Annotated in this window: 46 protein-coding genes and 3 pseudogenes (1 of these 49 running past the window's edge); 26 read left to right on the forward strand and 23 right to left on the reverse strand. The window is 74.0% G+C overall.

Going from position 1 to position 57671, the window contains the following annotated elements; genetic code table 11:
* Window positions 1-103 precede the first annotated feature (103 nt).
* A pseudogene (locus ACFV9M_RS20315) lies at window positions 104-274 on the forward strand (ArsR/SmtB family transcription factor); the annotation flags it as partial.
* Window positions 275-395: 121 nt separating this feature from the next.
* Here ACFV9M_RS20315 and ACFV9M_RS20320 read toward each other — a convergent pair.
* Both ACFV9M_RS20320 and ACFV9M_RS20325 read right to left on the reverse strand, forming a co-directional pair.
* Entirely contained in the window at window positions 396-953 is a 558-nt protein-coding gene (locus tag ACFV9M_RS20320; protein ID WP_385068264.1) for a DoxX family protein, read from the reverse strand.
* Between the two features lie 178 nt (window positions 954-1131).
* Window positions 1132-1884, reverse strand: coding sequence for a helix-turn-helix transcriptional regulator (locus tag ACFV9M_RS20325; RefSeq protein WP_385068263.1), 753 nt, complete (start codon window positions 1882-1884; stop codon window positions 1132-1134).
* Between the two features lie 498 nt (window positions 1885-2382).
* On the opposite strand from ACFV9M_RS20325, the gene ACFV9M_RS20330 reads away from it, so the two are divergent.
* From ACFV9M_RS20330 to ACFV9M_RS20345, 4 genes and pseudogenes are all read left to right on the forward strand, one after another.
* A complete protein-coding gene (locus ACFV9M_RS20330) occupies window positions 2383-3831 on the forward strand; it encodes a pectinesterase family protein (RefSeq protein ID WP_385068261.1) in 1449 nt (482 codons plus the stop codon).
* Between the two features lie 38 nt (window positions 3832-3869).
* Window positions 3870-5339 (forward strand): RICIN domain-containing protein, encoded by a 1470-nt coding sequence (locus tag ACFV9M_RS20335; protein WP_385068259.1) that lies wholly within the window; start codon window positions 3870-3872, stop codon window positions 5337-5339.
* 349 nt (window positions 5340-5688) lie between these two features.
* A pseudogene (locus ACFV9M_RS20340) lies at window positions 5689-5871 on the forward strand (RICIN domain-containing protein); the annotation flags it as partial.
* Between the two features lie 58 nt (window positions 5872-5929).
* On the forward strand, window positions 5930-6619 hold the full coding sequence (locus ACFV9M_RS20345; RefSeq protein ID WP_385068257.1) for an SDR family oxidoreductase: 690 nt from the start codon (window positions 5930-5932) through the stop codon (window positions 6617-6619).
* On the opposite strand, the gene ACFV9M_RS20350 is transcribed toward ACFV9M_RS20345, so the two are convergent.
* From ACFV9M_RS20350 to ACFV9M_RS20380, 7 genes are all read right to left on the reverse strand, one after another.
* Entirely contained in the window at window positions 6555-8429 is a 1875-nt protein-coding gene (locus ACFV9M_RS20350; RefSeq protein WP_385068256.1) for an ATP-binding cassette domain-containing protein, read from the reverse strand. The two genes, ACFV9M_RS20345 and ACFV9M_RS20350, sit on opposite strands and share 65 nt — an antisense overlap.
* Window positions 8430-8569: 140 nt before the next feature.
* Entirely contained in the window at window positions 8570-10204 is a 1635-nt protein-coding gene (locus ACFV9M_RS20355) for an ABC transporter ATP-binding protein (RefSeq protein WP_385068254.1), read from the reverse strand.
* A 289-nt stretch (window positions 10205-10493) separates the two neighbouring features.
* Window positions 10494-10619: a SapB/AmfS family lanthipeptide gene (locus ACFV9M_RS20360; protein ID WP_385068252.1), complete on the reverse strand. Its 126-nt coding sequence runs from the start codon at window positions 10617-10619 to the stop codon at window positions 10494-10496.
* A gap of 104 nt (window positions 10620-10723) precedes the next feature.
* Window positions 10724-13285, reverse strand: a complete 2562-nt coding sequence (gene lanKC, locus ACFV9M_RS20365; RefSeq protein WP_385068250.1) for a class III lanthionine synthetase LanKC — start codon at window positions 13283-13285, stop codon at window positions 10724-10726.
* Between the two features lie 406 nt (window positions 13286-13691).
* A complete protein-coding gene (locus ACFV9M_RS20370; protein ID WP_385068249.1) occupies window positions 13692-14780 on the reverse strand; it encodes a GNAT family N-acetyltransferase in 1089 nt (362 codons plus the stop codon).
* 450 nt (window positions 14781-15230) lie between these two features.
* Window positions 15231-16541 carry an O-acetylhomoserine aminocarboxypropyltransferase/cysteine synthase family protein gene (locus ACFV9M_RS20375; protein ID WP_385068248.1) on the reverse strand — a complete coding sequence of 437 codons (1311 nt, stop codon included), beginning with the start codon at window positions 16539-16541 and terminating at the stop codon, window positions 15231-15233.
* Window positions 16538-17566, reverse strand: a complete 1029-nt coding sequence (locus ACFV9M_RS20380; RefSeq protein ID WP_385068247.1) for an isopenicillin N synthase family dioxygenase — start codon at window positions 17564-17566, stop codon at window positions 16538-16540. Before ACFV9M_RS20380 ends, ACFV9M_RS20375 begins: the two co-directional genes overlap by 4 nt.
* Window positions 17567-18252: 686 nt before the next feature.
* Between ACFV9M_RS20380 and ACFV9M_RS20385 the strand changes: the two genes are divergently transcribed.
* Complete coding sequence (locus tag ACFV9M_RS20385) at window positions 18253-19614, forward strand: bifunctional o-acetylhomoserine/o-acetylserine sulfhydrylase (RefSeq protein ID WP_385068245.1); 1362 nt, start codon at window positions 18253-18255, stop codon at window positions 19612-19614.
* A complete protein-coding gene (locus tag ACFV9M_RS20390) occupies window positions 19611-20753 on the forward strand; it encodes a homoserine O-acetyltransferase (RefSeq protein ID WP_385068295.1) in 1143 nt (380 codons plus the stop codon). The genes ACFV9M_RS20385 and ACFV9M_RS20390 overlap by 4 nt, the downstream gene beginning before the upstream one ends.
* 45 nt (window positions 20754-20798) lie before the next feature.
* Here the strand turns inward: ACFV9M_RS20390 and ACFV9M_RS20395 are convergent, their stop codons facing one another.
* Window positions 20799-21725, reverse strand: a complete 927-nt coding sequence (locus ACFV9M_RS20395) for a sulfurtransferase (RefSeq protein ID WP_385068243.1) — start codon at window positions 21723-21725, stop codon at window positions 20799-20801.
* A gap of 203 nt (window positions 21726-21928) precedes the next feature.
* Between ACFV9M_RS20395 and ACFV9M_RS20400 the strand changes: the two genes are divergently transcribed.
* From ACFV9M_RS20400 to tgmB, 14 genes are all read left to right on the forward strand, one after another.
* A complete protein-coding gene (locus ACFV9M_RS20400; protein ID WP_385068242.1) occupies window positions 21929-22633 on the forward strand; it encodes a GntR family transcriptional regulator in 705 nt (234 codons plus the stop codon).
* A gap of 420 nt (window positions 22634-23053) precedes the next feature.
* A complete protein-coding gene (locus ACFV9M_RS20405; protein ID WP_385068240.1) occupies window positions 23054-24430 on the forward strand; it encodes an LLM class flavin-dependent oxidoreductase in 1377 nt (458 codons plus the stop codon).
* 93 nt (window positions 24431-24523) lie between these two features.
* Window positions 24524-25453 carry an ABC transporter substrate-binding protein gene (locus ACFV9M_RS20410; RefSeq protein WP_385068238.1) on the forward strand — a complete coding sequence of 310 codons (930 nt, stop codon included), beginning with the start codon at window positions 24524-24526 and terminating at the stop codon, window positions 25451-25453.
* Window positions 25454-25577: 124 nt separating this feature from the next.
* The gene (locus tag ACFV9M_RS20415; protein ID WP_385068237.1) at window positions 25578-26621 is read left to right on the forward strand and encodes an ABC transporter substrate-binding protein; all 1044 of its coding nucleotides are present in this window, start codon (window positions 25578-25580) and stop codon (window positions 26619-26621) included.
* Window positions 26621-27559, forward strand: coding sequence for an ABC transporter permease (locus ACFV9M_RS20420; RefSeq protein WP_385068235.1), 939 nt, complete (start codon window positions 26621-26623; stop codon window positions 27557-27559). The genes ACFV9M_RS20415 and ACFV9M_RS20420 overlap by 1 nt, the downstream gene beginning before the upstream one ends.
* Entirely contained in the window at window positions 27556-28401 is an 846-nt protein-coding gene (locus ACFV9M_RS20425) for an ABC transporter ATP-binding protein (protein WP_385068234.1), read from the forward strand. The genes ACFV9M_RS20420 and ACFV9M_RS20425 overlap by 4 nt, the downstream gene beginning before the upstream one ends.
* Window positions 28398-29498, forward strand: a complete 1101-nt coding sequence (locus tag ACFV9M_RS20430) for a phosphotransferase enzyme family protein (protein ID WP_385068232.1) — start codon at window positions 28398-28400, stop codon at window positions 29496-29498. Before ACFV9M_RS20425 ends, ACFV9M_RS20430 begins: the two co-directional genes overlap by 4 nt.
* An 837-nt stretch (window positions 29499-30335) precedes the next feature.
* Window positions 30336-31685: a hypothetical protein gene (locus tag ACFV9M_RS20435; protein ID WP_385068230.1), complete on the forward strand. Its 1350-nt coding sequence runs from the start codon at window positions 30336-30338 to the stop codon at window positions 31683-31685.
* A gap of 339 nt (window positions 31686-32024) precedes the next feature.
* On the forward strand, window positions 32025-32585 hold the full coding sequence (locus tag ACFV9M_RS20440) for a (2Fe-2S)-binding protein (protein ID WP_385068229.1): 561 nt from the start codon (window positions 32025-32027) through the stop codon (window positions 32583-32585).
* Window positions 32582-33577, forward strand: coding sequence for an FAD binding domain-containing protein (locus tag ACFV9M_RS20445; RefSeq protein WP_385068228.1), 996 nt, complete (start codon window positions 32582-32584; stop codon window positions 33575-33577). Before ACFV9M_RS20440 ends, ACFV9M_RS20445 begins: the two co-directional genes overlap by 4 nt.
* On the forward strand, window positions 33574-35676 hold the full coding sequence (locus ACFV9M_RS20450; RefSeq protein ID WP_385068226.1) for a xanthine dehydrogenase family protein molybdopterin-binding subunit: 2103 nt from the start codon (window positions 33574-33576) through the stop codon (window positions 35674-35676). Before ACFV9M_RS20445 ends, ACFV9M_RS20450 begins: the two co-directional genes overlap by 4 nt.
* A 277-nt stretch (window positions 35677-35953) precedes the next feature.
* On the forward strand, window positions 35954-36235 hold the full coding sequence (locus tag ACFV9M_RS20455; protein WP_385068224.1) for a DUF1232 domain-containing protein: 282 nt from the start codon (window positions 35954-35956) through the stop codon (window positions 36233-36235).
* Window positions 36236-36468: 233 nt separating this feature from the next.
* Complete coding sequence (gene tgmA / locus ACFV9M_RS20460; RefSeq protein WP_385068223.1) at window positions 36469-36660, forward strand: putative ATP-grasp-modified RiPP; 192 nt, start codon at window positions 36469-36471, stop codon at window positions 36658-36660.
* 15 nt (window positions 36661-36675) lie between these two features.
* On the forward strand, window positions 36676-37704 hold the full coding sequence (gene tgmB / locus ACFV9M_RS20465; protein ID WP_385068222.1) for an ATP-grasp ribosomal peptide maturase: 1029 nt from the start codon (window positions 36676-36678) through the stop codon (window positions 37702-37704).
* A 68-nt stretch (window positions 37705-37772) separates the two neighbouring features.
* On the opposite strand, the gene ACFV9M_RS20470 is transcribed toward tgmB, so the two are convergent.
* The 11 genes and pseudogenes from ACFV9M_RS20470 to ACFV9M_RS20520 all read right to left on the reverse strand — a co-directional run bounded on the left by ACFV9M_RS20470 (window position 37773) and on the right by ACFV9M_RS20520 (window position 51940).
* Complete coding sequence (locus tag ACFV9M_RS20470; RefSeq protein WP_385068220.1) at window positions 37773-38078, reverse strand: DUF5133 domain-containing protein; 306 nt, start codon at window positions 38076-38078, stop codon at window positions 37773-37775.
* A 121-nt stretch (window positions 38079-38199) separates the two neighbouring features.
* Window positions 38200-39969 (reverse strand): ABC transporter ATP-binding protein, encoded by a 1770-nt coding sequence (locus ACFV9M_RS20475; protein ID WP_385068218.1) that lies wholly within the window; start codon window positions 39967-39969, stop codon window positions 38200-38202.
* A gap of 133 nt (window positions 39970-40102) precedes the next feature.
* Window positions 40103-40258 (reverse strand): annotated as a pseudogene (locus ACFV9M_RS20480) (aldo/keto reductase); the annotation flags it as partial.
* A 193-nt stretch (window positions 40259-40451) separates the two neighbouring features.
* Window positions 40452-41729 (reverse strand): ABC transporter substrate-binding protein, encoded by a 1278-nt coding sequence (locus ACFV9M_RS20485; protein ID WP_385068217.1) that lies wholly within the window; start codon window positions 41727-41729, stop codon window positions 40452-40454.
* A complete protein-coding gene (locus ACFV9M_RS20490) occupies window positions 41726-42853 on the reverse strand; it encodes a branched-chain amino acid ABC transporter permease (protein ID WP_385068215.1) in 1128 nt (375 codons plus the stop codon). The genes ACFV9M_RS20485 and ACFV9M_RS20490 overlap by 4 nt, the downstream gene beginning before the upstream one ends.
* On the reverse strand, window positions 42846-43742 hold the full coding sequence (locus tag ACFV9M_RS20495; protein ID WP_385068214.1) for a branched-chain amino acid ABC transporter permease: 897 nt from the start codon (window positions 43740-43742) through the stop codon (window positions 42846-42848). Before ACFV9M_RS20495 ends, ACFV9M_RS20490 begins: the two co-directional genes overlap by 8 nt.
* A complete protein-coding gene (locus ACFV9M_RS20500) occupies window positions 43739-44701 on the reverse strand; it encodes an ABC transporter ATP-binding protein (protein ID WP_385068212.1) in 963 nt (320 codons plus the stop codon). The genes ACFV9M_RS20495 and ACFV9M_RS20500 overlap by 4 nt, the downstream gene beginning before the upstream one ends.
* On the reverse strand, window positions 44698-45480 hold the full coding sequence (locus ACFV9M_RS20505) for an ABC transporter ATP-binding protein (RefSeq protein ID WP_385068210.1): 783 nt from the start codon (window positions 45478-45480) through the stop codon (window positions 44698-44700). Before ACFV9M_RS20505 ends, ACFV9M_RS20500 begins: the two co-directional genes overlap by 4 nt.
* A gap of 191 nt (window positions 45481-45671) precedes the next feature.
* Complete coding sequence (locus ACFV9M_RS20510) at window positions 45672-47054, reverse strand: PucR family transcriptional regulator (RefSeq protein ID WP_385068208.1); 1383 nt, start codon at window positions 47052-47054, stop codon at window positions 45672-45674.
* Between the two features lie 140 nt (window positions 47055-47194).
* Window positions 47195-50605 carry a LuxR C-terminal-related transcriptional regulator gene (locus ACFV9M_RS20515; protein ID WP_385068206.1) on the reverse strand — a complete coding sequence of 1137 codons (3411 nt, stop codon included), beginning with the start codon at window positions 50603-50605 and terminating at the stop codon, window positions 47195-47197.
* 402 nt (window positions 50606-51007) lie between these two features.
* Window positions 51008-51940 (reverse strand): alpha/beta hydrolase, encoded by a 933-nt coding sequence (locus ACFV9M_RS20520; RefSeq protein ID WP_385068205.1) that lies wholly within the window; start codon window positions 51938-51940, stop codon window positions 51008-51010.
* A 260-nt stretch (window positions 51941-52200) separates the two neighbouring features.
* Here ACFV9M_RS20520 and ACFV9M_RS20525 point away from each other — a divergent pair, with 260 nt between their 5' ends.
* The 3 genes from ACFV9M_RS20525 (at window position 52201) to ACFV9M_RS20535 (ending at window position 54850) form a co-directional block, all read left to right on the forward strand.
* Window positions 52201-53559, forward strand: coding sequence for a diaminopimelate decarboxylase (locus ACFV9M_RS20525; protein WP_385068203.1), 1359 nt, complete (start codon window positions 52201-52203; stop codon window positions 53557-53559).
* A 95-nt stretch (window positions 53560-53654) separates the two neighbouring features.
* On the forward strand, window positions 53655-53858 hold the full coding sequence (locus ACFV9M_RS20530) for a hypothetical protein (protein WP_385068201.1): 204 nt from the start codon (window positions 53655-53657) through the stop codon (window positions 53856-53858).
* A gap of 107 nt (window positions 53859-53965) precedes the next feature.
* Window positions 53966-54850 carry a Gfo/Idh/MocA family protein gene (locus ACFV9M_RS20535; protein WP_385068200.1) on the forward strand — a complete coding sequence of 295 codons (885 nt, stop codon included), beginning with the start codon at window positions 53966-53968 and terminating at the stop codon, window positions 54848-54850.
* A 22-nt stretch (window positions 54851-54872) separates the two neighbouring features.
* Here ACFV9M_RS20535 and ACFV9M_RS20540 read toward each other — a convergent pair whose 3' ends face one another.
* Window positions 54873-55151 carry a GlsB/YeaQ/YmgE family stress response membrane protein gene (locus ACFV9M_RS20540; protein ID WP_385068198.1) on the reverse strand — a complete coding sequence of 93 codons (279 nt, stop codon included), beginning with the start codon at window positions 55149-55151 and terminating at the stop codon, window positions 54873-54875.
* Between the two features lie 426 nt (window positions 55152-55577).
* Here ACFV9M_RS20540 and ACFV9M_RS20545 point away from each other — a divergent pair, with 426 nt between their 5' ends.
* Together ACFV9M_RS20545 and sthA are read left to right on the forward strand one after the other, a co-directional pair.
* On the forward strand, window positions 55578-55784 hold the full coding sequence (locus ACFV9M_RS20545) for a hypothetical protein (RefSeq protein WP_385068197.1): 207 nt from the start codon (window positions 55578-55580) through the stop codon (window positions 55782-55784).
* A 66-nt stretch (window positions 55785-55850) separates the two neighbouring features.
* Entirely contained in the window at window positions 55851-57254 is a 1404-nt protein-coding gene (gene sthA, locus ACFV9M_RS20550) for a Si-specific NAD(P)(+) transhydrogenase (protein ID WP_385068195.1), read from the forward strand.
* 121 nt (window positions 57255-57375) lie between these two features.
* On the opposite strand, the gene ACFV9M_RS20555 is transcribed toward sthA, so the two are convergent.
* Window positions 57376-57671, reverse strand: partial view of a DUF5709 domain-containing protein gene (locus ACFV9M_RS20555; RefSeq protein ID WP_385068193.1) — the 3' portion only. The gene runs 178 nt beyond the window's last position; 296 of the gene's 474 nt are visible here — the last part of the coding sequence; its start codon lies beyond the right edge, outside the window; it ends in the stop codon at window positions 57376-57378.

The following is a 57671-nucleotide window of genomic DNA, read 5'->3' on the forward strand; positions in this document are numbered from 1 at the left end:
GTCCCGGGGCAGGGGGTGCCCCGGGCTTGAGGTTCTGTGCGGGTGACCGGTGCGACGAGCGTCCGCCGGCCCGTCGTGCCGGGCCGGCGCGGTCAGCCGGCGACCGGTCGGCCGCGCCGCGAAGAGCCACCACTTCTCCGTCCTCCGCGACGCCGGTCTCGTCGAACAGCGTGATCAGGGCCCCAAACGGCTCAATCGACTGAGGCGCGAGGAATTCGACGACCGCTTCCCCGGTCTCCTCGACCTGGCCCTCCGCGCAGACGGCGACCACTGAACCGCGGCCCGCTCACTCGGTCCTTCGCCGAGCCTGAACGGGATTCCTCGACGCTCCCGAGGCCGTGCGAGTACCCCCGCACCGCAGACACCGCCTCGGGAGGGCGGGTGGGCAGGTCGTTTCAGAGACTGAGTGTGATCACGGCGGCTACCGCGCCGAGGCCCAGGGCGATGGCGGCCTCTTTCCAGCCGCCGGTGCCCCAGGGGAATAGGCGGTCGACAGCCAGTCGGCCCGGACCGATGGCTGCGACGGCCAGGGCGACGACGGCGATACAGACGTTGTACTCCACGCCGCCGTCCGCCGCCCACAGGCCGTGGGCGCCGGTGACCGTCACCATCGCATTGATCATGACGCCGATCAGGGCAGCGGCCGCGAGCGGCGTCAGCAGCCCGAGGGCCAGACCGAGGCCGCCGAGCAGCTCGGACAGGCCCCCGATCACGGCGAAGAGCTTTCCGGGGCGATAGCCCAGGGCCGCGAAGCCCTCCCCGGTCTCCGTCAGGCCTTGGCCCCCGAAGAGCCCGAAGACCTTCTGGGCGCCGTGGGCGGCCATCAGCAGGCCGAAGGTCAGCCTGATGAGCAGCAGGCCGCAGTCGGCGGCGGTCACCGTGGGGGCGGTGGTGGAGTGCGCCGCCGGTCGTGTGGAACCGGCAGGGCCGTTCAGGATGCGCTTGGTGGACATGGCGATTGCTCCGGTCGGAACGCCAGAACGGGCGTTTACCCCAGCTCGGACAGATGCCGAGCACCGGTGGTGTGAAACCCACGCAGCGGTGCGGAGCGCCTTCGCAGGCGATGCTCGCGCCGCGGGCAGGGTCATGCGCCCGGGCGGTGGCCCGCGGGGGCGGGCAGCCCGCGTCGCGTCAGCGGTCCTGGGGCATCTGGTCATCACGATCGGTGTCGGTCGGGCCCAGCCGCACACAGCAGTCCCCGGGCTCGGGTGCCAGGACGGCTCGGACTCCACCGACCTGAAGGCCGCCCAGGTAGCCGCTCAGAAAAGCCTGGTTCATCGCGCACACCAGGTCGGGGGCCTTCGCGGCCAGCGGATGGAACGGACAGTTGCGCAGTCGGAGCACCGTGGGCGCCTCCCGGACGGGCTCGTAGCCGTAACGGTCCAGCAGCCGCTCGCACCAGGTCAGCCCGCGCTCGGGGCCCAGCCGCCCCGGCCGGGTCTCCTGCCGCGCGGCCTCGCCCAGCCGCCGGCCCCGCTCTCCGGCGGACCGCACCGCCGCCTGCGCGGCGGATTCACCGGCGCTTTCGGTCAGGACGGCATCCAGCAGGAGGTCCGCCAGCAGTTCGTGACGCCGGTCGGGGATGGTGACCGTGATCTGCACACCGGCGGCTTCGTACACCTTCGGCCGCCTGCCGGCCTTGCGGATCCCGCCGGGCACCTCGTAGCGCGCCAGCAAGAGCCCGGCATCGACGAGTTTGTCGAGGTGGAAGGCCGCGAGTTTGCGTGAGATGCCGACGCTGGCGGCGGCTTCGTCGCGTGTGACGGGGCGGCGGGCGCGCCGGATGAAGGCGAACATGCGCCGCCGTGAGTCGTCGCTCAGGACGCTGACGGAGTCGATGGCGGTGCCGGCGGGGGCGGCCGACACGGTCGGATCGTGGGCCACGAGACCACCGTAACTCCTACCCGCATGGGCGCAACCCCTCTCCTCGACGTCATGAGCCGAGCACCTTGACGTCTTCCGGCGACAAGGCCAACACCTGTTGGCGGAAGCCCTCCCCTGCCCTGGTGCAGGTTTGTAAGAAGCATTGACGAATCCGAGGGGCCCCCATAACGTCATCGCCGTCACAAGGCCCACGCCCTGCCCCGCACGCGCGAACGACCTACGATCCGCCGCTCGAGAGACCTCGAACAGGACGCCGTACGGGCAGCGGAACGTGCACCCCCCGACCTCAGGCGGTACACCCTGGACCGCCCTGCTGGCCGGACATCCGAACCGCGATCGATATTTCGACAACAAGAGCCCTGAACGTCTCATCGGCCCGCCCCGTCAAGGCACCCTCGAAGCGGCTTGTCATGCACCGAACAGGATGGAGCCGCAGGGGGATGGCGTCCCGGCCGGCGGCCGAAGGGGAAGGCATGAACGTTGCAAGGAGGCAACCACATGCTCGAAGCGCTACATGACCGAACGAGAGCGGCGCTGTACCGCTTGGCACGCCTGGTCACCGCTCCGGCGGTGGCGGCGGCGGTGCTGACCGTCGGGGCCTCGGCGGGACCCGCGGCAGCGGCCACCCCGGCGGCCGGGGGGACGTACACGCTGGCGGTGACCAAGAGCGGCAAGTGCCTGGACGTAGTCGACGGGAGCACCGCCAACAAGGCACTCCTCCAGCAGTGGAACTGCCACGCCGACCAGACCAACCAGCAGTGGACCGTCATCGACCGCGGCTCCTCCACCTTCGAGCTCAAGTCCGTCGGCAGCGGCAAGTGCCTCGACGTCCCCGACCACAGCACCACCAGCGGCATCCAGCTCCAGCAGTACACCTGCGTCGGCAGCGCCAACCAGCTCTGGCGCTTCACCGCCTCCGGCACCGGCACCTACCAGGTCGTCAACGTCGGCAGCGGCCTGTGCATGAGCGACCTCAACGCCGCCACCACCAACGGCAACCCCGTCATCCAGGAGACCTGCACCCACAACACCAACAAACAGTGGGCGTTCACGCCGATCACCGGCAAGCCGACCGTCGCCGCCGACGGATCGGGCACTTACAGCACCGTCCAGGCGGCGATCGACGCCGTGCCCACGGGCAACACCCAGCCCGTGGAGATCACCATCGCTCCCGGCACCTACCGCGAGATCGTGCGCGTACCCAGCAACAAGCCCTACATCACCCTGCGGGGGCTGGGGTCGACCTCGGCGGCGACCGTCATCGTCAACAACCACAGTGCCGGTGAGTACGGCACCTCGGGCAGCGCCACCGCGTTCGTCGACGGACACGACTTCACGGCCGCCAACCTGACCATCTCGAACGACTTCGACGAGAGTTCGACCACGTCGGGCCACCAGGCCGTGGCGCTCAATCTGAACGCCGACCGCTCCGTACTCGACAACGTCCGGCTCCTGGGCGACCAGGACACGTTCCTGGTGAACAACTCGGCCCGGACCTACGCGGTGAACTCCTACGTGGAGGGCACGGTCGACTTCATCTTCGGCGGCGGAACCATCGTGTTCGACGACTGCGACATCTACGAGAAGCGGACGACCGGCGGCCCGATCACCGCGGCCAGCACCGACGCCGCCAAGCAGTACGGCTTCCTCTTCTACCGGTCGAACATCACCGGTGCCACCGGTAACACCACCCAGCTCGGGCGCCCGTGGTACCCGGACGCACAGGTGCTCTACCGCGAGTCGACGCTCAGCTCCACGATCGCGACCGCCCAGCCCTGGGTGAACATGTCGTCCAACTCCTGGCAGAACGCCCGGTTCAGTGAGTACCGGAACACCGGCGCCGGCGCGACCGTGAACAGCAACCGGCCCCAGCTCAGTGACTCGGCCGCCGCCGACTACACCCCGCAGAAGTACCTCGCGGGCACCGACGGCTGGAACCCGCTGTGACCCACCACCACACGACTTCACCCGAGAGGAGCACGCCGGTGCGACCGAGCCGCGCGCGCATACGCACAAAAGGACTGCTGCGCCGGCTTCTGCCCGCGCCGGTCGCACTGGCGCTGACCGTGCCGGCCCTGCTCGTCGGGGCCTCGGCGGGACCCGCGGCAGCGGCCACCCCGGCGGCCGGGGGGACGTACACGCTGGCGGTGACCAAGAGCGGCAAGTGCCTGGACGTCGTCGACGGGAGCACCGCCAACAAGGCACTCCTCCAGCAGTGGAACTGCCACGCCGACCAGACCAACCAGCAGTGGACCGTCATCGACCGCGGCTCCTCCACCTTCGAGCTCAAGTCCGTCGGCAGCGGCAAGTGCCTCGACGTCCCCGACCACAGCACCACCAGCGGCATCCAGCTCCAGCAGTACACCTGCGTCGGCAGCGCCAACCAGCTCTGGCGCTTCACCGCCTCCGGCACCGGCACCTACCAGGTCGTCAACGTCGGCAGCGGCCTGTGCGTGAGCGACCTCAACGCCGCCACCACCAACGGCAACCCCGTCATCCAGGAGACCTGCACCCACAACACCAACAAACAGTGGGCGTTCACGCCGGTCAGTGACCGCACCTGGCCGTCCACGGCAGACGGCTTCGCCGCCACCGCAGGCGGTACCACCGGCGGCGCCGCGGGCACCACGGTCACCGTCTCCACGTACGCGGACCTGGTGACGTACGCGTCCGCCACCGCTCCGTACGTCATCAAGGTGGCCGGGACCATCACCGTGCCCACCTACGGCTACGAGATCCCGGTGAAGTCCGACAAGACGATCGTGGGCGTCGGCACCACGGGCGAGATCGTCAACGGCGGCCTGAACCTGGGCACCGGAGTCCACAACGTGATCATCCGCAATCTGACCATCCGCGACACCCGGATGACCGACGACGACCCGGACGACAAGGTCTACGACTACGACGGCATCCAGATGGACACCGCCGACCACATCTGGATCGACCACAACCGGATCGAGCGGATGAACGACGGCCTCATCGACAGCCGCAAGGACACCAGCTACCTGACCGTGTCCTGGAACGAACTGGGCGAGGTCAACAAGGCCTTCGGCATCGGCTGGACCGACAACGTCACCGCCCGCATGACGATCCACCACAACTGGATCCACGACACCAACCAGCGCAACCCCAGCATCGACAACGTCGCGCTGGCGCACCTGTACAACAACTACCTGCAGAACATCACCTCGTACGGCAACCTCTCGCGCGGCGCCGCCAAGACCGTCATCGAGAACAGCTACTACGAGAACGTCAACAACCCCTACTCCTACGACACGACGGCCGCCTCACTGACCCAGACGGGCAGCGTGCTCGTCAACTGCACGGGCGATCAGAAGACCAACGGCACCACCTTCACGCCGAGCAGTTACTACTCCTACACGCTCGACCCGGCAGCGGACGTGCCCGCGCTGCTGCGGCAGTACAGCGGGCCTCAGCCGAACATCGGCACCTGAGCGACCACCGTGCGGTGCCGGCACACCCGGAAGCCCGGCACCGCACGGTCGCGTACGCCACTTGCCCACCCAAGCCCCCACCCGGCCCCCCACGGCGACCGCACGACCGAGGGCCGTGCCACCCCGCTCACACTCCTGGAGAAGGGTCACCCCCGTGCGTCGCACAGCAGCAGCGGCCCGCACCGGCCGCACACCGGCCGTCGGCCGGACACCGGCCACCGCCCTGTGCTGCCTGGGCCTGCTCGGCACCACGGTCACAACGGTCCCGGCCCTCGACGCCGCGGCCGCCCACGGCAGCACGACCGCCCCCTACCTCGACACCCGCTACTCCTTCGAGGAGCGCGCCGCGAACAAGGTGCTCGGCGTGCAGGACATGTCCACGGCGGACAACGCGACCGTCCTCCAGTGGTCCGACAACGGCACCGCCGGCCACAGATGGACCCTGCTCGACCAGGGAGACGGAACCTTCGAGATCCGCAACGCGCACAGCGGCAAGCTGCTCGGCATCGAGGACCACTCCAGGTCCCGGGGAATGGCCCCTCGCCCGCTCCCCAGGGCATGGGATGCTGATTTGGGGTATGTATCAGGCTATGGGAGTTCACCTCATCACAGGTGCCGGTTCGGGCATCGGCGCGGCGGTGGCGGCGCTGTTCGCGGCGCGGGGACAGGAGTTGTGGCTGCTGGCACGGGACGAGGCGCGGGCGGAGGAACTGCGCGCCCGGTTCCCGCGGAGCCGGACCCTGGTGGCCGACCTGTCCGCACCGGGTTCGCTGCGGGCCCGGCTGGAGGCGCAGGTGCTGCCCGAGCGGCTGGACTCGCTGCTGCATGTGGCCGGGGTGGTGGAGTCGGGCCGGGTGGAGGAGTTGAGCGCGGAGGTCTGGCAGGACACCCTCGCGGTGAACCTGATCGCCCCGGCGGAACTGACGGGACTGCTGCTGCCCGCGCTGCGCGAGGGCCGGGGACACGTCGTCTTCGTGAACTCGGGCGCGGGAGTGCACGCGCCGCCGCGCCTGAGCGCCTACGCGGCGTCCAAGTTCGGTCTGAAGGCGCTGGCCGAGTCCCTGAGGGCGGAGGAGTACGCGCACGGGATCCGGGTCACCACCGTGTATCCGGGGGAGACGGACACGCCCATGCAGGTCAGGCTGCACCGGCAGTTCGGTCTCCCCTACGCGCCGGAGGCCCATATGAGTCCGGCGTCCGTGGCGGCCGCCGTGGTCACGGCGCTGGATCTGCCGCGAGACGCGACGATGAGCGATCTGATGCTGCGCCCGGGCTGCTGAACCCGTCCCCGGTGCGGTCGGCCCCGGCCGCACCGGTTCCCCAGTGGCCCACCAGATCGGCGTAGAGCGGGACTTCGGCCAGGAGTGTGTCGTGGGTGCCGGCGCGCGCGCCGGCCCCGTCCAGGAGGAGGACCCGGTCCGCGCGGCGGGCCAGGGACATGCGGTGGGCGATGGTGACGACGGTGCCGGGCCGGCGCCGGAACGCCTCCTCGACCTGCCGCTCGGCCGCCGCGTCGAGGTGCCGGGTGGCCTCGTCGAGGACGACCAGCCGGGCGTCGGAGAGATAGGCGCGCGCCAGGGCGACGAGGGCGCGTTCCCCGGAGGAGAGCGCGGCCGGGTCGACCGGGCCGTCGGCTCCTCCGAGCCGCTCCACCAGGGTGTCCATCCCGAGTTCCGCCACGGCGTCGGCGAGGACGTGGTCGGGGGTGTCGGGCGCGTGGTAGCAGAGGTTCTCCCGCAGGGTGCCGTCGAACACGTAGGGGTTCTGCGGCACCAGGACCCGGGCGCGGGTCAGGTCGTGCCGGGCGACGTGGTCGAGGGGCGCGCCGCCGAGGACGGCCTGTCCGCGGTCGGGCGGCAGCATGCCGGCGAGCACTTCGGCCAGGGTGGACTTCCCGATGCCGGAGGGGCCGACGACCACCAGGTGGTCGCCGTCGGCGAGGGAGAGATCGATCCCGTCGAGGACCGGTTCGGCCTCCGGGCCGTAGGCGAAGACGATCCCCGACAGCGCGGCCGACCCGTCCGCGGGCCGCAGGGCGGGGCGGGGGGCGGGGGGCGGTTCCGGGCGACGGGCGGCCTCGGCGAGCCGCTCGGCCGCCACGGCCAGCCGCAGCCAGGAGGCGCCGAGTCCCTGGACCAGCAGGCGGATCGCGGGTTCCAGGGTGGCCAGGACGTAGGCGAGCACCCCCACGATCTCGCCGGGGGTCATGCCGCGGGCGTGCAGACCCGGCGCGGCGAGGACGACGAGCAGGAGGGGGCTGTGCGCGCCGAGCGCCACGATCAGCCGCCGCACCGCGGACACGGAGGCGAGGGCCCGTGAGGTGCGCAGCTGGTCCCGGACGGCGTCGAGGGCCTCGCGTTGCGCGTGCTCGTGGGCCCCGCAGGCGACGATGTCGCGCAGGGCGGTGACGGTCGCGACCGTACGGCCCGCCAGCGCCTCCTCGGCGTCGAAGGCCTCGCGCTGTCTGCGGACGGTCGCGGGGGCGAGGACGGCGAAGAGGCCGAGCGCCACCAGGAGAGGGGCGGCGACGAGGGGGGCGGCGGCGGGGGCGAGGACGGCGGTGCCCGCGACGACGGCGGCCACCGTCAGGACGAACTGCCACAGCAGCATCAGCTGCCCGGCGAGCGCGTCCCGGACGGCCTCCACCTGCCGGGTGAGCCGGGCGACGGCGACGGCCGCGCAGTCGTCCCGGGCGGTGCCCGGCGCGACCGCGCGGTGCAGGGTGCCCGTGACGACGTCGCGCAGCAGCCGGTCCCGCAGCGGTTCGACGATCTCGGCGAGCCAGGGGTAGGTCTGCCGGCCCGCCCAGGCGCCGCCGAGGGTGCTCAGGGCGAACAGGCCCAGTCCGAGCGCCGCCGTGCGGGGCCGGTCGAGCAGGAAGCCCTGGTCGACGGCGAGGGCGAGGGCCTTGCCGGAGACGAGGGCGGGCGTGGCGGAGAGCAGGGTCCACCAGGTCAGCCGGAGTGCGGCGGCACGGTTGTGGGCGAGGGCGTCGCGGCTCAGGCGCAGGGCGGTGCCGTGGGCCGCGGTGAGGGACCGGGCGGCCGGGCGCGGGTCCGGGCGGGGTGGGCCGGTGGTGCGGTCCGCCATGGGCGTGCGTCCTTTCGTCGTCGGTGCTGCGCGTCGGTCCTGCGCGTCGTCGGTGCGCTTCGGTCCTGCGCGTAGTCGGTGCGCGTCGGTCCTCCGCGTCGTCGGTGCGCGTCAGTCCTCGGCGTCCTCGGTGCCGTTCGTCAGTCCTCCGCGTCCTCCGCGTCCTCCGCGTCCTCGGTGCCGCGGAACATGCTGCGGTAGGCGGGTACGTCCCACAGTGCGTGGTGGGGGGCGAGGGCTCTGACGCGTCCTTCGTGCAGCCAGGCCACGAGGTCCGCGCGGGCGGCCGTGGCCGTCCGCCGTGTCACGACCAGGCGTGTGCGGTCTTTGTGGGAGTCGTCCAGGGCGCGCAGGACCGCGGCCTCGGTGGCGGAGTCCAGGCTGGAGGTGGCATCGTCGAGGACGAGGAGCCGGCTGTCGCGGGCCAGGGCGCGCGCGAGTCCCAGGCGTTGCCGCTGGCCTCCCGAGAGGGGCGCGTCGTCGAGGGGGGTGTGGTAGCCGGCCGGCAGGCGGCGTACGAAGGCGTCGGCCTGCGCGGCGCGCGCTGCCGCACGGACCCGGTCCTCGGGGAGCGGATCGGCGGCGGCGCGCAGGGCGTCGAGGACCGTGGGGCCGGTGAGGTGCGGGTCGCAGAAGGCGTAGGAGACGGCGGCGCGCAGGTCGGTGGGGCTGATCTCGTCCAGGGGCACGCCGTCGAGCAGCACGGTGCCCCGGTCGGGGTTCAGGAGTCCGCCCGCCACCGCCGCCAGGAGGGACGTGCCCGCGCCGGAGCGTCCCACGAGGGCGACGCAGCCGCGTGCGGGCAGGACGAGATCCAGTTCGTCGAGGACGGTGCCGCCGGGGGTGCGCACGGTGATCCCGCGCAGTTCGACGCGTCCGGGTCCCGGTGGCAGGCCGCGCAGGCCCGGCGGCTGCCGGGGCACGGCGAGCACCTCCTGGACGCGCCCCCGTCCGGCCCGGGCGCGGGCGAGGTCCAGGAGGCTCTGGGCGGTGCCGAAGCCGCCGAGGCCCAGCGTGGCGTAGCCGAGCGCGGCGACGAGGTCGCCGGGCCCGAGCGCGCCGGTGGAGAGTTCGTAGCCGGCGACGGCGATCACGGTGATCTGCGTCGCGGGCGCGAGCAGGCCGGTGGACCAGGCGACGCGGCGCTGACTGTCCCACAGGGCGCGTCCGTGCCGGGAGAGTTCCGGGACCGGCCGCAGGACCCGCTCGATCTCGCGCTCCACCGTTCCGGCGGCCGCGATGGTGCGGTGGCCGGCCAGCGCGTCCAGCAGCCGGGCGGCGACGGCGGCCTGCGCGCTCTGGTAGCCCTCGCCCCGGCTCACGGTGTGCCGCAGCTGGCGGCGCAGCAGCAGCCAGCCCGCGGGTGCCGTGACCAGGAAGGCGGCGGCCAGTTCCGGGGCGAGCAGCCCCAGCGCGAGCACCGAGCCGGCGGCCATGGCGAGTTGGGCGACGGCGTAGACGGCGGCCTGGACGCCCAGTCCGGCCTCGGCGGCGCTGGCGGTGAGGCGGGCCACCAGGTCGCCGGTCGCCGTCCGCCGGGCGGGATAGGGGCCGGCGGCCATGATGTGCCGCACCAGAGCGGCGCGCAGCCGTGCCGTCGCCTCGGCGGTGGCGCGCGGGCCCGCGTACTGCGCGAGTGTCTCGCCGGCCGTGAGCAGCCCGACGGTGGCGGCGAGCGGTACGAGGCCCTGGCCGGCGCCACCGGACAGGGCGTGGTCGACGGCCGCGGCGAGGACGGAGGGCAGAGCCAGGGCGGCGACCGAACTCGTCGCCACGGACAGGGCGAGGAGGGCGGGCCACCCCCACGGCGGGGCGCCGTCCCGTGGGCCGCTCCGCGGCGGTCGGCCCCCGCGTGCGGCCGTGCGGGAGGCCGTACGATCGGAAGTCCCGCTCCGCTGCGGCTGCTGTCGGTGGTCCTGTCCCATACGGGGGCTCCTGCGGGCGATGGACGGGCGGTCGGCGGGGCGGCACGAGAACGCCGGCCCGGGCTGTCCCTCAGCCCGGGCCGGCTCTGTTCACCAGGTCATCCGAACGCGGGGCGGACGGACGGCCCGGGCGGTGCGACTACAGGCACAGCAGCGTGCTGACGGTGCTGTTGGTGCAGTTGACCACGGAGAGGGAGCTGAGCACCGACAGGTACTCGAGGGTCTCCTCGGGGGTTTCCAGGGACTGCAGGCTGAGGATGGACATGGTGCTCTCCTGTCACTGTGCTGGGTGCTTTCCGGCGATCGCCGGAAACTCTGGGCCGCGACGGTGTGCGTCGCGGGGAGGGGTGCCGCTTCGTACCGCGGTGGTCAGGGCGTCCGCGGGACGGCGAGGGGCGCGGGAGCCGCGACCCGCCGGCCGGTCCAGAAGGGCAGCGCCGGGGTGTCGGCGAGAGCCGACCCGAGGGCGAGCAGGATGCCCGCGGATCCGGTGGCGAGGTCCATCGACAGGCGCAGGAGCTGCTCGCCGGGGAAGGCCGCGTGCCCCTGATGGGGGACGAGGTGCCAGACGAGGCGCCGGATGTGCCGTCGGATCACCGCTTGGTGGGCCGTGGTGCCGTCCTGGAGCAGATGGAGCAGCAGGATCAGTCCCGCCCGCCCGTTGAACAGGCCGGGCTGGACGATGAACTCGGGCTCCGCGGCGCCGCGCATCTGTTGCAGGCCGCGTTGTCGCTCCGGGTCGGGGCGGTGGCGCAGCGCGGTGTGCAGGACGGCGGCGATGCCCGCGCTGCCCGACTCCAGGTACGGCAGCACCCGGCTGCCGTCGTCGACCTGGAGGGTTCCGTCGTCGCCCAGGACGCAGCGGGCGAGGTCGAGGCCGAGGGCCTGGTCGGCCAGGTCGAGCAGGCCCGTGTCGCCGGTGCTGTCGTACAGGCTGAGGAAGAGCAGGGCCGCCCCGGAGGGGCCGTGCAGGAGGCCGGGACGCCGACCGGGTGCCGGGCCGCCGGAGTCGGTCTTCAGGGGTGCGGCGAGACGTTCGGCGATCCCGACGGCGGAGGCGTGCAGGGAGGCGTCGGAGGTGGTGCCGGCGAAGTGCAGCAGCGTCAGTCCGATGCCGGGCAGTCCTCCGGCGAGATCGCTGCCCTGGCCGTCGAGCGGGTCCTCCAGGAGCCGGTCGAGGAGGTTGTGCGCCTGCCGGGCGTGGCCGAGCCGGTCCAGGGCGAAGGCCACGCCGTGGGCACCGGTGTAGAGGCCGGGTCGGCAGGGTTCGCGTGCGACGGCCTCCAGGAGCCATTCGACGTGGTCGGGGTCGACGGGGGCGCCCACGGTGTGCAGGGCCCACAGCACGCCCGCCGCGCCGTAGGCGAGGCCGAGTCCGTCATGGGTGAACTGGCTGGGGTCCCCGGGGAAGAGGCGGTCGGCGCGCTCCGGGGTGGCGCTGGCGGTGATCGCCGCGGCCATGGAGTCGCGCAGCGCCGGCCAGTCCTCGCGGTCGCCGCTGAACAGCGCCGCCGGGCCGTCGGGTTCGCGGGATGCGGGGGGCGGTGCGGAGGTCCGGCCGTGGTCCGGCCGGGCGGGCAGTCCGAATCGTCTGGAGGCGGCCCGGGTCAGCTGGTCCCGTTTCCCCGGGTCCAGCGACGTCAGCTGGAGCAGCGGCATGAAGATCCACAGCCGGAGGGCGTCGAGCGCGTACTCGTCGATCGCGTAGCCCTCGAGGTCGGCGGGGGGCGCGAAGCCGGCGGCGCCGAGCCCGGGTCTGACGAAGGCGTCGGCCGGTGAGGCGAGTTCGAAGTCCACGAAGCAGACCCGTCCGTCCGGGCGGACGATCAGGTTGCGCGGGTGGAGGTCGCCGAAGACGACTCCGCGGGCGTGGATGGCGTGCAGCCCTTCCTCGATTCTCGCGAGGACGGCCAGCGCCTCCTCCCGGTAGCGCTCGATCGTCGCGGGGTCGGGGTCGGGGTGGACCAGAGGGTAGCGCCGCCCGAACCATCTGTTCAGGGGCTCACCGGGCACGTACTCCTGCACCAGGAAGTGGTGTTCCCAGGCGGTGAGGTAGCCGAGGGCGGCCGGTACGGCGGGTACGCCCTCCAGGCGCCGCAGGATGTCGTGCTCTCTGCCGAGCCGCGACACGGCGTCGTCCCCGCGCTGGTCGAGGCCGGCGTCCGGGCGGGCCTCCTTGAGGACCACCTGGTCGCCGCCGGCGGCGGGCCGCGCGACGTAGATGCCCCCGCCGTTGGAGAAGTGCAGGGCGCGTTCCACCGTGTACGGGAAGTCGGCCGTGCTCGTCGTGGCCCGGTCGGCGAGGGCCTGCGCCAGGACGGCCGGTACGGGAGCCCAGTCGGGCACCTCGAACACGGCGCGCCGCACGTCCGGGCGGAGCCGACCCGACGGTTCGCGCAGGGCCAGGACGAGTTCACCGGTCTCCGACCGGCAGAACTGCTCGGTGAAGCCGCCGTAGCGCAGGTACAACGGCCCGTTGCGCCAGCGCAGGTCGCTGAGGATGTACGGCCCCCGCAGGCCGGCGAGCGCTTCGTCGAGGTCGGTGAGACATCGCTCCAGCTCGGATTCGTCGACCGGGTACAGGGTCATGAACTTGCCGCTGGACCCACGGGAGGCGTACTTGGCGTTCTGCGTCCGCACCAGGGCCGGGCTGCGCAGGAACTTGTAGGCCACGCGCTGCCGGACGCAGTACGCGCCGACGACGGACAGGATGTGCTCCGCGTTGTCCGGGCAGGCGGAGACGTGGATCTTCCAGCCCTGGTCGGGCAGTTCGACGTCGGTGGGCCGGCGGCCCACCCACACCTCCCTCGCGGAGCCCGACCAGCCGGGGGGCAGGGGCTCGCCGACTGCCGCGAACTCCTGAAGGGTCGCCCATCGGACCGGCGAGTCGTAGAACATCTTGTCGGCGTACGAATACGCTTCGTAGCGCATGTCCATAACGCTCCCCCATCACAGCGACAAGGTTTTCCCGGACGGATGCAGTGGGCGCGGTTTTCCCGTTCCACTTCCTTGCGGAGTGATAGGTTGACCACCTTTTGCCCTGCGGTGTGAAGGTAAGGTACCTCCGGCTCCGGTTGGCAGAGCGCATCAAGCGCGCACATCGGGGCGCGCGAAGCCCGGACGCCTTTTCGCTCTGCCTTTTCCTTGCACCGCGCATATGCGTTCGATCCCCCGGGCCTGGGCGGGTCCCCGTCGAGGACGCCGTTCCCATGGCTCGGGGGATCGACCGGAAAGGCAGAACTCCGTCCACTCGGCACCGGGGGCGGTGAAGTGCGGGCCGACGTTCGCCGACCCGATTACCTCGCACTCATCGCCCGGTCCCGGAGCGCGGACGTCCTCAGCGCTCCCGCACCGTTCCCACGGCCCGGAGGGTGCGTACGGCCGCGCGCTTCAGCGCGGGCTGATCACGCATCAACCGGTGCAGGAACCTCTTCGGTTCGCGGCGCAGCCAGTGCAGTGCCGCGCCCGGACCGGGTGTGCGCAGGGCTCCTTCGTGGACCATGAGGTCGCCTGTTTTGAAGGAGTTCTTGTACGGGGCGTCGCCCCTGCCGAAATCGACCAGGTGGATACCGGACGCGGCGGCGGCCTCGATCAGGCGCAGGTAGAGGATGCGGCCGGGCGAGAACGTGGCGGCGGTGCGGTCGTAGGAAGGGAACCAGCAGGAGAGGACCGTGCGGGAGCGGAGGCCGAAGTGGGCGGCTACGGGTTTGTCGGCCGCGTAGAGCACCGACAGGATGCCGGAGCAGTCGGGTGAGGTGGCGCCGGCGAGCAGGTGCACCAGTTCGGTGATCCACGCCTGGGCGAACGGATCCCGGCGTCCCGTCCTGCGGTAGTGGGCGGACTTCCACGCGATGAGGGTCCGCAGGGCCGCGGGATCGCGCTCGTCGTGGACGAAGCGCAGCGGACCGAGGCGTCGGCTCATGCGGCGTTCCTGGGCCCGCGTCGCCTTCAGGAAGCCTCGCGAGTGGGTGCGCAGGTGGTTCTCGTACTGCTCGAAGCCGTGGGTGAGGTCGACGACGGGTGAGGCGAACTGGCCTGTCGCGTAGGGCAGGAAGATTCCCTGGCCGCTTTCGAGGTGGTTGAAGTCCCATGCGTTCAGGGAGCAGGCGCGCATGAGGTGCTGCGGGTCCAGCCGTACGCCGTCGGGGTGCAGGATGGCGCCCTGGCAGTCCGAGACGCCCAGGCCGACCGCACGGCCGTGGCCCCATCGCCCTCGTTGGTAGGGGAAGTAGCCGACGGGTTCGAGCTTCCGGCGCAGGATCGCCACCCGGGTGTCGGGCCGTACGCGGCCGACGGCGCGGGTGAACTGCGCGGTCATGAAGGGGTTGGCGGAGACCGCGGTCGTGGTCCGCAGCTCGTTCCACAGGTCGAGGTCCCCGGGGGTCAGGTCGTCGGGGTGCACGACGTCGATACGCGGTGTGTTCATGGGAGCTCCTGGTTTCGCGGGGACGTCGGTCGACGACACGCGTGCGGTACCTGGGGGTGGCGCGGCCTGCGGAGGGGGCCGGGGAGTGTCGTGCGGATCACCCCGGACCAGGCGCCGTCGCCGACACGGCGGAGCCCGCGGCCGGCAGCACTCCTGTGCCGGCCGTGCCGCCCGCGGGCGGATGGCCGGACTCGAGGAGAGGCGGTGGGTGCGCGGTCATACCCGTCCATGGTCGACGAGTCGCGCGGCACGCACCTCGAAACAGAGAAACTGCGGTATATGAACGTTCGGTCGGGTGGTCACATCTGCGGGTGAAGGGGCCGCGACGGCGCGCTCACCGTCTCCCGGGTGCGGGTGGCAGCACACCCGCGACGCGCCCGCGACGCCGCTGCCGCGAACGGCCGGAAGGGCGCCCCCCGCCCCGCCCCCGACGGCATGGACGTCCGCCGCTCACACGGCGGCCGCTCTCAGGCCGGTCTCCAGATCGGCGATGAGGTCGTCGACTCCTTCGAGGCCCACGGACAGCCGCACCAGACCCGGGGTCACCCCGGCGGCCGCCTGCCGGCCGGCGTCGAGCTGGGCGTGGGTGGTGGACGCGGGATGGATGACCAGGCTGCGTGCGTCGCCGATGTTCGCGAGATGACTGAACAGCCGTACCCCCTCGACGAAGCGGCGGCCGGCTTCCAGTCCGTCCACGAGTTCGAAGGCGAGGACCGCTCCGGCGCCGCGCGGCAGGTACCGCTTGGCCTGGCTGCCCCAGGGGCTGGACGGCAGGCCCGCGTAGTGGACCCGTCCGACCTGCGGCTGTGCCTCCAGCCAGGCGGCCAGGGTCCGGGCGTTGGAGACGTGCCGCTCGATGCGCAGGCTGAGCGTCTCCAGCCCCTGAAGGAGGAGGAAGCTGTTGAAGGGGGAGACGGCCGGCCCCAGATCCCGGACCAGCCGGGTGCGCAGACGCAGCGCGTAGGCCAGACCGAGGTCGGAGAACCGGTCCCAGAAGGACAGCCCGCCGTACGTCGGATCGGGGTGGGTCAGGCCCGGCCACCGGTCGGGGTCCGCGCCGAAGTCGAAACGGCCGCTGTCGACGACGACCCCGCCGATGCCGGTGCCGTGCCCGGACAGGAACTTGGTGGTGGAGTGCACGACGATGTCGGCGCCGTGCTCGAAGGGGCGCAGCAGGTAGGGCGTCGGCACGGTGTTGTCGACGACGAGCGGCACGCCGACCTCGTGGGCGATCCGGGCGACCGCCTCGATGTCGAGGACGTTGCCCCGCGGGTTGCCGATGCTCTCGCCGAACATCGCCTTGGTGTCCGGGCGTACGGCCGAGTACCAGGCGGCCAGATCGTCCGGGTCGTCGACGAAGGTGACCGCGATGCCGAAGTCGGCGAAGGTGTGCTCCAGGAGCGTGCGGGTGCCTCCGTAGAGGGCGGGCGAGGCGACGACATGGTCTCCGGCGCGCGCCAGGTTCAGCAGGGCGAGGGCCGTCGCGGCCTGTCCGCTGGCCACGGCGACGGCGGCGGAACCGCCCTCCAGGGCCGCGATGCGCTCCTCGGCCACGGCGGTGGTCGGATTGGACAGCCGGGTGTACGCGTGCGTGGTGAGGTCGGCGAGTTCGAAGGCCGCGGCGGCGTGCGCGGTGTCGCGGTAGACGTAACCGGCCGTCTGGTGGATCGGCACGGCACGCGCGCCGGTGGCAGGATCGGGTACGGCGCCCGCGTGGACCTGACGCGTCTCGAACTCCCAGCCCTTCGGATCGCCGGTCATCGGCTGCCTCCGCGCTTCGCCAGGACGTCGGGCCACCAGCGTTCGGCGACCCGTGGGTGCGAGCGGAGCCAGCCGGCCACGGCGTTCTCCCCGAAGGCGGCCAGGAGGGGGTTGTCCGGGTCGTCGGTGACCCCGCGGCTGCGGGCGGCGAGCTCCGGCGGCAGCCGGAGGGGCTCGACGACCGCGTCGAGACGCGGACCGAGGAAGAAGGGGACGGAGTAGCGGTCGACGCCCGGCCGCGGGCTCACCACCCTGTGCCGAGTGGCCTTCAGATACCCCTGCGTGGCGATCTCCAGCATCTCGCCGATGTTGAACACGAAGGCGTCCGGTACGGGCACGGCGTCGATCCAGCCGCCGTCCTCGCGCTGGACCTGGAGCCCGCCGACCTCGTCCTGCTGCAACAGGGCGAGGTAGCCGTAGTCCTTGTGCGCGCCCACTCCCTGGTCGGCGTCCTCGGCGGGGCGCGGCGGATAGTGCACGATCTTGACGTGTACGGCGGCCTCGTCGTCGAACCACTGGTCGAAGTAGCCCTCGTCCTGTCCGAGCGCGGCCGCCAGGGCCCGCAGCACCTCCCGGCTCACGCGCAACGCCTCCGCCTGCCAGCGCAGCACGATGCCGCGCAACTCCGGCAGTGCGGAGGGCCATTGGTTCGGGCCGACGAGGCGGAGGTAGTCGGGATCGCCCGGTGCGACGTCCAGGGCCGCCCGCTCCGGACCGATGTCGATCTGCTCGCGCCAGTCGGCGCTGCCGGCCGTGTACTCGGTCCCGACGCGCGTGTACCCGCGGAACTGCGCGGAGTTGACGTTCTCGATCTCCAGCCGCCGCTCCTCCGGCAGAGCGAAGAAGGCACGGGCCGCGTGCAGCACCTCGTCCCGTACGGACGCGGGGACGCCGTGTCCGGTGACGTAGAAGAACCCCACGTCGTGGGCGGCGGCGCGGAGTCCGGCCAGGAAGGCGTCCCGGTCGGTGCCGGGATCCCGGAAGCGGGAGATGTCGACGACGGGGAGGGCGGTGGGCTGTGCCATGGGATTCCTTCGCGGCGGCAGCGGACTTCGACGCGGCGCCGGGTGTGGCAACGTCCCTACGGGGACGGCCGGTTGACGAGGAGCTGAGGGGTGCGCCGAGGGCGGGTCGGGAAGAAGGGAGGGTCGAGATCGCGGGCCGTTGCGCGGCGGTCAACGACAGATCTGATCGAACTGGTCGGCGCGGCGGCTCACCCAGAACGGGTCGAGCAGCACCGTGTGTGCCTGGCCAGTGGTCTCCATGGCCGGATCAAAGCACACGTTCGCGGGTGCGTCCACCGAGTGTCCCGGCGGTTGGGACGGCTACCTGGGACGACGGCCGGGCGGACAGCCCGGCGGACGGCCTTTACAGACAGCCGGGGGAGGCGCGCGGGGAAGCGGTTCGGGCAGACGCCCGGGAAGGCGGCCGGGGGAGGCGCGAGGGGCGCCGTCCCGCTCTCCGTCGTGCTGGTGCACCGTCACCATCTGTGGTTATCTGACTCCATGACCGTGCTTGTGACCCGCCGCCACGTGGACTACGTGCGTGTCACCACCACGTGTTGTTCCGCCGTGAGCTGACGCCGCGCTCCGGCCTTCGATCCCCCCTCCTCACCACCGCACCGCACTGACGTCCGCCCTGCCTTCTTCCGGTCGGACGGCGGCCCGCGGTGTCTTCACCGCACCCCGCACCACCCGTACGAGGGAGAACCATGAGCCAGCCCATCGACTCCGTCACCGCCGGCCACACCCCCGAGGACGAACCGGCCGGGCCCGACACCTCGGCCTGGTCGTTCGAGACCAAGCAGATCCACGCCGGCGCCGCGCCGGATCCGACGACCGGGGCGCGGGCGGTGCCGATCTACCAGACCACCTCGTACGTCTTCCGTGACACCCAGCACGCCGCCGACCTGTTCTCGCTCGCCGAGCCGGGCAACATCTACACCCGTATCCACAATCCGACCCAGGACGTCTTCGAGCAGCGGATCGCCGCGCTCGAGGGCGGGGTCGCCGCGGTGGCCCTGGCCTCCGGGCAGGCCGCGGAGACCCTCGCCCTGCTGACCCTGGCGGGCGCGGGCGACCACATCGTCTCCAGCACGTCCCTGTACGGCGGCACGTACAACCTGTTCCGCCACACCCTGCCCCGCTTCGGCGTCGAGGTGTCCTTCGTCGACGACCCGGACGACGTAGACGCCTGGCGAGCGGCGATCCGGCCGAACACGAAGGCCCTGTTCGCCGAGACGCTCGGCAATCCGCGCGGCAACGTGCTCGACGTGCGGGCGGTGGCGGACGTCGCGCACGGGGCCGGCGTCCCGCTGATCGTGGACAACACCGTGCCGACCCCGTACCTCCTGCGGCCCCTCGAGCACGGCGCCGACATCGTCGTGCACTCGGCCACCAAGTTCCTCGGGGGGCACGGCACCACCATCGCCGGTGTCGTCGTGGACGGCGGCACCTTCGACTTCGGCGCGCACGCCGAGCGCTTCCCCGACTTCAGCGAGCCGGACCCGAGCTATCACGGCCTGCGGTACTGGCCCGCCCTCGGCCCCGGCGCCTTCGCCGTCAAGCTGCGGGTGCAGCTGCTCCGCGACATCGGACCCGCGCTCTCCCCGCACGCGGCCTTCCTGCTGCTCCAGGGCGTGGAGACGCTCAGCCTGCGCATCGAGCGGCACTCCGCCAACGCCCAGGCCCTGGCCGAATGGCTGGAGCAGCGCGACGAGGTCGCCGCCGTCCACTACCCGGGACTCGAGTCCAACCAGTGGTACGCGGCCGGGCAGCGCTACCTTCCGCGCGGCGCCGGGGCCGTGCTGTCGTTCGAGCTGCGGGACGGGGTCGAGGCGGGCAAGCGGTTCGTCGACGGCGTCGAGCTCTTCAGCCATCTCGCCAACATCGGCGACGTACGCAGTCTGATCATCCATCCGGCGTCCACCACCCACAGCCAGCTGGACGAGGAGCAGCTGGCGGCGACCGGCACCTCGCCCGGTCTGGTCCGCCTGTCGGTCGGCATCGAGAACCTCGCCGACCTCAAGGCGGACCTGGAGGCCGGATTCCGCGCGGCGAAGGGCGCGTCCTGAACGCCGTAGCAGCCGCTGAGGTTCCCCTTCCGCCGGTCTCCGGGGCCTGGCGGGAGGGGGACCCTCCGGGCCGCCGCCGATGGTACGTGCGGGAGAGGCCGCTGCCGTTGGAGGCGGGGGGCGAACTGCCCGGTGTGCGGCTCGCGTTCGAGACCTGGGGGCGGCCGGCCCCGCGCGGCTCCAATGCCGTACTGGTGCTCCACGCGCTCACCGGCGACAGCCATGTCGCCGGACCGGCGGGACCCGGTCACCCCACGCCCGGCTGGTGGGACGGGCTCATCGGGGCGGGGCTGGCACTGGACACGGACCGCTGGTTCGTCGTCGCGCCCAACGTGCTGGGCGGCTGCCAGGGCAGTACCGGACCGTCCTCGACGCGTCCCGACGGACGGCACTGGGGCGGCGCCTTCCCCCGTCTGACACAACGCGACCAGGTGGCCGCGGAAGCCGGCCTGGCCGACGCGCTCGGCATCGACCGCTGGGCCCTGGTGATCGGCGGCTCCATGGGCGGAATGCGGGCCATGGAGTGGGCCGTCGCCCACCCGGAGCGCGTGGGGGCGCTCCTCCTGCTCGCCACCACGGCGGCGGCGAGCGCGGAGCAGATCGCCTGGGCCGGCATCCAGCTCCACGCCATTCGCGGTGACCCCCACTGGAACGGGGGCGACTACTACGACACCGGCCGGGGTCCGGACGCGGGACTGGGCCTGGCCCGCCGCCTCGCCCACGTCACCTACCGCAGCGAGCCGGAGTTGCAGGTCCGCTTCGGCCGCGCGCCGCAGGGTGCGGAGGATCCCTGGAACGGCGGCAGGTACCGGGTCGAGTCCTATCTCGACCACCAGGCCGCCAAGCTGGTGCGCCGCTTCGACGCGGGGAGCTATGCCGTGCTGGCGGACGCCATGAACACGCACGACGTCGGTCGCGGTCGTGGCGGTACGCGCGCCGCCCTGCGCCGCGTGACCGCCAGGACGCTCGTCGCCGGAGTGAGCTCCGACCGCCTGTACCCCCTCACCCAGCAGGCGGAACTGGCCGCCGGGATCCGCACGGCGGACGACCTGCGGGTGATCGAATCCCCCTACGGTCACGACGGTTTCCTCATCGAGGCGGAGCAGGTCGCCGCGCTCGTACGCGAACTCGTCGGTTGACGGCGGCCGACGTCCCGCCGGGGCCGTGGGCCTGCGGGCCTGCTCTCACCCCGTCAGGACCGGCAGCGTGCGGTCGGCCGTCCACTCCTCCAGTGAGCCGTCGTAGACGCGTACGTCGTCGACCCCGGCCAGGGTGAGGCCCATCGCGGCGAGGGTGGCGGAGATGCCGCCACCGCAGTAGACGACGACGGGGCGCGTCGCGTCGGCGGGCAGTCCGGCGGCGTAGGCGGTCAGCAGCCGGTCGGCGACGACGTCGCCGTGCTCGGTCAGGACGCCCCGTGCGGGCAGGCTGACGCTGCGCGGGATACGGCCGCGCCGGGTGTAGCGGGTCGGGGCCGTGCCCTCGAAGTGCTCTCGGCCCAGAGCGCAGACCAGCGTGCCCGGTCGGCGGCCGAGGCTGATGTCGTGGACGAGCCGACGGTCGGCCCACAGGTCGCGCCCGCGCGCGGGCCAGGCGTCCGGTGCGTGGGGTCCCGCCATGACGGGGCGGGCCGCGGTGGCGTCACCGCTCTCCACGGGCAGCCCCAGCCGCCTCCAGCGGGCCAGGCCCCCGTCCAGGACGCGGGCGGCCACGCCGGCGTTGCGCAGCGTCCACCACAGCCGGGTCGCCCACTGCATGCTGCCCGAGTCGTAGACGATCAGTTCCGTGGCGGGGCCGGCGCCCAGCGAGGCCAGTTCCCGGTGGACCGCCGCCGGGCCGGGATCGGCGAAGTGGAAGGGCGCCGCCGGGTCGGTGAAACGGGTGAGCAGATCGACGTGGAGAGAGCCGGGCAGGCGGGCCTCGCGCCAGGACGACCTGCCCGACTCGGCCCGGTAGTCCCCGTCGTGGCGGGCCGGGGCCAGCAGCACGGTGGCGTCGACGATCAGCCGGTGGCCACCCGGTGGCGCGGCCTCCGCCAGTTCCTCGGGAGTGACCAGTACCCCGGTCCTGTCCGTTCCGCGCTCCTCGTCCACCGCGCCATGACTCCTCACCGGGTTCTCCTGCGTTCTCCTGCGGCGCCCGGCCGCATCGGCCCGGCGCGCGGCCCACACCGGCCGGGTGGGCACCGTGATGCTAGCCCGGCCTGCATCCGCGTGTCGACACGCGTATACGCTGGTGTACAGCAGGCGGTTCGGTGGTCTAGTCTGCGGACGTCGCCGAGGCGCGGATCCTCGGTCCGGAGCAAGAGGGAGTCATGGGCACAGTGCGCAAGGCGGTCGGTCCGCCCCCGCCGGACCCCGAGCGGGACCAGCCGGAGCAGCACGGCTCCGAGCACTACTGGCGGCTGCGGCAGGACATCCTCAACGGCCGCTTCCCCAAGGACGCCCCGCTCCTGGAGACCGCCTTGAGTTCCGAGTACGGGATCTCCCGCACGCCCGTCCGGGAGGCACTCGGCCTCCTGGAACACGACGGTCTGCTGGAGCGCGCTCCCCGCGGCTACCGCATCCGCTCGGGGACCTCCGAGGACGTCGTGGAGATCTACGAGGCACGTATCGCCCTGGAGTCGGAGGCCGCCGCCTCGGCCGCGCTGCGCCGTACCGACCTGGACCTGGCGCGCCTGCGCCACCAGCACGAACTGATCTGCGATCCCGAGAACGAGCACGTCGCCCGGGCCGCCAACTTCCGTTTCCACGAGGTCCTCTGGCAGGCCGGCCACAACGCGACCATCGCCGAGCTGCTGGTGAAGCTCACCGCCAGGCTGCGGATCTACGACAGCGGTCCACCCTCCGCCTTCGGCGACCCCGACGTGCTGCGCGAGGAGCACGAGCGGATCCTGCGGGCCCTCGAGGACCACGCGCCCGACGAGGCGCGCGCCGCGACACGGGCCCACCTCAAGCGCAGTCTCGACCAACGCATCCGCGTCCTGGTCAGTGGCGGGGACACGGGCCCCGGCCGCTGACCCGCACCCGCTCCTCCCCTCCCCCGCACTCCCCCGGCCGAGCGGCCGCCACCGCTCCGGCCGCCACCTCACCGGCCGGCCCCAGCCCCAGCCCCAGCCCCAGCCCCAGCCCCAGCCCCAGCAGCATGCTCCGGAGCTCAGCACCGGACGAGAACCGGGACCTTCCCGGCGAGACCTGACGAGAGGAGACCATCGTGGCCGGCCGCCCGCCCCGTCTCCTCGTGCCGCGACGGCACAGCGACCCGCGCCCGCACACCGGCTGTCGCTGTCGCTGTCGTTGTCGTTGTTGTCGCGGTTGTCGCGGTTTTCGCGGTTGTCGCGGTTGTCGCGTCCACACCGCCTCTCGCCGTCCTCCCCCGTCACTCCCGTCCGCCGGCCCCGCCCCCGCGGCGTCGGCCACCGCACCAGGAGCAGCACCGCATGAGCAGCACCGACCGGCGCATCCGCCTCAACGCCCTCCGCCAGTCCACCGTCGGACACACCGCCGCGGGACTGTGGCGCCACCCCGACAGCCAGGCCCACCGCTACCGCGACCTGGACCACTGGACGGAGACCGCCCGCATCCTCGAACGCGGGCGTTTCGACGCGCTGTTCGTCGCCGACGCCCTCGGCCCGCTGGAGGTCTACCAGGGGCGGGTCGACGCGGCCCTGCGCGACGGCATCAACACCCCCACCGACGACCCGCTGCTCCTGGTCAGCGCCCTGGCGGCGGCCACCCGGCACCTCGGGTTCGCGGTCACCGTCTCCGCCACCTACGAACTGCCCTACGCGTTCGCCCGCAAGATGACCACCCTCGATCACCTCTCCGGCGGCCGGATCGGCTGGAACGTCGTCACCTCGGCGCTGGACAGCGCGGCGCGCAACCTCGGCCTGACCGAGCAGATACCGCACGACGAGCGGTACGTGCGGGCCGAGGAGTTCATGGAGGTCGTCTACAAGCTGTGGGAGGGCAGCTGGGAGGACGGCGCCGTGGTGCGTGACGCCAGGACGGGAGTCTTCGCCGATCCCGCGCGCGTCCACCCCGTCGCCCACCGGGGCACCTACTTCGACGTGCCGGGCATCGCGCTGTCCGAGCCGTCGGTGCAGCGCACCCCGGCGCTCTACCAGGCGGGTACCTCACCCGCGGGGCAGGCCTTCGCCGCCCGGCACGCCGAGGGCGTCTTCCTGTCGGCGTACCGCCCCGAGATGGCCCGCGGCCTCGTCGACTCCATCCGGGCCAAGGCCGCCGAGGAGGGCCGCGATCCCTCGGACCTGAAGTTCTTCGCGGGTGTCACCGTGATCACCGCGCCCACCGACGCCGAGGCCCGCGCGAAGTACGAGGACTACCGCGGGTACGCCTCGCTGGAGGGGAGCCTCGCCCGCTACAGCGCCCTCCTGCACATCGACCTCTCGCGGCTCGACCCCGACGTCCCGCTGGAGTACGTGGACACCGAGGGCATCCGCGGCATGGTCGAGGTCTTCACCCGGCTCGACCCCACCCGCACCTGGACGCCCCGGGAGATCGCCGACTTCGTGGGGGTCGGCGGCGGGGGGCCGGTCGTCGTGGGCTCCCCGTCGACCGTCGCCGACGAACTCGAGCGGTGGATCGACGCGGCCGGCGTCGACGGCTTCAACATCGCCGACCCGGTCACCCCCGTCACCCTGCGGGACTTCGTCGACCTCGTCGTGCCCGAACTCCAGCGCCGGGGACGGGTGTGGACCGAGTACGAGGGCGGCACGCTGCGCGAGTACCTCGGCCGGCCCGGGCACCCCCGGCTGCCCGCGGACCACCCCGGCGCCGCCCACCGCCGTCCCTGATCCCGCCCCCCGGGGAACGCGCGCCGGCGCCAGGTACGCCCCGGGCCGCGCACCCCGCTCTCCGTCACACCGTCCGCCCCCTCGGAGCCACCCGTGTCCCAGATCCGCGTCATGCTCGACTACTTCCACCCCTGGCCCAACGCGGCCGGCTTCTACACCGCCCGCGACCGCGGCTGGTACCGCGATGCCGGCCTCGACGTGGAGCTGGTCGTGCAGGACCCCGGAGTCGGCGACACACTGGAGTACCTCACCCGCCGTCGCGTCGACTTCGGTGTGTTCCCGCCCAACCGCCTGCTGGCCCGCCGTGCCCGCGGGGAACGCCTGATCGGTGTCGCCGCGGTCAACCACCGCGGGCTGGAGGCCGTCCAGACCGTCACCGGCAAGGGCATCACCCGTCCCCGCGACCTCGCCGGCCGGCGCATCGCCTTCAACCCGACCCCGCGCGGCCGGGCCATGATCCGCCACCTGATAGCCGCCGACGGCGGTGACCCGGACTCCTTCGTCACCGTCGACGCGGGTTTCCGGGAACTGACGGTGGACGACATAGAAGCCGGCCACGCGGACGCCACCTTCGGCAACTACTGGTCCTGGGACGCCCTGCGCGGCGACCTGCCCGACGCCCGCCGGATCACCTGGCCGGTCGACGAGATCGGCGCCCCCCGCTACCACAGTTACCTCCTCGGCGCCCACGAGGAACTCGTCGACGCCAACCCCGTCCTGGTCGGCGCGTTCCTCGCGGCGACCGCCCGCGGGTACCGCGCCGCCGCCGAGGACCAGGCACGCACCCTCGCCCTCCTCGAACGCGTCATCCCCTACTTCCCGCAGCCCCTGATCGCCCGCTCCCTCGCGCTCGTCGCCCCCACGTGGACCGACCCGCAGGGCCACTGGGGCGTCGTGGACGCCGACCGCACCGGACCCTACGCACGGTGGCTCGCGGCCCACGGCGCCATCCCCTCCGCCGAGGGCTGGCAGGCGTCGTACACCAACCGGCTCCTGACGCTCGCCCCGGCGGTCGCCGCGTGAGGACCGGCCCGACCCGGCGGGTACCGGTCGACCTCAAGCGCACGTCCAGCGCGCTCTGTCGCACGGCCGCCGCACCGCACCCCGCACCCCCTACCGCCCCGCCCGCACGAAGAGAGCCCCCGCCATGATCCGCCGTTCCCCGCTCCGCCGCACCGTCCTGCCCGCCGCGGCCGCCGCCCTCCTGCTCGCGGTGACCGCCTGCTCCGCCGGCAGCGAGGCGACCGCCTCCGACCCGTCCGCCACCACGGTCACCCTGGCCCTGGACTGGACGCCGAACACGAACCACACCGGCATCTACGTCGCCGAGGAACTGGGCTACTTCGCCGACGCGGGCATCGACCTGAAGATCCTCCCCTACGGCTCCACCGACCCCAACACCCTGATCGCCTCCCACAAGGCGGACTTCGGCATCTCCTACCAGGAGGGCATCACCGTCGCCCGAGCCGCCGGCCAGGACATCACGTCGGTGTACGCGGTCACCCAGAAGACCAACGTCACCATCGCGGTCTCCGCGGACCGCGACGACATCCGCACCCCCAAGGACCTCGACGGCAAGACGTACGCCGGCTTCGGCGCCGCCTACGAGAAACCCCTCCTCCAGAAGGTCATCCGCAACGCGGGCGGCAAGGGCGAGTTCACCTCGGTCGCGCTCAACACCTCCGCCTACGCGGCCCTCTACGCGGGCAAGGCCGACTTCGCCATGCCGATGCCCACCTGGGAAGGGCTGGAGGCCGACCTCACCGGCAAGCCGCTGAAGAACTTCGCCCTCTCCGACTACGGCTTCCCGGAGATCTACTCCACGCTGATCGCGTCCTCCGACGCCTATCTGAAGAAGAACACCGGCACCGCGAAGAAGGTCGTCGCCGCCCTGTACAAGGGCTATGCCTACGCCGCCGCCCACCCCGAGAAGGCCGCCGACCTGCTGATCAAGGCCAACAAGAGCGAGCTGACCAACACCGAGCTGGTGCACGAGAGCGCCCAGCTGCTCGCCGACGACTACTACCGGGCCGCCGACGGCACCCTCGGCGGCCAGTCCGCCGAGCGCTGGCAGGACTTCGCCGACTTCGAGTTCCAGGCGGGCCTGCTCACCGACGCGAACGGCAAGAAGCTGACCGAGGCGCCCGACGCCTCCGCCTTCTTCACCGACGACTACCTGCCGGAGCAGTGATGGACGCCCCCACGGCCCCGTCCGCCCCGTCCGCCCCGTCCGCCTCCTCCACCGGCTCCAGCAGTCCCACCGGCCCCACCGGCCGCGCGGGCGCATCCGCCGCCGGCCCCGCGGCAGCGCCCGCCCCCGCCGCGCCGCGGGCCGCGAACCCCCTGCGTGGCCGAGCCGCAGCCGTCCTCGCCACCGTGTGGCCACCCCTGCTGGTCCTCGCCGTCCTCGTCGGCGGCTGGCAGACCTACACCACCGTCACGGCCATGGACCCCACGGTGCTGCCCAGCCCCGGCCGGGTCCTCGCCCAGGGCTGGGAGAACCGGGCGGACCTGTGGGCCAACACCGTGCCCACGCTCCAGGAGACCGCCGCCGGCTTCGCCCTGTCGTTCGTGCTGGCCTGGGCGGTGGCGGTGCTGCTGGACTTCTCCACCGCCGCCCGCCGCGGCCTCTACCCGCTGCTGGTCGCCTCCCAGACCGTCCCGATCGTCGCCGTCGCCCCCCTGCTGATCATCTGGTTCGGCTTCGGACTGCTGCCGAAGATGCTCGTCGTCACCCTGGCCACCTTCTTCCCCCTGGCGGCCAACCTCGCCGCCGGCTTCGCGTCCGCCGACCGCGAGGCGATGCGCCTGCTGCGCTCGCTGGGCGCCGGCCGTCTGCGCACCTTCCGGCTGCTGCGGGTCCCCAGCGCCATGCCGTACTTCTTCGCCGGACTGCGGGTCAGCATCACCTACGCGGTCGTCGGCGCGGTCTTCGCGGAGTACGCGGGCGCCGAGAGCGGGCTCGGCATCTACATGCAGGCCCAGAAGAGCGCCTTCCGCACCGACCTGGTGCTGGCGGCGGTCACGGTGACCGCCGCGCTCAGCATCGCCCTGTTCGCGGCGACCTACCTGCTCGAACGCCTGCTGCTGCCGTGGCAGCGCATTCTCCGGAACGAGGATCCGTCATGAGCGCCGAACACCCCGCGACCCCTCACCGCGGCGGACTGGAGGTGCGCGGCGTCGGCAAGTCCTTCGGCGCCCTGGAGGTGCTGCGCGACCTGCACCTCACCGTCCGCCCCGGTGAGTTCGCCGCCGTCATCGGCCCCAGCGGCAGCGGCAAGTCGACCCTGTTCAACCTCGTCTCCGGCCTGGAGCGGCCCACCGGCGGCACGGTCCTCGTCGACGGCGAACCGACCGGCCCCCGCTCCCGCCAGGTCGCCCACATGCCCCAGAAGGACCTCCTCTTCCCCTGGCGGACCGTCCTGGACAACACCGCGCTCGGCCTGGAGGCGGAGGGCGTGCGCCGCAAGGAGGCCCGGCGGCGGGCCGGCGAGCTCTTCGAGGCGTTCGGCCTGGACGGCTTCCAGCGGTCCTACCCCGCCCAGCTCAGCGGCGGCATGCGGCAACGCGCGGCGCTGCTGCGCACGGTCGTGCTGGACCGGCCGGTGCTGCTGCTCGACGAACCGTTCGGCGCGCTGGACTCGTTGACCCGCACCGACATGCAGTCGTGGCTCGCCCGGATGTGGCAGCGCTACCGCTGGACGGTCGTGCTGGTCACCCACGACATCCGGGAGGCGGTCCTGCTCGCGGACACCGTGCACGTCCTCTCCCCGCGCCCCGCGACCGTCGTCGAACGCATCGCGATCCCGCACGGCGGGCCCCGCGGACACGCCGGAATCCCCGAGCCCGCCCTGGCGGCCGCGGAACAGCGCGTCCTCGCCGCCCTCCAAGGCCGCACGGCGCCCGACGGCGCGGCCCCCGACGGCGACGCCGCCCCTCACACCCCCGAGTACGAGGAGTCCTCCGCGTGAGCACCCTGCTGGCCCACGGCCTGGGCCACGAGGCCGTGCGCCCCGACTGGGAGCCGCTGACCGAACGGGAGGTCACCGACGTCCTGGGGCGTCCCGCCCGGCTGCTGTGGCGCAGCCCCCGGCCGCTGTCCGCCGCCGCGCTCGTGGACGCCGGACGCACCCTGTTCGTCAAGCGCCACCACGTGAGCGTGCGCACCCCGGAGGGCCTCGCCGAGGAGCACGCCTTCCTGCGCCACCTGCGGGACAACGGGGCTCCGGTGGTGGACGTCCTGTCCGCCACCGGCCGCGGCGAGTGGGTGTACGAGGTGCACACCGCCGGCACCGGCACCGACCTGTACCGGGACGCCCTGTCCTGGTCGCCGTTCGCGTCCGCCGGGCACGCGCGGCAGGCCGGGGCGGCACTGGCCCGGCTGCACCTGGCCGCCGCCGGCTTCGACGCGCCGCGCCGCCGGGTGCAGCCCCTGGTGAGCTCCTTCACCGTGTTCGCCGACCACGACCCGGTGACGGCCCTGCACCGCTACGTCGACGCCCGCCCCGCCCTCGCCGACGCCCTCACCGGCCGGCCCTGGCGCGACGACCTGGAGCGCCTGCACCTGCCGTACCACCGTGAACTGGCGCCCCACCTGGACGCGCTGGAGCCGTTGTGGACGCACAACGACTGGCACGCCTCCAACCTCCTGTGGGACACCACGCGCTCCCCCGCGACCGTGTCGACCGTCCTCGACCTGGGCCTCAGCGACCGCACCACCGCCGTCCACGACCTGGCCGTGGCGCTCGAACGCAACATCGTGCAGTGGCTGGACCTGCCGACCGGGGAGGTCCGGGTCCACCTCACGCACCTGGACGCGCTGCTCGACGGCTACACCGCCGTGCGTCCCCTGACGTCCGCCGAACGCGCCGCGCTGCCGGCCCTGCTCCCCCTCGTCAACGCGGAGTACGCGCTCTCGGAGATGGACTACTTCCGGGGCGTGACCCGATCGGAGACCAACACCTCCCTGGCGTACGCCTACTTCACCGACCACACCGCGTGGTTCGGCGGCCCCGCGGGCCGGCGTCTCCTCGACCGGCTGCGCGACCGACTGGACCGGGACGGCTGAACGCGGGCGCCGCCGCGGCGGCGCCCGCGTCTCGCTCGTCACCGGGGGCGCGCTGTGCGCGGACGCGGCCCTCGTACGGGCCCTGGAACAGCGCCCGGTCACCGAACCGGACCCACCGGTGGCGCCTTCGGCCCGGAGGCGAGCGTCTTCGCGCTCCCGCTCCTGGTCCGCGCGGTGCCCACGGTGCTGTTCCTGCGGGCGGCCGGGCGCCGGGGCCGGACGACCGCTCGGCCCGCGCGGGTCGCGCCGAGCCGCTCCGCCGATGACGCGGACCGGGAGCAGCTCTCCTGACCCGAGGGCAACGGCTCGCACATCCGGGGCACGGCCGGGGGGCGGGAACAGGGCCCGCCCCGACGCGGATGGCGGGCGAGCCCTGTCCGCCTGACCGATGGTCCGGGCCGAGGGCGGCCCGGACCACGCGTGTGCGGGGGGCGGCCCGGGTGAACCGCGCACACCCCGTGTGCGGGGGGGGCGGGCCGGCGCCGCCACGGCAGCACGGAGCCGGCGTGTCCGCCGTCGACCCGCTGGGCTCCGCCGGTCGTCGCGGAGGCGGCGGGGAACGCGGACGAACGACCGGCGGGCGGCCTTGCCCCGGGCACGGAACCGGTCACCAGTGCGGTGCGTCCTTCGAGGGCCGGGTTCCTCGGTCTCACTACCCGGTGGTGCGGTCGGCCGCGCCGTCCGTGCCCCCGCGTGCCCGCACCGGCGCGCGTGGCGCGTCCCGCAGGTGGGAAGGCGCTACCCGACCCGGTCCGCACCCGACCCCGCTTGATCACCCACCCGCCGCGACGACGATACTGACTACTCCCCGTCGTCCCCGCTCTCCCGAATGGACCCATGCTCACCTCCCCGCCCGCCCCGCCCACGACTCCCTCCACCGTGTGGCTGGCCCGCGGCCGGCACACCGGGCCGACCGCGCCGGACGTCCTGCGCAAGAACCTGCGGTCGCTCAAGGACGACGCGACGATCCAGGACTTCCTGGAGCTCGCCGAGGAGGACACCACCGGCGGCGAGCTCGCCTTCGAGGCCCGGTGGCTGCTGCCCGACGACGTGACCGTGCGTGCCCGGCTGACGCTCGCGGAGTGGTCGGGGCGCGGGCAGGAGTGGACGCTCGTCGCGGAGGCGGAGCGGCCCTGGGACCTGCGCGGCCCGTCGCCCGCGGCCATGTTCTGGCCCTGGGCCGCGGACGCGGACGCGCCGTGGGGCCACGAGACGGTCACCGGGCAGCGGTACCTCGACATCAACCCGCTCCCGGCGGACGACAAGGAACTGCGGCGCACCCTGCGGGACGCCTGCCGGGACACCTGGACCGTTCACGTGGTCGTCCACGAGGCGATGACACCCGACGAGCGGGGCCGCCGGTCGCTGGTTCCGCTGCTGCCCGCGGGCCTGCACCACCGCGTGGTGGAGCACCGCGCCGCACCGCACCAGCTGCGCACGGTGAACTGGGCGCTGCGGGACTTCGGCGTGGAGCTGCCGCGCGGCGGGGCCCTGGTCCTGCCCGGATCGCCGGCCCCGGAGGCGTACGACGCGGGATCCTTCTCGGTGCGCAGCGTGTTCCTGGACGGTTCGCACCCCACCGAGCTGCTGGACGCGGTGACCCGGTTCGCCGTGCTGCCCAGGCCGCTGCCGGAGGGCGGCGAGGCGGCGCTCACCGCGCTGCGGGAGCAGTGGCGGCTGCTGACCGTGGAGGAGGAGCTGGCCCGCGAGCGCTCCCGGGTGGCGATGTACGAGGAGGCGCTGGAGGCGATGACCCAGTCCCGGGACCTCTACCGGGAGGCCGCCGAACAGGCCCACGAGGCGCTGGCCGCCTACCGTGAGGCGGCCGAGGCGGGCGAACGCCCGCAGCCGCAGCCGAAGCCCGGCGGCGGCTCCCCCTTCCAGCATCTGGGCCGGACCCTGGAGCGGCTGAGGGAGTCGGCGAAGGGCCTGCGGCCGACCCTGCCGGTCGGGGGCGGCTCCCGCGAGCCGCTCCAGGGTCCGCGGAAGGACGGCCCGGAGACGGGCCCGGGCAACACGGACACGGACGGACCGGAGATCGCCGGCGCGGAGATCGCCGGCGCGGAGACGGCCGACGCGGAGAGGGCCGACGCGGAGAGGGCCGGCTCCGGGCAGGGCGGCGGGGCGCGGCACGGCGGGACGCGGGACGGCGCGGGCGAGGGCTCCGGGGCGGCGGACGGCCGCTGACGGGGGCGCGCCTCGCGTGCCCCGGCAGAACGGCCGCGCGGGCCTCAGCAGAACAGCGGCAGCCGCTCGGCGTCCGCTCCCGGCGCCTTGCCGTTCCTCCGGGCTGAGCGGCGCCCGCCCGCCCGGCCGCCGCCCGCGCGTACCGCGCGTCGTCCCGGTCCAGGGGCACCGGCCGGCCGAGCGGACCGTCCAGCGTCCCCCGTACGGCGACCGGGCGTACGGCGGCCAGGCCGGCGCGGCCGGGGCGGGCCCTCCTTCCGTGCCGGTACGTGTGGCGCGGCGCGGACTGGATACGCGGTCCCCACGGCATGACGGATCTTTCCGGAAGGGATCCACCCCATGGGCAGCGAGCACGGATCCACGGGCGGCGGCACCGCGTCGCCTCCCCACCGCTCCGACACGCGGCTGCGGGTCAACGGCAAGCCGCACACCCTCTCCGTCGACCACCGGCGGGTCCTGCTGGACGTCCTGCGCGAGGACCTGGACCTCACCGGCGCCAAGAAGGGCTGCGACCACGGCCAGTGCGGCGCGTGCACGGTGCTCATCGACGGGCGGCGCGTCAACAGCTGCCTGCTGCTCGCGGTGTCCCTGGACGGCTGCGACGTGACGACCGTCGAGGGCCTGTCCGGCGACGGCGAGGCGCCGCACCCGCTCCAGCGGGCGTTCCTGGAGCGCGACGCGTTCCAGTGCGGGTACTGCACGCCGGGCCAGCTCTGTTCGGCGGTCGGCGCGATCGCCGAGGCGGAGGCGGGCCATCCCTCGCGCGTCACCGACGCCCGGGCGTCCTCGGGGCCGGTGGCGCTGAGCCGGGAGGAGATCCGTGAGCGGCTCAGCGGCAACATCTGCCGGTGCGGTGCCTACCCCCGGATCGTCGACGCGGTCGAGGACGTGGTCCGGTGAAGCCCTTCGCCTACGTGCGGGCCGGCAGCCTCGCCGAGGCCGCCGACGCCTACGCCTCCCACCCGGGCGCGCGCTACCTGGGCGGCGGCACCAACCTGGTCGACCTGATGAAGCTAGGTGTGGAGGAGCCCACCGCCCTCATCGACGTCACCCGGCTCCCGCTGGACCGGGTGACGGAGCTGCCGGACGGGTCGCTGCGGGTCGGGGCCCTGACGCGCAACAGCGACCTGGCGGCGCATCCGCTGGTCCGTGACCGCTACCCGGTCCTGTCGCAGGCGCTGCTCGCGGGGGCCTCGGGGCAGTTGCGCAACGCCGCCACCACCGGCGGCAACCTGCTCCAGCGCACGCGCTGCCCGTACTTCCAGGACGTCTCCAAGCCGTGCAACAAGCGCGCCCCGGGCAGCGGCTGCGGCGCCCGCGACGGCGTGCACCGCGACCACGCGGTGCTCGGGCACTCGGAGCGGTGCATCGCCACGCACCCGTCGGACATGGCCGTGGCCCTGGCCGCGCTGGACGCGCAGGTCGAGCTGTACGGCCTGGCGGGCGTGCGCCGGGTGCCCGCCGCGGAGTTCCACCGGCTGCCCGGCGAGCACCCGGAACGGGACACCGTCGTCCGGCCCGGGGAACTGGTCACGGGCGTGCTGCTGCCGGCTGCCGCGGCCGGGCTGCCGTCGGCGTACCGCAAGGCCCGCGACCGGGCCTCGTACGCCTTCGCGCTGGCCTCCGTCGCCGCGGTGCTGGAGGTGGCGGACGGTGTGGTCGCGCACGTCGGGCTCGCCTTCGGGGCGCTGGCGCACCGGCCCTGGCGGGCCGGGCGGGCGGAGGAGGCGCTGCGCGGCGCGGCGCCGACCGCGGCCGCGTTCGAGCACGCCGTCGGCCTGGAACTGTCCGCCGCCCGGCCGCTGCGCGACAACGCCTACAAGGTGCCCCTCGCGCGCAACCTCGCCGTCGACGTCCTGGCACGGCTCGCGCGACCCCGGGAGGAGTCATGACGGCCGCCGCGGTGGGTGCGCCCGTGGAGCGGCGGGACGGACCGGAGAAGGTCACCGGCGCCGCCCGGTACGCCGCCGAGTTCCCCCTGCCGGGGCGGCTGTTCGCCCGCCCCGTGCCGGCCACGGTCGCGCGCGGGCGGGTGACGGGCGTCGACGTGTCGGAGGCGTCCGGGGTGCCCGGTGTCGTCTGCGTCCTCACCCACGAGAACGCGCCGCGCCTGGCCGCGCCGGACGACGCTACCCTCGCCCTGCTCCAGGGCCCCGAGGTCCCGCACCGGGGCTGGTTCGTCGCCCTCGTGGTGGCCGACGGACCGGAGGCGGCCCGGGCCGGCGCCGCCGCCGTCCGCGTCTCCTACGCCGAGGAGCCGCACGACGTCACGCTGTCCGCCACGCACCCGGCGGCCTACGTGCCCGAGGAGGCCAACGGCGGCTGTCCGGCCGTCCGGGAACACGGCGACCCGGAGGGCGCGTGGGCGGACGCGGCCGTACGGGTCGACGCCGGCTACCGGGTGCCGCCCCTGCACAACCACCCCATGGAGCCGCACGCCAGCACCGCGCACTGGGACGGCGAGCGGCTGACGGTGCACACCTCCAGCCAGGGCACCACGGTCGTCCGGGCCGTGCTCGCGGGGATGTTCGGGCTGGAGGAGGAGCAGGTCTCGGTCGTCGCCGAGTACGTCGGCGGCGGTTTCGGGTCCAAGGGCACGCCCCGGCCGGACGTGGTGCTCGCGGTGCTGGCCGCGCGGCACACCGGACGCCCGGTCACGGTGGTCCTGCCCCGCCGTTTCCTGCCCGCGGCCGTCGGGCACCGGGCGCCCACCCTGCACCGGATCCGCCTCGGCGCGGACGCCGACGGCCGGCTGGCGTCCCTCGTCCACGAGGTCACCACGCACACCTCCCGGGTGAGGGAGTTCGTGGAGCAGGCGGCGGTCCCCGCGCGGGTCATGTACGCCGTGCCGCACAGCCGTACGGTGCACCGGGTGGTGCCGCTGGACGTGCCCACGCCCTCCTGGATGCGGGCGCCCGGGGAGTGCCCGGGCATGTACGCCCTGGAGTCGGCCGTGGACGAACTCGCCGTCGCGCTGGGCATGGACCCCGTCGAGCTGCGGATCCGCAACGAGCCGCGGGCCGAGCCGGACACCGGCAGGCCGTTCAGCAGCCGGCACCTGGTGGAGTGCCTGCGCGAGGGCGCGCGCCGGTTCGGCTGGGAGGGGCGGGATCCGCGCCCGCGCTCCCGCCGCGAGGGCCCGCTGCTGATCGGCACGGGCGTGGCCGCCGCCACCTACCCGGTGCTGGTGCTGCCCTCGACCGCGGCGGCACGGGCCCTGCCCGACGGGAGCTTCGTCGTCGAGACCAACGCCACGGACATCGGCACGGGGGCCCGGACGGTCCTGGCGCAGATCGCCGCGGACGCGCTCGGTGTCCCGCCGGAGCGGGTCCGGGTCCGGGTGGGCAGCAGCGACCTGCCGGCGGCCTCGCTGGCCGGCGGCTCCTCGGGCACCGCCTCCTGGGGCTGGCCGGTCCACGAGGCCTGCACACGTCTCGCGGAGCGCCTGACCGGGTTCCCCGGCCCGGTGCCCGCACAGGGCCTGGTCGAGCACGCCGACACGGCGGGCCGGGCCGACGCCGACACCCCCTACGCGCGGCACGCGTTCGGGGCGCACTTCGCGGAGGTCGCCGTGGACACGGTGACGGGCGAGGTGCGGGTGCGGCGCCTGCTGGGCGTCTTCGCCGCGGGGCGCGTCCTGAACGCCAGGACCGCCCGTTCCCAGTTCGTCGGCGGCATGACCATGGGGCTGGGCATGGCCCTCAGCGAGGGCAGCACCATGGACGCCGCCTTCGGTGACTTCACCGAGTCCGACCTGGCGTCGTACCACGTGCCCGTGCACGCGGACGTGCCGGACATCGAGGCCCACTGGGTGGAGGAGGACGACCCGCACCTCAACCCCCTGGGCGGCAAGGGGATCGGCGAGATCGGCATCGTGGGGTCGCCGGCCGCCGTCGGCAACGCCGTGCACCACGCCACGGGGGTCCGGCTGCGCGAACTGCCCCTGACACCCGACCGGGTGCTGGCGGCACTGTCGGCGTCCGGCCACTGAGCGCGCCCGGCCGGCGGCCGGGTCACGTCGGACCGGCGCCCGCAAGTGCCCCCGTACGCCGGTCTCGCGCGACGCCCGCGCCCCGAGGCGCGACACGCCGGAAACCACGCCCCTGACCGGGTGCGGGGGGCCGCGTCGCGCCACCTGGGCGTGGCACTCGCGTGAAACGGCGCGATATTGCCGCCGGAAAGGGGGCATTCGGGAATCGAAAACGGGGAAATCGATGACCGGGGGAACCACCGCACGCCGCGCGGCGGACCGCCCACAGGGAGGGCCCGTGGATGCGACCACCACGCTCATCGCCGTCGCGGTGGTGCTGGCGGCGGCGCTGTTCGCCGCGGCCGCCGTCGTGCTGGTCCGGCTGGTCCGGGCCCGCAGAGGGCTGCGGCGGGCGGGTCTGCCGACCGGACCGCGCTGGGTCTTCTGGGGCGCCGTCGCGTACTTCGTCCTCCCGACCGATGTGATCCCCGACCCGGTGTACCTCGATGACATCGGTGTCCTGCTGCTCGCCCTGCGGTCCCTGCGCCGCACCCCCGACCGCGCCGGAATCGCCGACTGACCGCCCGGTAACGAGTTTTCGCCCCGCCCGAGGCTCATTCTCCCTGCTCAGCTCCGCGCGCCGCGCTCCACAGCCGCGTCGGACACGGAGAGTAAGGAAACCATTCACCCGTTCGATTCGTATAAGTGACTGAAGGTCCGGGTGACGGGCCGAAGGTCGCACCACACAGCGGGCCCGAGTGACGTCGCACAGCGGCACCGCTTGATCGAGGCAGTACCGACGAGGGAGAGACGATGCAACCGTTCGCGCTCGACTACGCACGCCCCGCGGCGGAGTTGGAGTTCGCCACTCCGTACGCCTACGACCCAGGACTGCAGTTGAACGTACTCCTCGACGGCCGGGTCGCCGCCCGTGACCACGCGCTGCTGAGGGAACTGGGGACGACGACCTCGACGGCGGGTTCCAAGACGCACTTCGACGACTGATCACGGGCCGACACGATGACCGTGCTCATCCTGACCTGTGAAGAGGACGTCACGGCGGACATGGTGGTCGTCCACCTGAACGCCGCGGGCGTCCCCGTCGTGCGGCTCGACCCCGCCGACCTCACCCACACCGTCGCGCTCTCCGCGGAGTACGTGCACGGCGGCTTCCGGGGCCATCTGTCGTCCGCGGGACGGCTGGTGAGCCTGGACGCGCTGCGGTCCGTCTGGGTCCGCCGGCCGGGTACGGCGGCGGCCCGGGCCCCCGAACCGTCCGCGTGGCTCACGGAGGAGGCCTCGCAGGCGCTGTACGGGATGCTCCGCGGCGGCGGGGCGCGCTGGATGAACCATCCGGACGCGGCCCGGCGGGCCCGGCACAAGCCCTGGCAGCTGAGACTGGCCCAGCGCAGCGGCCTGCCGGTGCCGGCCACGCTCATCACCACGTTCCCGCAGGCGGCACGGGACTTCGCGGAGCGCTACCCGGACCTGGTGGTCAAGCCCGTCTCCGGGGCGCATCCGCAGGACCCGCCCCGGGCGGTGCCCACCACCCGGGTGCCGCCGGGCACCGACTTCACCGCCGTCGCCTACGGTCCGACCCTGCTGCAACGGCGGGTGGCCAAGCGGGCGGACATCCGGCTGACGGCGGTCGGCGACCGGCTGCTGGCCGCCCGCAAGGAGACCCCGGCCGACGACGGCTCCGACGTGGTGGACGTGCGCTTCGCGCCGTCCGCCGCGCCGTGGCGCCCGGCGGAGGTCCCGCCGCGCCTGGCCGACGCCGTGCACACGTACCTGCGCGAGGCGGAACTGGCCTACGGCGCCTTCGACTTCGCGGAGGACGCCGACGGGACGTGGTGGTTCCTGGAGTGCAACCAGTCGGGGCAGTTCGGTTTCGTCGAGGTGGACACCGGCCAGCCGATCGCCCTCACCGTCGCGCGGTGGCTGGCCCGGTCCGAACCCGGACGGCACCCGCGGCCGGCGGACCGCCGCGGTCCGGCGGCCCACCGAGACCCCCTCCCCCTCATCCCTTCGCCCGGGCCGGAAGCCTGACCGAGCGCTTCCGGCCCGGGCCGGCACAAGGGCGCACCTCGCGCCCGGCTCCCGGTGGACCGGGCCGCTCAGACGGCCAGGGACAGCCCGCTCTCCCCGTCCCGCTCCTGGTCCCTTCCATGGCCCTTCCCCTGGTCCGGTTCCTGCCTCGGCACGCGGACCGCCGCAGGGCGCCCCACCGCGGCGACGAGCAGGGCGTCCGCCGCGGTGACCGCCTCCCGCACGTCGGACGTGCCCATGAGCACACACAGCGTGTAGGTGACGTCCTCCAACTCGCGGGCCGTCCGCGGGTCCTCCCGCTCCGCCTGAGCGATCTTCAGCGACGCGTAGCGGGTCAGCAACGTCCTGACGGCCTTAGGGTCCGGAACGATCACGAGCGCCCCTCTCTCCAGATGTAGTGCGCAGCGTGTGCCCGGACCGGGGCGATTCATGCGTGGGCGCGCCGGCTGTCACCCTGCGGGTGCATGTTTTCCGCCACTTGGCGCTGTCTTGGCATCAGGCGGCCTGCCCGCCGTGCAGTGCCGTGTAGGCGCCGCCGCGGTGCAGGAGTTCCTCGTGGGTGCCGGTCTCCAGGATCGCGCCGTCCCCCATCACGACGATGCGGTCGGCGCCGCGCACGGTGGACAGGCGGTGCGCCACCACAAACGTGGTGCGGCCGCGCAGCAGCCGGGCGAGGGCCTGCTGGACGAGCGCCTCGGAGCGGGTGTCGAGCGCGGAGGTGGCCTCGTCCAGGATCAGCACCTTGGGGTCCCTGATCAGGGCGCGGGCGATCGCCAGCCGCTGCTTCTGCCCGCCCGACAGCCGTGCCCCGCGCTCGCCGACGAGGGTGTCCAGACCCTCGGGCAGCCGGTCGACGAACTCCAGGGCATTGGCGTCCCGCAGCGCCGCGCGCACCGTCTCCTCGTCGGCCTCGTCCTCCATGCCGTAGGCGACGTTCTCCCTGATGGTGCCGTCGAAGAGGATCGACTCCTGCGGGACGACGGACACGAAGCGCCGGTAGGTGCGCAGGTCCAGCGTGTTCATGTCGGTGCCGTCCAGCAGCAGCCGGCCCGAGGTCGGCCGGATGAAGCCGATGACGAGGTTGAGGACGGTGGACTTGCCCGCGCCGGAGGCGCCGACCAGGGCGACGGTCTCGCCCGGTGCCACGGACAGCGTGAAGTCACGCACCGCCGGCCGGCCGCTGTCGTAGGCGTACCCGACGTGGTCGAAGGTCACCGCGCCGTGCAGGCGGGCCAGTTCGGCCTTGCCCTCGTTGTCCTCCAGTTCGGGCGCCTGGAGCACCTCACCGACCGAGCGGACCGACTCCAGTCCCTTGGTGATGACCGGGGCGAGGCCCGCGAGGGTGGTGGTGGAGTTGGTGAGGGTGGTCAGGAAGGCGCTGAGCATGACGACGTCGCCCGGGGTGACGCCCCACACCTCGTAGTACGAGATCAGCGCGGCGCCGGTCAGGACGAGCACCCCGACGACGTTGAGGACGACCCAGGCGATCGAGCCGAAGCGGCCGTTGACGAGGTCCAGGCGCATCCCGGAGGTCAGCAGGCGGTGCAGGGTGCCGTCCATGCGGCGCAGCGCCTTGCCCTCCAGGCCGTGGGCGCGGGTGACCGGGATCAGCCGGGTCATCTCCGTCACCCGGGAGGAGAGGGTCTCGACCTCGTGGCGGAAGTGCTCGTTGTGGGTGCGCAGCCGCGCCCTGAGACGGGCCACGACGAACGCGGCGGCGGGCACCACGATCAGGAAGACGGGCACGAACTCCGGGGTGCGCACGGCGATGATGACCAGACCGCCGGTGAGGACGGTGAGCGCGCCGAGTCCGTTCTCCGCGGTCTGCTGCACCATCTGCTCGACGGCCTCGACGTCCCGTACGACCTTGGCCTGGAGGACGCCGGCGCTGACCCGGGAGTGGTAGCCGATGGACAGCTGCTGCATGCGCGTGCACAGCGCGGAGCGCAGGGTGGTGCCCATGCGGCGGACGCTTCCGTAGAGGAGGCGGACGTAGAGCAGGTGCAGCGGGTAGTTGACGACCAGGATGAACATGATGACGCCGGTGCTCGTCCAGAGCCGGCCGATCGGCTGGTGCTGGACGACGGTGTCGATGATGGACGCGGTGATCAGGGGCAGCAGCCAGACGGGGCTGTGCTTGACGGTGAACACGACGACCGCGCCGGCCAGGCGGCGGCGGTCGGCGCGGAAGAGGTAGGCGAGTGTGCGGATCGGGTGTTCGTCCCGGTAGCGATGGTCGAGGGGTCTGTCGTGCGACGACGCCATCGGCGGTGGTCCTCCTCGGTGCCGAATGAAGGGGCCGTTGCGGGACGCTCTGGTCGCACCCCGCACGGCAAGCGCTTTCTTTCCCGGCGTGGCCGGGGATAACCCCCGTCCCGCGCCGTCCCGTCGGTCAGACGGCGTCCGGCGTGCCGATCAGCGTGGCCCCGGCGTCCGGGGCGGCGGGCAGGATGGCGAGGGAGCGCGCCTCGTCGGGGCGGCCCTCGGCCGGCTTGGGCATCGCGCCCGTTCCGACCGCGCTGACCTCGGCCTCACCGATACGGCGGGTGTGCATGGGCTCGTGACCTCTCTGCGACCGTCGCGGGAAGACGGTCGCGGGAACCGGACTCACGGGTTCCAGCCTGGCCCGGCCGTCGCCGGAGGTCCAACGCCAGAAAGCGATTCCATTCAGCAGCGCGGGCGCTGAATCGCGCCGGGTGCCACGAGACCCGGTGTCACGAGACCCGGTGTCACCCGTGTCACGCGTGTCATGAGCGGGATGTCAGGTACTCCTCCACACCCGGCGCGACGTGCGCGTCCTCGGCGTTCACCATCCCGCCGACCGCCTTCGCGTCGGGCTTGAGCACGTACGTCGACTGCGAGGCGGGCCGGGAGACGTCGGAGAAGTCCTGCGGGGTGCCCAGGCCGGTGTCTGCGTTCTTCTGCGACCGGTGCGCCTTGACCAGGTCCTCCCGGGTCAGGCTGCCGGCCGCGCAGGCCTTCTCGAGGTCGGCGCCCAGCAGACGGGCCGCGTTGTAGCCCGACAGGACGCCGGAGTCGACCTGCGAGCCGGGGTACTTCTTCGTGTAGGCGGCGACCATGCTCTTGACCCCGGCGAGGTCCGAGCTGACGGCCGGCGCGGCGCTGACCACGTTCAGCATGGCCGTCAGGGCCGGCGCGGCCGGGGTCTTCATCAGCTGCGGGGCGAAGCCGGGGGCGCTGCTCACCACGGGGACGCTGAGGCCCCGGGAGGCGGCGACGCCCACCAGGGAGGCCGTCTGCGCGGGCCCGGCGCTGATCAGGACCGCCTTCACCCCGGCCTTCTTCAGCGCCGAGACCTGGGCGGACAGGTCCGTGTCCGTCGCCTTGATCTTCTGGTCGACGATCTTCAGGCCGGCCTTCTGCGCGGCCCAGGTGGAGCCTTCGAGCGCGTTGGAGCCGTAGTCGCCCTCGAAGTAGACGTGGCCGATGCTGTCGCCCTTCTTCAGGCCCTTGGTACGGGTGAGGAAGTCGACCGCGGCGATCATGTCGAGGTCGTAGGTGGTGCCGAGGACCTGGATGGAGTCCTTGCCGAGCAGCGAGGCGGCCCATGCCTGCGGGAAGGTGAGCAGGTGGTCGCGTTCGACGTCGTCGAGGAGGGCCGCCACCACCGGTGAGCCGATGACCTGCGGCAGGGCGACGACGTCCGGGGCGATGTCGGCGTAGGCGGTGACCGCCTTCTGCACGTCGTAGCCGTGGTCCTTGACGACGATCTCGACCTTGCGGCCGCAGATGCCGCCGTCCGCGTTGGTCTCGTCGGCCCACATCTGCTGGGCCTGGACGATGCTCTTGCCGAGGGTGGCGTAGGGGCCGGTGAGGTCGGTGAGGGCGCCGAGCCTGATCGACTTCTCGGTCACACCGGGACCGGACGTGACGCCGTCGGCGCCGTCGGAGGTGCTGCCGCCGTCCGCCTTGGAGCTGCAGCCGGTGGCCGCGATCAGCAGCGCGGCGAGGGCCGCGGCGAGGGCGGTGCCGGGGGTGCGGTGTCTGTGGTGCTCGGTCTTCACGGGGTGGGCTCCTTGGCTCGTGCGGGTGAGGCGGGTGTGGCGGGCGGCCGGTGCGCGGGGGCGCGGTCCGGGGGCGGGGTGCGGCGCCGGCGGGCACGGAGGCGGCGGGTCAGGCCGTGCAGTCCGTCGGGCGCGTACAGCAGGATGAGGACGATGGCCGCGCCGTACAGGTAGCGGGCCGCCTCGGTCGGGCCGACCGCGCCCTCGCCGCCCGTGCCGGGGGCGGCGACCAGGGGCAGTTGGTCGGCGTAACGGGTCATCAGCAGGGGCAGGGCGGTGACGAAGACGGCGCCCGCGGTGGCACCGGCGACGGAGCCGAGCCCCCCGATGACGATCATGGCGAGGTAGTCGACGGAGAGGGGCAGGCCGAAGTAGTCGGGCACGACGCGGCGGAAGGACAGGGCGAGCAGGACCCCGGCGAGGCCGGCGTACATCGACGACACGACGAAGGCCGCCGAGCGGTAGCGGGCGACGTTCACGCCCATCACGGCCGCCGCGGTCTCGCTGTCCCGTACGGCCGCCAGGGCGCGTCCGGGACGGCCGCGCAGCAGTCCGCGCGCGGTGAACCAGGTGAGCGCGAACAGGGCGAGGCCGAGATACCACAGGCGTTCCTCCGCGCCGAACGGCACGCCGAGCACGAGGAGTTCGGGGTCGTCCGCGGTGAATCCGAAGTCGCCCAGGGTGAGCGGCGGGACGGACCGGCCGTTGAAGCCGCCGGTGACCGAGTCGGCGGTCAGCAGCACATGGTGGCCGAGGAAGACGAGCGCGAGGGTGGCGACGCCGAGGTAGACGCCGCGCACGCGCCCGGCGACGGGGCTGAACAGGCCGCCCGCCGCGCCGGCCAGCAGGACGGCGAGGACGGCGGCGAGCGCCGGGGGCAGCGCCGGGCCGGGCTCGCCGGCCAGCCAGGTGTAGCCGTAGGCGCCCACGGCGAGGAAGAAGGCGTGGCCGAGGGAGAGCTGGCCGGCGGTGCCGGAGAGCAGGCCGAGGCCGACGGCGCCGATGGCGGCGGCCATGGAGAACAGGCCGATGCGCAGCCAGAAGGCGTCCAGGTAGAAGGGCAGGGCGCACAGCAGCAGGGCGGGCAGCAGCAGGCGGGCCGCCCTGGGGAGCAGCTCAGACACGGACGGCTCCCTTCCCGCCGAACAGCCCGGTGGGCCGCACCAGCAGCACGACCACCATCACGGCGTACGGGGCGACGTCGCCGAACCCCTCGCCGAGGACGTGCAGTTCGGACTGGTAGCCGGCGGCGAGCGCCTCGGTCAGGCCGATGATCAGGCTGCCGGCGAGGGCGCCGGGCGGTGAGGCCATGCCGCCGAGGATGGCCGCCGGGAACGCCTTGAGGGCGATCTGGCCGGTGGTGCGTTCCAGGCCGGGCGCCGGGAAGGCGGCGAGGAACACGGCGGCCAGGGCGGCCAGGCCGCCGGCCAGGCACCAGGCGAGCATGCGCACCCGGCTGAGGCGTACGCCCATCAGGGCGGCCGCCTCCACGTCCTCGGCCGCAGCCCGCAGGGACAGCCCCCACGGCGTGAACCGGAACAGGGCGAAGACGCCGCCGATGACGACGGCGGAGACCACGATCGCGGCGAGCCGGCTGTCGGCGACGGTCACCGGGCCGAGCCCGGTCACCGCGTCCCCCCAGGGGTCGCCGAGGGTGAGCAGGTCGCCGCCGATGCGCCGGGCCAGGTCGGTCAGCAGGACGATGTCCACGCCGATGGTGACGATGGTCTGCACGTGGGCGGCCTTCGGGTCGGGGTCGCCGCGTTGCAGCAGCAGCCGGTCCAGGGCGCCGGCGACGGCCGCGGTCGCCAGGACGGCCACCGCGAGGGCGCCGGCGAAACCGAGGTCGTCGTGGAGGACGGCGACGAGGTAGCCGCCGAGCAGGAGCAGCGAGCCGTGGGCGAAGTTGAGGACGCCCGAGGCCTTGAAGATGACGACGAAGCCGAGCGCGACCAGGGCGTAGACGGCGCCCAGGGCGAGGCCGTTGAGGAGGGTGTCGAGGAAGGTGGTCATCGGGGGTCCTCCGCGGCGGTCGCCGCGCCCGCGGCGGCCTCCGTGTCGTCCTCGGGTGCGCCGGTGCCGAGGTAGGCGCGCAGGACCTCGGGGTGGCGGCGGACCTCGTCGGGGGTGCCGTGGGCGAGGGGACGGCCGAAGTCGAGGACGGTGACCTCGTCGGCGAGGCGCATGACCAGGCCCATGTCGTGCTCCACGAGCAGCACGGACAGCCCGAGCCGCTCGCGGACCGTCCGGACGACCTCCGCGGTGCGCTCGCGTTCGGCGCCGTTCATGCCGGCCACCGGCTCGTCCAGGAGCAGGACGCGGGGTTCCAGGCAGAGGGCGCGGGCCAGCTCGACGCGTTTGCGGTCGCCGTACGACAGCAGGGCCACGGGTGCGTCGAAGCGGTCGGCGAGGCCGGTGAGTTCGGCGATCTCGCGAGCCCGGTCGAGGTGCTCGCGCTGCTCGCGCACGGCGTGCGGCAGGCGCAGGGCGCTGGCGGCGAAGCCGGCCCGGGTCAGGGCGTGCCGGCCGAGCATCAGGTTGTCGGCGACGGTGCCCTCGGTGGTGACGATGTTCTGGAAGGTGCGGGCCACGCCCAGCGCGGCGATCCGGTGGGGGGCGAGCCCCGTCACGTCGGTGTCGCCGAGCAGGACCTGGCCGGCGGCCGGACGGTACAGGCCGGACAGGACGTTGAAGCAGGTCGACTTGCCGGCGCCGTTGGGCCCGATGAGGGCGTGCACGGACCCCGGTGCCACGGTGAACGAGACCCCGTCCAGAGCGGTGAGCCCGGCGAAGCGGACGGTGACGTCCCGGACGCGGAGCTCGGGTGGCGGCGCCGGGAGCCGGTCGCCGTGGGCGCCGAGCCGGTGGGCTGCCGTACCGCCGTGGGCCGGGCCCGTCGCACGGCGGGCGGAGCGGTCCGTCGCGCGGCCGGTGGAACGGTCCGTCGCGCGGCCGGTGGAGCGGATGTTCACGCGGCCCCCTGGTCGCCGGCCGTGTCGCCGAGGTACAGGCGGCGCACCTCGTCGGTCTGGGCCAGGTCGTCGGCACGGCCGGAGAGCCGGATCTCACCCACGTCGAGGACGTACGCGTGGTCGGCGAGGGAGAGCGCCATCCCGGCGTTCTGCTCGACCAGCAGGACGGCCGTGCCCTGCTCGTTGATCTCCCGGATCACCTCGGCGATCCGGAACACCATGCGCGGCGCGAGGCCGAGGGAGGGCTCGTCGAGCAGGAGCAGGCGCGGGGCGGCCATCAGGGCTCGGCCGATGGCGAGCATCTGCTGCTCGCCGCCGGAGAGCAGACCGGCGGCCTGGCGGCTGCGTTCCGCGAGCACGGGGAACAGGCCGTAGACCCGGTCGCGGGCCTCTCGGACCTGGTCGGGCCGGCGCCGGCCGAGGCCGAGGCCGCCGGTGCGCAGGTTCTCCTCGACGGTGAGACCGGCGAAGACGCGTCTGCCTTCGGGGACCTGGACGACGCCCGCCCGGACCGCGGCGACCGGGTCGCGTCCGTCGAGGTCGGTGTCGCCGTACCGGGCCCGGCCGGCGGTGACGGTGCCGCGGTGCAGGCGCAGGGTGCCCGAGAGGGCCCGCAGCAGCGTGGACTTGCCGGCGCCGTTCGCGCCGAGCAGGGCCACGACCGCGCCGTGCGGGACGCTCAGGGACACGGAGCGCAGGGCTGACAGGGCTCGCCCGTACGTCACGTCCAGGCCTTCGACGTGCAGCGCGGGCGGGTCCTGCGGGGGTGCTTCGGGCATCGCGGCTCCTCGGGTCCGTGCCACGGGGACACGGCACTTCGTGGGAAGGGGAGCTCACGACAGCACGGGGGCTACGCGCCGGTACAGGCGTGCGAGCGGTCTCGCTGCGCGGGCCCAGCGGCGACCCGGGAGGGTTGTGCGGGTGCCCAGGGGGCGCGGGCGGGTTTCCGGGAGTCGGGGAGGGCTGCGCGTCAGCCTTGGTGGGGGGTTCGGGTCGCCAGGGCCAGGCTGATCTCCACGACGTCGGCCGGGCGGGAGAGGCTGCGTCCGGTGAGTTGTTCGTAGCGGCGCAGGCGGTTGAGGACGGTGTTGCGGTGGCAGTAGAGCCGCTCCCCCGCCCGCTGCGCGGAGCCGTCGCAGGCCAGCCAGGTGGCCAGGGTGTCCAGCAGGACGGCCGCGTCGGCGGGCTCCAGGGCGCGCAGCGGGCCGAGGACGCGCTCCGCGAGCGCGGCGGCGAGGTCGGGTGAGGAGATCACCAGTGCGGCCGGGAGGTGCTCGGTGAGCCGGATGGTGCCGCCGGTATGCGGACACATCCGCAGGGCGGTGTCCGCGAGCCGTCGGGCGTCCCCGACGGCGGCCAGCCCCGACACGGCCGTACTGATGCCCACGCGCGCGGCCGAGGGCGGACCGCCGTCCCCGGCCGCCAGGCCCGGGCACGGGCGGCCGGGCGGGCCGGCGTGCGTACGGCCGGGGCCACCGCCGCTTCCACTGCCGCCGCCGCGGCCCTCGGCGGCGCCCTCGCCGACGGTAATGCCGTCGCGGTCGGCGTCGCCGTCGCCCAGCAGGACGATCCCGTAGTCGACGTCCACGCCCGTGTGCCAGTACACCCGCGCCTCCCGCCCTGCGGCGGCGCGGGCCGCCGCCGCCTCGGAGGGGGTGCCGCCGGCCACCGCCACGACCGTGTAGCGGCCGTGCTCGGGGAGGTCGAGCGCCTGGGCGGCCTCCGGGAGGTCGGCGATGCGGCTGGTCCCGTCGAGGAGGGCCGCGGCGAGCAGCCGCAGCCGGTTCTCGCGCCGCCACGCCAGCTGCCGTTCGACCTGCCGGTAGGCGTCCGCGACGAGGGTGCAGTGCTCGTCGACGAAGTTCCACACGTCGGCGGCGACGTGCACGAGGAGGCGTACGTCCTCGGGGGCGTTCCGGGAGGTCTCCTCCACCAGGCACTGCCAGACCAGCGAGCCGCCGAGCCGGAACGCGTGCAGCAGGGCGTCCAGCGGCAGTCCCTGTTCGGCGCGGGTGGCCCCGATCTTCCAGGAGCAGCGGCGCGCCGCGTCCCGGCTGCCGCGCGGGTCGAGCAGTGAGGACACGCTGTGCCGCAGTGAGCGGTGGGCCTCCTGCCAGGTGGCGGCGGCGTCGCTCTCCACGGCCGCGCGGTAGGCGGGTTCCTGCTCCTGGAGCGCGGCGACCAGCCGGTCGGTGAGGTCGGGCAGGTCGTCCAGCAGGGCCCGGGCGGCCCGGTGCAGGACGGTCAGGGCGTCGGCGTCGATCAGCGAGCGGACGCGTGGCGGGCGCGGCCGCAGGGCCGGTCCGGCCGGTGCGGGGCGCAACGCGGTCCGTGGCCGTAGGGCGTGGTGCATCCCGGTCCTCCCCCAGGTCGGTGTGCCGGTGGCCCCGCACGGCGGGGCTCCGTCCGGCTCCGGGGTGGGCCGTGGAGTCCGCGCGGGGCCGCCGTCTGGCTCGTCCTGCCCCGCAGGATGACATACCGTCCGGTCGGTCCCTAGGGGTGTGCACCGCTCTTTTCGGCCTGTTCGACCATCCTGGCCAGTTCGAGGCGGGAGCGGACGCCGAGCGCGGCGAAGACCTTCCTCAGGTGGTAGTCGACGGTGCGGGTGCTCACGGAGAGGGTCAGGGCCACCTCCCGGTTGGTGGCCCCCTCGGCGACGCACCGGGCGATGCGCAGTTGCTGCGGGGTCAGCAGGGACAGCCCGGCGCCGGCCCGTGCGCCGCCCGGCGAGGCGCCGTTGGCGCGCAGCTCGCCCCGGGTCTGTTCCGCCCAGGCGCGGGCGCCGCAGCGTTCGAAGCCGACCAGGGCGGCGCCGAGGCGGTCGCGCGCCTCGCCTAGCCGGCGCCGGCGGCGCAGCCACTTGCCGTGCAGGAGCTCGGTGCGGGCCCGTTCGAAGTCGCCGCCGGCCGCCTCGTGGAGGTCGAGGGCGTGCCGGTAGAGCGCGTCGGCCCGGTCCGGCGGGGCCAGCAGGGCGCGGCAGCGCAGCAGCAGGGCGGGGGCCTGCGGGTCGGCGCCGAATTCGGCCCACAGCGCGAAGTCCTCGACGGCGGCCCGGGCGCCGTCGGGCTGTCCGGCGGACGCGGCCGCCTCCACGAAGCAGGGCACGGCGAGCATCCACACCGCGAAGTGCCCGCGCCGGGGGCCCGGCCGCACCAGCGGTCCGAGCCGGTCGGCGGCTTCCCGGGGGCGCCCGCGGGCCAGGTCGGCCCGGGCCGCCGCCCACTCCGCGAGGGTCGTGGCCTGGGCGAGGCCGTGGCGCCGGGCGGTGGTCAGCGCCGCGGCCACGTGCCCGGCGACCAGGTCGGTCTCCCCCTCGATGGAGGCGGCCAGGGCCAGTACGGCGTGGTGGTGGGCGGCGGTGTTGCGCTGCCGGGCCGCCTGCGCGGCGCGCAGTCCCTCCTCGGCGTGGGTGCGGGCGAGGGCGTGCCGTCCGGCGCGCAGTTCGACGTAGGCGAGGTACTCCCGGGCCCGCAGGACCGCCGGGACGGTGCCGAGTGTGCGGGCGGCGGCCAGCGCCCGGGTGCCCGCCCGGCGCCCGGCGTCCAGCTCGCCGAGCATCAGCGCCGCCCCCGCCGCGCGCAGGGCGTCCTCCGGCTCGTCGCCGCCTTCCGCCCGCTCCAGCACGCGCCGCAGCGGCTCGGCCGCCGCCGGGAAGTCGCCCTCCAGCAGGGCGAGCAGGCCGCGCCGGTAGTCGTGAGCGAGTGCCACGCCCCTCTCGGCGGCCGTGCGCCTCACTTCCGGGGCGGTGCCTCCGGCGACGGTGGCACCTGCGGCGACGCCGCCGTCCCGCGAGGACGACGCGGTGCTCGTCCCGGCAGCGCTCCTCGCTCCCGCCACGGTGTCCGCCGGGGGCGAACCGCTCCGCCCTACGGTGCCGGTCGTCACGGGGGCGCTCCTCTCCCCCACCGTGGCCGTCTTCCCGGGAGTCGCCCCCCTGGCCACGGCCAGGCCTGCCCGCACGGCCGCCGCCCGTTCCACGGCCGCACTGTCCCGCACGGGCTCCCCGTTCCGCAACGGCGCGTCGACCGCCGCCACGGCACTCTCCTCGCTCTCCGCGCTCTCCGCGCTGTCGTCGCTGTCGTCGTTCTCCTCGTTCGCCTCGCTCTCCTCGGCGGCCGCATTGGCCGCATTGGTCGCATTGGTCTCGGCGGCCGCAGTGACCTCGGGGGCGGCACTGGCCTCACAGGCCTCGGTGGCCGCACTCCGCTCCACTGCCGCACTCGGTTCCACTGGCGCACTCCGCTTCACGGCCGCAAGCCCCTCCGAGGCCGCGCCCGTCCCGTCGGCCACACCCGTCACCTCGGCCGCACCCGTTCCGGCCAGCTCCGTCCCCGCGGACACATCCGTCCCCGCAGCCGTGTTGGTCCCCGTAGCCACATCCGTCCCCGCGGACACATCCGTCCCCGCAGCCGCGCCCGTCCCCGCGGCCACACCCGTCCCCGCAGCCGCGTCCGCCCCCGCGACCGCGTCCGTCCCCGCGACCGCGTCCTCGCTCCGGCCCAGCGCCCGCAGGCACCCGGCGGGATCGCCCGCCGCCCAGGCCGCGTCCGAGGCGCCGAGGGCCGCCCTCGCCGCCTGTTCGGGGGCTCGCCCGGCCAGCAGGGAGGTGGCGAGCAGCAGGGAGGCGCCGGCCTCGTCGACCGGTCCGTCGTGCAGCAGCGTCGTCCCGCGCAGCAGCTCGGCACGGCCTCGTACGAGAGCGGGCGCACCGCCGGTCCGGGCGGCGTCGAGCAGCCGTGCCCCCTGGTGCCGACGTCCGGCGAGCAGGGCCTGTTCGGCGGCGGCCAGGTACCACTCGGCGCGTTGTGCGATGTCGTCGGTGAGTTCGGCGGCGCGGGTGTACGCGGCGCACCGCAGCCCGCGGGGGGCGGAGCCGGCCGGGTCGGCCGCCGCGGCCGCCAGTTCGGCCGCCGTACCGGCTCCGGCCCACGCGCGGTGCAGCAGCGTGCGCAGCGCCGGGTCCGCGCCCTCCCACGCCCGGGCCAGCGCGCGGTGCACGGCCCGGCGCCGCTCGGCCGGCGCTCCCTCGTACACCGTCCTGCGCAGCAGTTCGCTGCGGAACCGCACCTCGCCGTCGTTCTCCGTGAGCAGGTCCGGCAGCGGGTGGCCGGGCGAGGCCGGGGGCCCGCCGTCGCGGAGGTGCTCCACCGCGCGCAGGAGGAGCCCGACATCGACGGCGGGGTGCTCCGGGGCGACGGCGCCGGCGGGGCTCCCTCCGGCGGTCGCCGCCTGCTCCACGCCCCCCGCGTACCCCGCGCCGCCGGCGTCGCGTACGGCGGCCGCCACCGTCAGCAGCACGTCCCGCTGCTCCGGCGTCGCCCCGGACAGCAGACCACCGGCCAGACCGGTCAGTACGTCGCCGTCGGCCAACGGCAGCGGCAGTCGGCGTTCGCCCCGCAACTGGGCGGGCGAGAGCCGCCGGACGACGGCGAGCAGCAGCGCCGGGTTGCCCTCGGCCGCGTCGACGACCTCGTCCCGGACGCCCGCGTCGACCGTCCCGCCCGTCGCCTCGTCCACCAGGGCGGCCGCCGCCTCCGGGGACAGCGGGTCCAGGCGCAGCGGTGGCAGCCCGGCGAACTCGGGGTCGGGCGGGCGGTGTCCGGGGATGCTGAGGAGCAGGCTCACGTCCGCCGTACCGGTAAGGCGTGCGGCGGCGTGGCCCAGGGCCGCGCGGGAGGTGGCGTCCCACAGGTGGGCGTCGTCGACGCACACCAGGAGCGGGGTCCCGGTGGCACGCAGCACGTCGAGCAGCGCCCCGCCCGACGCCCCCGTGGGCACTCGCCCGGTGACCTCGCCGAGGGCGCGCAGCAGGGTGCGCAGACCGCTGCCGGGTACGGCCGCGAGCGCCGGATCGGCCCGGACCCGCACCACCGCTCCCCCGCCGGCACCGAGCGCGCCACCCACGACACCTTCTGCGACTTCGGCGGTCCCGGCGAATCCAGGGAATCCAGCGGCTCCGGCGGCTCCGGCGGCTCCGGAGGAGAACGCGTGCGCCACGGAATCGAGGAACCACGTGCGGCCGCAACCGGGTTCGCCTGTCACGGCCCGTACACACCCGCCCTGAACGGTCAGCTGTCCGGTCATTCCCGTGACGTTACGCACGCGTAACGAGAGACGGAAGGCATGCGTCCGCGCCGCGGGGAAAGCGGCTGCTGCGGGTGAGCTGGGCGTTCACGGGTGACGGACCGGATGCGGCTTGTGCCGCCGCCCAACGCCGGCCCGCCCCGGCGGTGCGCGGGCACAACGACAGCGGCGGTCGCGCGGGATGCGCGGCCGCCGCTCGTCCGGTGCCGGGAAGGACCGGCGTCACGAGGTGTGCGGGCAGTTGCCCCGGTACTCCTCGATCGTGAGGCTCGCCTGGGGCAGCGGGCACAGGAACTGCTCGTAGCGGGTGTCGTTGTCGATGAACCGCTTCAGCCACGAGATGCTGTACTTCGCGATCGTCGTGTTCGACGTGTTCGGGGTGAAGTGGGTGGCGCTGTTCAGCTCCAGGTAGGCGCGGTCCAGCGAGGACGGCAGGGACGTGTAGAACGGCTCGGCGTGGCTGGCCACCGGGGCGATCGTGTCGCCGTCGGCCCCGACGATCAGGGTGGGGGTGGTGACCTCCGGCCAGGTCTTGTCGAGGTTCCAGGGGGTCAGCGGGATCGCGGCCTGGAGGGAGGGGCGGGTCTTGGCGGCTTCGAGGCTGCCGCCGCCGCCCATCGAGTGGCCCATCACACCGAGCCGGGAGCTGTCGATACGGGTGCGGACGGAGCTGCGCTGGGTGAGGTAGTCCAGGGCGGCGAGCAACTGGTCCCCGCGCGAGTCCGGCTGGTCGGCCGTGGTGTTCGTGTCGATGGTGAAGACGACGAAGCCCTGCGAGGCCAGCCGCGGTCCCAGCCAGGCGATGGACGACTGGTAGGCGGTGAAGCCCGGGGAGATGGCGATGGCTCCGAAGGTGCCGTCCGCGGTGCTGGTCGGGTAGTAGATGGTGCCTCCGCCGAAGCCGGTGACGGCCAGTGAGGAGACGGAGGTCTCCGAGACGGCGTACGAGCCCCGCAGGGCCTCGATGCTCGAGGTGGTGGGCGCCGGTCCCCGCTCGTAGGGGTTGTCCGCGGCCTGCGCCCCGGGGCTGCTGAGGGTGGTGAGTCCGACGACCGCGGCGATCGCCGCCGCCAGGCCGGCGATCCGGCCGGACCTGCGGTGGGGGGAACCGGTGGGCCTGCGGTGGGCGGCTCCGGTACGGGCTGTCTGCTGCACGACGAGTCGTCCTCTCTGTCGCGACGGGGCCCGCCCTGTCGGGCGGGCCCTGGGCGGGCTGGAGGTGCCACTGTCGGAGCAGCGCGGTGGCGGGGGGACCGGCAATCTCACCGGTCTTGCGGGCGACGGGGGCGCGGGCCGGGCTCGTCACCACGAGGGTTCCGGTTCTCTTTGTGCGGGCCGGCCGAAGACGGACGGTGCGGGAAGGGGCGAACCTGGAGTCGACCGCCCGTTCCCGCCGCAGCGAAGGAGACCAGGACGTGTCGTTCCACAACAGGGAGAGCACCGAGGACGGCGCCGCGCGTGTGGCGCCCGTCCTGCGCCGGGCCGTGGCCGAAGGGCTGATCGGCGAGGACCGGCCGCTGGCCGGCTTCGTCGACGTCCAGGGTGTGCGCGACAGCGTCGCCGGGCTGCGCGAGGCGTTCGCGGGGGTCCCGGAGGTGCTGCACACCTTCGCGGCCAAGGCGTGCGCCCTGGTGCCGGTGCTGCGGCTGCTCGCCGACGCCGGGATGGGCTGCGAGGTGGCGAGCCCGGGAGAGCTGCGGCTGGCGCTCGACGCCGGTTTCCCCCCGGCGCGGATCGTGCTGGACTCCCCCGCCAAGACCCGCGCGGAACTCCGCGAGGCCCTCTCCCTGGGGGTCGCGGTGAACGCCGACAACCTCGCCGAACTCGAACGCGTCGACGCCCTGCGCCCGGCGGACTGCGCGTCCGTCGTCGGGCTGCGGGTCAATCCGCAGGTCGGCAGCGGGACGATCGGGGCGATGAGCACCGCGACGGAGCACTCCAAGTTCGGTGTGGCGCTGCGCGATCCGGGGGCCCGCGCCCGGGTCGTCGAGGCCTTCGCGCGGCGGCCGTGGCTGACCCGGCTGCACGCCCACGTCGGCTCGCAGGGATGCCCCCTGCCCCTGATCGCCGAGGGCCTCGCCGCCCTGCACCACCTCGCCGGGGAGATCGACGCCCGGGCCGGCCGCCGGCAGGTGACCAGCCTCGACCTCGGCGGCGGACTCCCGGTGAACTTCGCCGACGACACCGTCACCCCCACCTACGCCGAGTACGTGGCCGCGCTCACCGCGGCCGAACCGGCCCTGCTGGACGGCCGCTACCGGCTCGTCACCGAGTTCGGCCGCTCCCTGCTCGCCAAGAACGGCTTCCTCGTGGCGCGCGTGGAGTACGTCAAGGACGCGGGCGGCCGCAGGATCGCCCTCACCCACGCCGGCGGGCAGGTCGCCACCCGCACGGTCCTCATGCCGGGCGCCTGGCCGCTGCGGGTGTCCGCCCACGGTCCGGACGGGAGCCCGAAGCGGACGTCTTCGCTGCCGCAGGACGTCGCCGGGCCGCTCTGCTTCGCCGGGGACGTCGTGGCGCACGAGCGCGCGTTGCCCGAACTCGCCGAGGGCGACCTGGTCGTGCTGCACGACACCGGCGCCTACTACTTCTCGGCACCATGGGCGTACAACAGCCTGCCCCGGCCGGGGGTGTACGGCTGTCTGGCACGGGACGGCCACGTCACGTTCGCCACGGTCCGTCCGCCGCAGACGCTGCGGGAGATCTCCGTGGAGAGCGGACTGGAACAGGCGGACGCACTGCTGACCGGCTTCCCGGCGCCCGCCCTGCCCTGACGCCACGGCCGCCCTCGCACCCCCCGCGCCCGGCACAGGCATCAGAGGACCGATTCGGAGCACCCGGGTGGTGTCGCCCCGACGAGGAGGACACCGTGCTGTGGGTCGCCGTTCTGCTGCTGCCGCTGATGTCCGTGCTGCTGGTGGTCATGGACCGCGTCGAGGACCGTCTGTCCGGCCCTGCCCCGGCCGGGCCACGGCATGCCGCCCGCAGGCGGCACCTGCGCCTGGTCCGGAACCCCGCCGGGAGCGGGGAACCGGCGACGGACGACGGACACCCGGAGCCCCGGGCGGCCTGACCGCCCCGGGACTGCCGCGAGCGCCGCCCGTGTGCGAGGCTCACCCGCGGACGGCGCCGCTCGGGCGCCGGCCGTCACCTCCTCCGGCAGCTGGGAGAGTCGGCGACATGCGCATCGGTCTGCTCGGCACGGGCCCCTGGGCGCAGCTGGTGCACGCCCCCGCCCTGAGCGCACACCAGGGTCTCGACCTCGTCGGTGTGTGGGGCCGCCGCCCCGCCGCCGCCGAGGAACTGGCCGAGCGCCACGGCACCCGGCCCTACGACGACGTCGACGCCCTGCTCGCGGACGTGGAAGCGGTCGCCGTCGCGCTGCCGCCGGACGTCCAGGCGGACCTCGCGGTGCGCGCCGCCGGCGCCGGCCGGCACCTGCTGCTGGACAAGCCCGTCGCCGCGACGGTGCCGGGGGCGCGGGCGGTGGCGCGGGCCGTACGGGAGGCGGGGGTCGCCTCGGTCGTCTTCTTCACCACCCGCTTCCTGCCCGAACCCGAGGCCTGGATCGCCCAACAGGCGTCGGCGGGAGGGTGGTTCACAGGGCACGCACAGTGGCTGGGGGCGGTGTTCACGGGGGAGAGTCCGTTCGCCACGCCGTGGCGGAGGGAGAAGGGCGCCCTGTGGGACGTGGGGCCGCACGCGCTGTCCGTGCTGCTGCCGGTCCTGGGGGACGTGCGGCGGGTGTCCGCCGCGGGGCGGGGGCCCGGGGACACCGTGCACCTGGTCCTGGACCATGCGGGCGGGGCGTCCAGCACGCTGACGCTCAGTCTGACGGCTCCGCCCTCGGCGGCGGGCTCGGCCGTGGAGCTGCGGGGGGAGGCCGGGGTGGTGCGGCTCCCGCCGAGCGCCTCGGACGCCGTCTCGGCCCTCGGCCGGGCCGCGGACGCGCTGGGCGCCGCGGCCCGGGACGGCCGTCCGCACGCGTGCGACGCGGCGTTCGGTCTGCGGGTCACCGAGATACTCGCCGAGGCGGAGGCCCGGTCGGCCGGTGACCTCGGCTGAGGCCGGGGTGGCCGCGGCCCGGTCAGGCGTGCCGGTGCGAGCGCCGGTTGCCGGTGACGGCCCGGTAGAGGATGAGCAGGATGAGCGAGCCGACGATCGCGGCGACCCAGGTGGACAGGTCGAAGAACCCGTCGATCGAGTCCACGCCGAAGATCACCTTGCCGAGCCAGCCGCCGAGCAGACCGCCGGCCACGCCGATGAGCATCGTGATGATGATGCCGCCCGGGTCCTTGCCGGGCAGCAGCAGCTTGGCGATGGCACCGGCGAGCAGGCCTATCAGAATCCACGCGATGATGCCCACGGTTCCTCCCTTTTCCTTTGGAAAACGTGTACGTCTCCCGAATGCGCGGACACGGGATCCGCAAACCTGCCGGAGGCCACGAGTCGTTCCCCAACGGCCGGGAACCGCAAGGGAGGCGGGCAGAAACCGGCCCTGGCGAAGTGGGCGGCCATGGGGACGCTGCCCCGGTCCGTGGCGCCGGCACGGCCTGGGCGCCGTGTGCGGCGAGGCAGCCCGGCCCCCGAGGGTGCGCGGTGCCGTGCGGAGCGGAGGTTGCGTCGCGGCCGGTGCGGTACTCGTGGCGTGAGGGAGCCTCCCGGTTCCGGGCCGGTGCCCCGGTGCGTCGGCGTCTCCGGATGCGGGGTGCGCTCCCTCGGTGAATGGTGTTAGTGGACCCGGTGACCGCAGCGGGTCCGAAGCAGCCCTCCGGACCGAGGAGCACAGATCATGTCGACCTCACAGCCCGACGCCTCCCGGCCGTCCTCCGACCGCACCACCCCGGACAACCTGCTGCACAGCCGCACCGGCACCGAGGTGTCGCCGGAGGACATGGTGCTGGCGGCGGGCAGGGACCTCACCCCGCGCAACCTCGAGTGGGCGCGGCGCAAGCTCGACGAGGAGGGTCCCGCCGCCATCGAGAAGCTGCTGCCCTGACCGTGCGGCGGACCGTCCCCGGTCCGCCCTTCCGCGGGGAGCCCCCGGGCTGTCAGACTCCGGAGGGTGCCCGACTTCGACATGCTCGTCCTCGGAACAGGTCCCGGCGGTCAGAAGGCCGCCATCGCCGCCGCCAAACTCGGCCGCCGTGTGGCCGTCGTCGACCGCCCCGACATGCTCGGCGGGGTCTCCCTGCACACCGGAACCATCCCCTCCAAGACCCTGCGCGAGGCGGTGCTCTACCTCACCGGCCTCACCCAGCGCGACCTCTACGGGCAGAGCTACCGCCTGAAGGAGGACATCACCGTCGCCGACCTGACCGCGCGGACCCAGCATGTGCTGGGGCGTGAGGTCGACGTCGTCCGCAGCCAGTTGACCCGCAACCACGTCACCCTGTTCACCGGCACCGGCCGGTTCGTCGACGATCGCACGGTGGCCCTGGGCGAGCCCGGCGGCCAGGAGCGGCTGGTCACCGCCGAGCACATCGTGATCGCCACCGGGACGCGGCCCGCGCGGCCGCGGAGCGTGGAGTTCGACGGGCGCACCATCCTCGACTCCGACAACGTCCTCACCATCGAACGCGTCCCGCGATCCCTGGTGATCGTCGGCGCGGGCGTGATCGGCATGGAGTACGCGTCCATGTTCGCCGCCCTGGGCAGCAAGGTCACCGTGGTCGAGAAGCGGGCCGGCATGCTCGACATGTGCGACGTCGAGATCGTCGAGTCGCTCAGGTACCACCTGCGGGACCTGGCGGTGACCTTCCGGTTCGGGGAGACCGTCGCCGCCGTCGAGCGGCACCCGCGGGGCGCGCTGACCGTGCTGGAGAGCGGCAAGAAGATCCCCTCGGACGTGGTGATGTACTCGGCGGGCCGCCAGGGCCTGACCGACGGGCTGGACCTGGAGCGGGCGGGGCTCGCGGCGGACGCCCGCGGCCGGATCGCCGTGGACGAGCACTACCGCACACGGGTGCCGCACATCTACGCCGTCGGAGACGTCATCGGGTTCCCGGCGCTCGCCGCGACGGCGATGGAGCAGGGCCGCGCGGCGGCCTACCACGCGTGCGGCGAGCCCGTCGGACGGATGCACCGGCTCCAGCCGATCGGCATCTACACGATCCCGGAGATCAGCTTCGTGGGGCGGACGGAGGACCAGCTCACCGAGGAGCGAGTGCCGTTCGAGGTGGGCGTCGCCCGCTACCGGGAGCTGGCCCGCGGCCAGATCATCGGTGACGCGCACGGCATGCTGAAGCTGCTCGTCTCGCCCGCGGACCGCACGCTGCTCGGTGTGCACTGCTTCGGCTCCGGCGCGACCGAACTGATCCACATCGGGCAGTCCGTGATGGGCCTCGGCGGCACCGTCGACTACCTCGTGGACGCCGTGTTCAACTACCCGACGCTCGCCGAGTCCTACAAGGTCGCGGCCCTCGACGCCACGAACCGGCTCCGTCAGCTGGAGCGCATCGGGGAGTGAGCGGGACGACGCCGTCCCGCAGGCGCGGTGAGCCGGTGCCCCGAAGGGCCGCGGGACCGGCCGATCGGTGGAACCGGTGACCGGTGGCCCCGGGGAGGGGACCGCGCGCGGCGGCCCCCTGTCAGGGCAGCTCGTCGTCGTCCACCACGTGGACGGCGGCCTCCTCCGCGCCCGCGGCCCCCGCGTCGATGCCGGCGTCCTCGGCGATCTCCTCCTTGGTGGCGTCGGGGTGCGCGCCCTCGTCGGGGGCGACCAGACGGCCGGCGCGCTCCCCGCCCGCCTCCGGGTCGACCGGCTCGCCCTCACCGCCGGGCAGGTCGCCGATCCCGTCCCCGGCGGGCCCGGCCACGTCCGGGACCTCCTGCGCGAGACGCTGGTCGAGGGTCTCGCCCTCGTGCTGCTCGGCGGCGGTGGTGC

Origin of the sequence: Streptomyces sp. NPDC059895 (assembly GCF_042731035.1) — a bacterium.
Taxonomy (GTDB): domain Bacteria; phylum Actinomycetota; class Actinomycetes; order Streptomycetales; family Streptomycetaceae; genus Streptomyces.

What these genes read in the sequence shown, in the direction of transcription:
- ACFV9M_RS20320 (WP_385068264.1), bottom strand. Translation starts at nt 953, where the DNA reads ATGTCCACCAAGCGCATCCTGAACGGCCCTGCCGGTTCCACACGACCG.
- ACFV9M_RS20330 (WP_385068261.1), top strand. Translation starts at nt 2,383, where the DNA reads ATGCTCGAAGCGCTACATGACCGAACGAGAGCGGCGCTGTACCGCTTG.
- ACFV9M_RS20345 (WP_385068257.1), top strand. Translation starts at nt 5,930, where the DNA reads ATGGGAGTTCACCTCATCACAGGTGCCGGTTCGGGCATCGGCGCGGCG.
- ACFV9M_RS20350 (WP_385068256.1), bottom strand. Translation starts at nt 8,429, where the DNA reads ATGGCGGACCGCACCACCGGCCCACCCCGCCCGGACCCGCGCCCGGCC.
- ACFV9M_RS20360 (WP_385068252.1), bottom strand. Translation starts at nt 10,619, where the DNA reads ATGTCCATCCTCAGCCTGCAGTCCCTGGAAACCCCCGAGGAGACCCTC.
- lanKC (WP_385068250.1), bottom strand. Translation starts at nt 13,285, where the DNA reads ATGCGCTACGAAGCGTATTCGTACGCCGACAAGATGTTCTACGACTCG.
- ACFV9M_RS20370 (WP_385068249.1), bottom strand. Translation starts at nt 14,780, where the DNA reads ATGAACACACCGCGTATCGACGTCGTGCACCCCGACGACCTGACCCCC.
- ACFV9M_RS20375 (WP_385068248.1), bottom strand. Translation starts at nt 16,541, where the DNA reads ATGACCGGCGATCCGAAGGGCTGGGAGTTCGAGACGCGTCAGGTCCAC.
- ACFV9M_RS20380 (WP_385068247.1), bottom strand. Translation starts at nt 17,566, where the DNA reads ATGGCACAGCCCACCGCCCTCCCCGTCGTCGACATCTCCCGCTTCCGG.
- ACFV9M_RS20385 (WP_385068245.1), top strand. Translation starts at nt 18,253, where the DNA reads ATGAGCCAGCCCATCGACTCCGTCACCGCCGGCCACACCCCCGAGGAC.
- ACFV9M_RS20400 (WP_385068242.1), top strand. Translation starts at nt 21,929, where the DNA reads ATGGGCACAGTGCGCAAGGCGGTCGGTCCGCCCCCGCCGGACCCCGAG.
- ACFV9M_RS20405 (WP_385068240.1), top strand. Translation starts at nt 23,054, where the DNA reads ATGAGCAGCACCGACCGGCGCATCCGCCTCAACGCCCTCCGCCAGTCC.
- ACFV9M_RS20415 (WP_385068237.1), top strand. Translation starts at nt 25,578, where the DNA reads ATGATCCGCCGTTCCCCGCTCCGCCGCACCGTCCTGCCCGCCGCGGCC.
- ACFV9M_RS20420 (WP_385068235.1), top strand. Translation starts at nt 26,621, where the DNA reads ATGGACGCCCCCACGGCCCCGTCCGCCCCGTCCGCCCCGTCCGCCTCC.
- ACFV9M_RS20425 (WP_385068234.1), top strand. Translation starts at nt 27,556, where the DNA reads ATGAGCGCCGAACACCCCGCGACCCCTCACCGCGGCGGACTGGAGGTG.
- ACFV9M_RS20435 (WP_385068230.1), top strand. Translation starts at nt 30,336, where the DNA reads ATGCTCACCTCCCCGCCCGCCCCGCCCACGACTCCCTCCACCGTGTGG.
- ACFV9M_RS20440 (WP_385068229.1), top strand. Translation starts at nt 32,025, where the DNA reads ATGGGCAGCGAGCACGGATCCACGGGCGGCGGCACCGCGTCGCCTCCC.
- ACFV9M_RS20450 (WP_385068226.1), top strand. Translation starts at nt 33,574, where the DNA reads ATGACGGCCGCCGCGGTGGGTGCGCCCGTGGAGCGGCGGGACGGACCG.
- tgmA (WP_385068223.1), top strand. Translation starts at nt 36,469, where the DNA reads ATGCAACCGTTCGCGCTCGACTACGCACGCCCCGCGGCGGAGTTGGAG.
- tgmB (WP_385068222.1), top strand. Translation starts at nt 36,676, where the DNA reads ATGACCGTGCTCATCCTGACCTGTGAAGAGGACGTCACGGCGGACATG.
- ACFV9M_RS20475 (WP_385068218.1), bottom strand. Translation starts at nt 39,969, where the DNA reads ATGGCGTCGTCGCACGACAGACCCCTCGACCATCGCTACCGGGACGAA.
- ACFV9M_RS20495 (WP_385068214.1), bottom strand. Translation starts at nt 43,742, where the DNA reads ATGACCACCTTCCTCGACACCCTCCTCAACGGCCTCGCCCTGGGCGCC.
- ACFV9M_RS20505 (WP_385068210.1), bottom strand. Translation starts at nt 45,480, where the DNA reads ATGCCCGAAGCACCCCCGCAGGACCCGCCCGCGCTGCACGTCGAAGGC.
- ACFV9M_RS20510 (WP_385068208.1), bottom strand. Translation starts at nt 47,054, where the DNA reads ATGCACCACGCCCTACGGCCACGGACCGCGTTGCGCCCCGCACCGGCC.
- ACFV9M_RS20535 (WP_385068200.1), top strand. Translation starts at nt 53,966, where the DNA reads ATGCGCATCGGTCTGCTCGGCACGGGCCCCTGGGCGCAGCTGGTGCAC.
- ACFV9M_RS20545 (WP_385068197.1), top strand. Translation starts at nt 55,578, where the DNA reads ATGTCGACCTCACAGCCCGACGCCTCCCGGCCGTCCTCCGACCGCACC.